General features: G+C 55.1%; 58 protein-coding genes (1 of these 58 running past the window's edge). 38 read left to right on the top strand and 20 right to left on the bottom strand.

From position 1 onward, the window contains the following. The 5 genes in view from rbfA to rimP are tightly spaced (at most 34 nt apart) and all read right to left on the bottom strand, a layout consistent with a single transcriptional unit that may run on beyond the window. Positions 1-429, bottom strand: partial view of a 30S ribosome-binding factor RbfA gene (gene rbfA, locus NQF89_RS03670; RefSeq protein WP_155572790.1) — the 5' portion only. Its footprint begins 27 nt before the window's first position; 429 of the gene's 456 nt are visible here — the first part of the coding sequence; the start codon lies at positions 427-429; its stop codon lies beyond the left edge, outside the window. Then, complete coding sequence (gene infB, locus NQF89_RS03665) at positions 426-3,152, bottom strand: translation initiation factor IF-2 (RefSeq protein WP_266137529.1); 2,727 nt, start codon at positions 3,150-3,152, stop codon at positions 426-428. Before infB ends, rbfA begins: the two co-directional genes overlap by 4 nt. A gap of 16 nt (positions 3,153-3,168) precedes the next feature. After that, positions 3,169-3,858, bottom strand: a complete 690-nt coding sequence (locus NQF89_RS03660; RefSeq protein ID WP_266137528.1) for a DUF448 domain-containing protein — start codon at positions 3,856-3,858, stop codon at positions 3,169-3,171. Then, positions 3,809-5,377: a transcription termination factor NusA gene (nusA, locus tag NQF89_RS03655; RefSeq protein WP_155572787.1), complete on the bottom strand. Its 1,569-nt coding sequence runs from the start codon at positions 5,375-5,377 to the stop codon at positions 3,809-3,811. The genes NQF89_RS03660 and nusA overlap by 50 nt, the downstream gene beginning before the upstream one ends. Before the next feature lie 34 nt (positions 5,378-5,411). Then, positions 5,412-5,993, bottom strand: a complete 582-nt coding sequence (gene rimP / locus NQF89_RS03650; protein WP_266137622.1) for a ribosome maturation factor RimP — start codon at positions 5,991-5,993, stop codon at positions 5,412-5,414. Between the two features lie 272 nt (positions 5,994-6,265). Here rimP and NQF89_RS03645 point away from each other — a divergent pair, with 272 nt between their 5' ends. Together NQF89_RS03645 and NQF89_RS03640 are read left to right on the top strand one after the other, a co-directional pair. Further along, positions 6,266-7,504, top strand: coding sequence for an ATP-dependent Clp protease ATP-binding subunit (locus NQF89_RS03645; protein WP_266137527.1), 1,239 nt, complete (start codon positions 6,266-6,268; stop codon positions 7,502-7,504). After that, positions 7,501-8,460 carry a hypothetical protein gene (locus tag NQF89_RS03640; protein WP_266137526.1) on the top strand — a complete coding sequence of 320 codons (960 nt, stop codon included), beginning with the start codon at positions 7,501-7,503 and terminating at the stop codon, positions 8,458-8,460. The genes NQF89_RS03645 and NQF89_RS03640 overlap by 4 nt, the downstream gene beginning before the upstream one ends. Before the next feature lie 21 nt (positions 8,461-8,481). Here the strand turns inward: NQF89_RS03640 and NQF89_RS03635 are convergent, their stop codons facing one another. Together NQF89_RS03635 and NQF89_RS03630 are read right to left on the bottom strand one after the other, a co-directional pair. Continuing rightward, positions 8,482-10,068: an ABC transporter substrate-binding protein/permease gene (locus NQF89_RS03635; protein WP_155579082.1), complete on the bottom strand. Its 1,587-nt coding sequence runs from the start codon at positions 10,066-10,068 to the stop codon at positions 8,482-8,484. Positions 10,069-10,088: 20 nt separating this feature from the next. Further along, positions 10,089-10,832 carry an amino acid ABC transporter ATP-binding protein gene (locus NQF89_RS03630; protein WP_099026275.1) on the bottom strand — a complete coding sequence of 248 codons (744 nt, stop codon included), beginning with the start codon at positions 10,830-10,832 and terminating at the stop codon, positions 10,089-10,091. A gap of 185 nt (positions 10,833-11,017) precedes the next feature. Between NQF89_RS03630 and ccmA the strand changes: the two genes are divergently transcribed. Further along, entirely contained in the window at positions 11,018-12,343 is a 1,326-nt protein-coding gene (gene ccmA, locus NQF89_RS03625; protein WP_266137525.1) for a heme ABC exporter ATP-binding protein CcmA, read from the top strand. A 59-nt stretch (positions 12,344-12,402) separates the two neighbouring features. Here the strand turns inward: ccmA and accC are convergent, their stop codons facing one another. From accC to aroQ, 3 genes are read right to left on the bottom strand one after another with little or no spacing between them, the layout of a single operon-like run. Next, positions 12,403-13,755 (bottom strand): acetyl-CoA carboxylase biotin carboxylase subunit, encoded by a 1,353-nt coding sequence (gene accC, locus NQF89_RS03620; RefSeq protein ID WP_266137524.1) that lies wholly within the window; start codon positions 13,753-13,755, stop codon positions 12,403-12,405. Next, on the bottom strand, positions 13,755-14,213 hold the full coding sequence (locus tag NQF89_RS03615) for an acetyl-CoA carboxylase biotin carboxyl carrier protein (protein ID WP_155572780.1): 459 nt from the start codon (positions 14,211-14,213) through the stop codon (positions 13,755-13,757). The genes accC and NQF89_RS03615 overlap by 1 nt, the downstream gene beginning before the upstream one ends. Then, a complete protein-coding gene (aroQ, locus tag NQF89_RS03610) occupies positions 14,210-14,659 on the bottom strand; it encodes a type II 3-dehydroquinate dehydratase (RefSeq protein WP_155573458.1) in 450 nt (149 codons plus the stop codon). Before aroQ ends, NQF89_RS03615 begins: the two co-directional genes overlap by 4 nt. 154 nt (positions 14,660-14,813) lie before the next feature. On the opposite strand from aroQ, the gene NQF89_RS08865 reads away from it, so the two are divergent. Continuing rightward, on the top strand, positions 14,814-15,224 hold the full coding sequence (locus NQF89_RS08865; protein ID WP_155572779.1) for a septal ring lytic transglycosylase RlpA family protein: 411 nt from the start codon (positions 14,814-14,816) through the stop codon (positions 15,222-15,224). A gap of 26 nt (positions 15,225-15,250) precedes the next feature. Here the strand turns inward: NQF89_RS08865 and NQF89_RS03600 are convergent, their stop codons facing one another. After that, positions 15,251-16,216 carry a YihY/virulence factor BrkB family protein gene (locus tag NQF89_RS03600; protein WP_155573457.1) on the bottom strand — a complete coding sequence of 322 codons (966 nt, stop codon included), beginning with the start codon at positions 16,214-16,216 and terminating at the stop codon, positions 15,251-15,253. Positions 16,217-16,278: 62 nt separating this feature from the next. Further along, a complete protein-coding gene (locus NQF89_RS03595; protein ID WP_155572778.1) occupies positions 16,279-17,034 on the bottom strand; it encodes an aspartyl/asparaginyl beta-hydroxylase domain-containing protein in 756 nt (251 codons plus the stop codon). 342 nt (positions 17,035-17,376) lie between these two features. Here NQF89_RS03595 and NQF89_RS03590 point away from each other — a divergent pair, with 342 nt between their 5' ends. Continuing rightward, a complete protein-coding gene (locus NQF89_RS03590) occupies positions 17,377-18,519 on the top strand; it encodes a type III PLP-dependent enzyme (protein WP_323670730.1) in 1,143 nt (380 codons plus the stop codon). On the opposite strand, the gene NQF89_RS03585 is transcribed toward NQF89_RS03590, so the two are convergent. Further along, positions 18,516-20,333: an ABC transporter ATP-binding protein gene (locus tag NQF89_RS03585; RefSeq protein ID WP_266137522.1), complete on the bottom strand. Its 1,818-nt coding sequence runs from the start codon at positions 20,331-20,333 to the stop codon at positions 18,516-18,518. The genes NQF89_RS03590 and NQF89_RS03585 overlap by 4 nt on opposite strands. 130 nt (positions 20,334-20,463) lie before the next feature. On the opposite strand from NQF89_RS03585, the gene nth reads away from it, so the two are divergent. Both nth and NQF89_RS03575 read left to right on the top strand, forming a co-directional pair. After that, positions 20,464-21,162, top strand: a complete 699-nt coding sequence (nth, locus tag NQF89_RS03580) for an endonuclease III (RefSeq protein ID WP_230880576.1) — start codon at positions 20,464-20,466, stop codon at positions 21,160-21,162. Positions 21,163-21,266: 104 nt separating this feature from the next. Next, on the top strand, positions 21,267-22,211 hold the full coding sequence (locus tag NQF89_RS03575; RefSeq protein WP_155572775.1) for a glycosyltransferase family 8 protein: 945 nt from the start codon (positions 21,267-21,269) through the stop codon (positions 22,209-22,211). 4 nt (positions 22,212-22,215) lie between these two features. On the opposite strand, the gene NQF89_RS03570 is transcribed toward NQF89_RS03575, so the two are convergent. Continuing rightward, complete coding sequence (locus NQF89_RS03570; RefSeq protein ID WP_266137521.1) at positions 22,216-24,447, bottom strand: ComEC/Rec2 family competence protein; 2,232 nt, start codon at positions 24,445-24,447, stop codon at positions 22,216-22,218. A gap of 97 nt (positions 24,448-24,544) precedes the next feature. On the opposite strand from NQF89_RS03570, the gene gltX reads away from it, so the two are divergent. The 9 genes from gltX to NQF89_RS03525 all read left to right on the top strand — a co-directional run bounded on the left by gltX (position 24,545) and on the right by NQF89_RS03525 (position 36,437). Then, on the top strand, positions 24,545-25,948 hold the full coding sequence (gltX, locus tag NQF89_RS03565; RefSeq protein ID WP_266137520.1) for a glutamate--tRNA ligase: 1,404 nt from the start codon (positions 24,545-24,547) through the stop codon (positions 25,946-25,948). Further along, positions 25,945-26,883, top strand: coding sequence for an aspartate carbamoyltransferase catalytic subunit (locus NQF89_RS03560; RefSeq protein ID WP_266106105.1), 939 nt, complete (start codon positions 25,945-25,947; stop codon positions 26,881-26,883). The genes gltX and NQF89_RS03560 overlap by 4 nt, the downstream gene beginning before the upstream one ends. Then, on the top strand, positions 26,880-28,157 hold the full coding sequence (locus NQF89_RS03555) for a dihydroorotase (RefSeq protein WP_266137519.1): 1,278 nt from the start codon (positions 26,880-26,882) through the stop codon (positions 28,155-28,157). Before NQF89_RS03560 ends, NQF89_RS03555 begins: the two co-directional genes overlap by 4 nt. Further along, positions 28,154-28,789 (top strand): glycerol-3-phosphate 1-O-acyltransferase PlsY, encoded by a 636-nt coding sequence (gene plsY / locus NQF89_RS03550; protein ID WP_266106103.1) that lies wholly within the window; start codon positions 28,154-28,156, stop codon positions 28,787-28,789. Before NQF89_RS03555 ends, plsY begins: the two co-directional genes overlap by 4 nt. After that, a complete protein-coding gene (gene dprA / locus NQF89_RS03545) occupies positions 28,786-30,027 on the top strand; it encodes a DNA-processing protein DprA (RefSeq protein WP_266137518.1) in 1,242 nt (413 codons plus the stop codon). Before plsY ends, dprA begins: the two co-directional genes overlap by 4 nt. Before the next feature lie 63 nt (positions 30,028-30,090). After that, positions 30,091-32,787: a type I DNA topoisomerase gene (topA, locus tag NQF89_RS03540; protein WP_266137621.1), complete on the top strand. Its 2,697-nt coding sequence runs from the start codon at positions 30,091-30,093 to the stop codon at positions 32,785-32,787. A gap of 166 nt (positions 32,788-32,953) precedes the next feature. Beyond that, on the top strand, positions 32,954-34,753 hold the full coding sequence (locus NQF89_RS03535; RefSeq protein ID WP_266137517.1) for a S41 family peptidase: 1,800 nt from the start codon (positions 32,954-32,956) through the stop codon (positions 34,751-34,753). Positions 34,754-34,781: 28 nt separating this feature from the next. Next, complete coding sequence (locus NQF89_RS03530; RefSeq protein ID WP_266137516.1) at positions 34,782-35,126, top strand: DUF1491 family protein; 345 nt, start codon at positions 34,782-34,784, stop codon at positions 35,124-35,126. A 165-nt stretch (positions 35,127-35,291) separates the two neighbouring features. After that, positions 35,292-36,437, top strand: a complete 1,146-nt coding sequence (locus tag NQF89_RS03525) for an OmpA family protein (protein WP_155572766.1) — start codon at positions 35,292-35,294, stop codon at positions 36,435-36,437. A gap of 126 nt (positions 36,438-36,563) precedes the next feature. On the opposite strand, the gene NQF89_RS03520 is transcribed toward NQF89_RS03525, so the two are convergent. Then, positions 36,564-37,136 carry an Ig-like domain-containing protein gene (locus NQF89_RS03520; protein WP_266137515.1) on the bottom strand — a complete coding sequence of 191 codons (573 nt, stop codon included), beginning with the start codon at positions 37,134-37,136 and terminating at the stop codon, positions 36,564-36,566. Between the two features lie 208 nt (positions 37,137-37,344). Between NQF89_RS03520 and NQF89_RS03515 the strand changes: the two genes are divergently transcribed. Together NQF89_RS03515 and parE are read left to right on the top strand one after the other, a co-directional pair. Then, entirely contained in the window at positions 37,345-37,872 is a 528-nt protein-coding gene (locus NQF89_RS03515) for a hypothetical protein (protein ID WP_155572765.1), read from the top strand. 45 nt (positions 37,873-37,917) lie between these two features. Next, a complete protein-coding gene (gene parE / locus NQF89_RS03510) occupies positions 37,918-39,906 on the top strand; it encodes a DNA topoisomerase IV subunit B (RefSeq protein ID WP_230873240.1) in 1,989 nt (662 codons plus the stop codon). Positions 39,907-39,954: 48 nt separating this feature from the next. Here the strand turns inward: parE and NQF89_RS03505 are convergent, their stop codons facing one another. The 3 genes from NQF89_RS03505 to NQF89_RS03495 form a co-directional block, all read right to left on the bottom strand. Then, positions 39,955-40,788, bottom strand: coding sequence for an aldo/keto reductase (locus NQF89_RS03505; RefSeq protein ID WP_155572763.1), 834 nt, complete (start codon positions 40,786-40,788; stop codon positions 39,955-39,957). Positions 40,789-40,888: 100 nt separating this feature from the next. Continuing rightward, on the bottom strand, positions 40,889-41,992 hold the full coding sequence (gene dinB, locus NQF89_RS03500) for a DNA polymerase IV (RefSeq protein WP_266137514.1): 1,104 nt from the start codon (positions 41,990-41,992) through the stop codon (positions 40,889-40,891). A gap of 31 nt (positions 41,993-42,023) precedes the next feature. Next, positions 42,024-42,785, bottom strand: a complete 762-nt coding sequence (locus NQF89_RS03495; RefSeq protein ID WP_155572761.1) for a LexA family protein — start codon at positions 42,783-42,785, stop codon at positions 42,024-42,026. A 207-nt stretch (positions 42,786-42,992) separates the two neighbouring features. On the opposite strand from NQF89_RS03495, the gene NQF89_RS03490 reads away from it, so the two are divergent. The 4 genes from NQF89_RS03490 to NQF89_RS03475 all read left to right on the top strand — a co-directional run bounded on the left by NQF89_RS03490 (position 42,993) and on the right by NQF89_RS03475 (position 45,924). After that, positions 42,993-43,640, top strand: coding sequence for a hypothetical protein (locus tag NQF89_RS03490; protein ID WP_266137513.1), 648 nt, complete (start codon positions 42,993-42,995; stop codon positions 43,638-43,640). A 197-nt stretch (positions 43,641-43,837) separates the two neighbouring features. After that, complete coding sequence (locus tag NQF89_RS03485) at positions 43,838-44,239, top strand: hypothetical protein (RefSeq protein WP_155579046.1); 402 nt, start codon at positions 43,838-43,840, stop codon at positions 44,237-44,239. Then, on the top strand, positions 44,236-44,694 hold the full coding sequence (locus NQF89_RS03480) for a terminase small subunit-like protein (RefSeq protein ID WP_099026301.1): 459 nt from the start codon (positions 44,236-44,238) through the stop codon (positions 44,692-44,694). The genes NQF89_RS03485 and NQF89_RS03480 overlap by 4 nt, the downstream gene beginning before the upstream one ends. A 6-nt stretch (positions 44,695-44,700) precedes the next feature. Beyond that, positions 44,701-45,924: a PBSX family phage terminase large subunit gene (locus NQF89_RS03475; RefSeq protein WP_266137512.1), complete on the top strand. Its 1,224-nt coding sequence runs from the start codon at positions 44,701-44,703 to the stop codon at positions 45,922-45,924. 12 nt (positions 45,925-45,936) lie between these two features. Here NQF89_RS03475 and NQF89_RS03470 read toward each other — a convergent pair whose 3' ends face one another. Continuing rightward, positions 45,937-46,071 carry a hypothetical protein gene (locus tag NQF89_RS03470; protein ID WP_255446343.1) on the bottom strand — a complete coding sequence of 45 codons (135 nt, stop codon included), beginning with the start codon at positions 46,069-46,071 and terminating at the stop codon, positions 45,937-45,939. A gap of 37 nt (positions 46,072-46,108) precedes the next feature. Between NQF89_RS03470 and NQF89_RS03465 the strand changes: the two genes are divergently transcribed. The 6 genes from NQF89_RS03465 to NQF89_RS03440 all read left to right on the top strand — a co-directional run bounded on the left by NQF89_RS03465 (position 46,109) and on the right by NQF89_RS03440 (position 51,158). After that, entirely contained in the window at positions 46,109-47,560 is a 1,452-nt protein-coding gene (locus tag NQF89_RS03465) for a phage portal protein (protein WP_099026303.1), read from the top strand. Beyond that, positions 47,557-48,594: a DUF2213 domain-containing protein gene (locus NQF89_RS03460; protein ID WP_155579043.1), complete on the top strand. Its 1,038-nt coding sequence runs from the start codon at positions 47,557-47,559 to the stop codon at positions 48,592-48,594. Before NQF89_RS03465 ends, NQF89_RS03460 begins: the two co-directional genes overlap by 4 nt. Before the next feature lie 34 nt (positions 48,595-48,628). Further along, on the top strand, positions 48,629-49,129 hold the full coding sequence (locus NQF89_RS03455) for a structural cement protein Gp24 (protein ID WP_099026305.1): 501 nt from the start codon (positions 48,629-48,631) through the stop codon (positions 49,127-49,129). A 47-nt stretch (positions 49,130-49,176) separates the two neighbouring features. Beyond that, a complete protein-coding gene (locus NQF89_RS03450; RefSeq protein ID WP_155572755.1) occupies positions 49,177-50,199 on the top strand; it encodes a DUF2184 domain-containing protein in 1,023 nt (340 codons plus the stop codon). 3 nt (positions 50,200-50,202) lie between these two features. Then, positions 50,203-50,616: a hypothetical protein gene (locus tag NQF89_RS03445; protein ID WP_155579042.1), complete on the top strand. Its 414-nt coding sequence runs from the start codon at positions 50,203-50,205 to the stop codon at positions 50,614-50,616. Between the two features lie 77 nt (positions 50,617-50,693). Further along, positions 50,694-51,158, top strand: coding sequence for a DUF4054 domain-containing protein (locus tag NQF89_RS03440; RefSeq protein ID WP_266137511.1), 465 nt, complete (start codon positions 50,694-50,696; stop codon positions 51,156-51,158). Here NQF89_RS03440 and NQF89_RS03435 read toward each other — a convergent pair. Next, positions 51,155-51,355 carry a hypothetical protein gene (locus NQF89_RS03435; protein WP_155572752.1) on the bottom strand — a complete coding sequence of 67 codons (201 nt, stop codon included), beginning with the start codon at positions 51,353-51,355 and terminating at the stop codon, positions 51,155-51,157. The genes NQF89_RS03440 and NQF89_RS03435 overlap by 4 nt on opposite strands. Positions 51,356-51,491: 136 nt before the next feature. Between NQF89_RS03435 and NQF89_RS03430 the strand changes: the two genes are divergently transcribed. The 10 genes from NQF89_RS03430 to NQF89_RS03385 form a co-directional block, all read left to right on the top strand. Next, positions 51,492-51,953, top strand: a complete 462-nt coding sequence (locus tag NQF89_RS03430; protein ID WP_266137510.1) for a hypothetical protein — start codon at positions 51,492-51,494, stop codon at positions 51,951-51,953. Positions 51,954-51,972: 19 nt separating this feature from the next. Then, entirely contained in the window at positions 51,973-52,362 is a 390-nt protein-coding gene (locus tag NQF89_RS03425) for a hypothetical protein (RefSeq protein ID WP_266137509.1), read from the top strand. After that, complete coding sequence (locus NQF89_RS03420; protein WP_266137508.1) at positions 52,308-52,889, top strand: phage neck terminator protein; 582 nt, start codon at positions 52,308-52,310, stop codon at positions 52,887-52,889. The genes NQF89_RS03425 and NQF89_RS03420 overlap by 55 nt, the downstream gene beginning before the upstream one ends. Positions 52,890-52,928: 39 nt before the next feature. After that, positions 52,929-54,098, top strand: a complete 1,170-nt coding sequence (locus NQF89_RS03415; protein ID WP_266137507.1) for a DUF3383 family protein — start codon at positions 52,929-52,931, stop codon at positions 54,096-54,098. A gap of 2 nt (positions 54,099-54,100) precedes the next feature. Further along, positions 54,101-54,544 (top strand): phage tail fiber protein, encoded by a 444-nt coding sequence (locus tag NQF89_RS03410; RefSeq protein WP_155579036.1) that lies wholly within the window; start codon positions 54,101-54,103, stop codon positions 54,542-54,544. Positions 54,545-54,555: 11 nt separating this feature from the next. Beyond that, positions 54,556-55,020 carry a phage tail assembly chaperone gene (locus tag NQF89_RS03405; protein ID WP_099026315.1) on the top strand — a complete coding sequence of 155 codons (465 nt, stop codon included), beginning with the start codon at positions 54,556-54,558 and terminating at the stop codon, positions 55,018-55,020. A 123-nt stretch (positions 55,021-55,143) separates the two neighbouring features. After that, a complete protein-coding gene (locus tag NQF89_RS03400) occupies positions 55,144-56,382 on the top strand; it encodes a hypothetical protein (RefSeq protein WP_266137506.1) in 1,239 nt (412 codons plus the stop codon). A 32-nt stretch (positions 56,383-56,414) separates the two neighbouring features. Further along, entirely contained in the window at positions 56,415-57,107 is a 693-nt protein-coding gene (locus tag NQF89_RS03395; protein ID WP_266137505.1) for a phage baseplate protein, read from the top strand. Between the two features lie 3 nt (positions 57,108-57,110). Then, positions 57,111-57,410, top strand: a complete 300-nt coding sequence (locus tag NQF89_RS03390) for a phage baseplate plug family protein (protein ID WP_266137504.1) — start codon at positions 57,111-57,113, stop codon at positions 57,408-57,410. After that, on the top strand, positions 57,407-57,671 hold a 265-nt coding region (locus NQF89_RS03385; RefSeq protein WP_266137503.1), incomplete at its 3' end, for a hypothetical protein. The genes NQF89_RS03390 and NQF89_RS03385, both read left to right, overlap by 4 nt.

Here is a 57,671-nt window from a genome sequence, read left to right as displayed (position 1 = left end):
ACCACGGCCCCCAGCTTTTAAATCACGCTGAACCTCTGGGGAACGCAGAATCGTTTCCACCTCCATAGCATGCTCTAACGATATATCAGGCTGAAAATGCAGTTCCGGCACAGTCCGCAACCGCAACGCAGTGGCAAGACGCTTACGCAAAAAGGGCGCGACACGTTTTAACGCAGGCAAAACAGCCTCGACATCATCACGCCCCAACCGGGTTACAAACACCGTTGCATGACGAAAATCCGGCGAGACACGCACTTCCGTCACCGTGATGGTAACGCCGTAAAGCTCCGGGTCCCGGAACTCCGTCCGCGCGAACACATCCGCCAAGACATGCCGCACCTCCTCCGCAACGCGAAGTTGGCGCGTACTCGGCCCGACAGGATTTTCACCTGCCGGGGTTAACAAATCAAAGGATGATCGTTTCTTCAAGCGGGAATCTCTTCCATCTCAAAACATTCCACAACATCACCCTCGCGCAGGTCATTATACCCTGCGAAGGAAAGACCACACTCATAGTTATGGGCCACTTCGCGGACATCATCCTTAAAGCGTTTCAGCTGGCTTAGCTCACCCTCATGGATGACCACATTGTCGCGCAACAGCCGCACGCCACAGCCGCGCTTGACAACACCTTCCGTCACATAACAACCAGCGACCTTACCCACTTTAGTAATATTAAAGACCTGACGAATCTCCGCATAACCAAGGAACTTCTCACGATGTTTCGGCGCGATGCGGCCTTTAACCAGCGTCTCCACATCATCAGCCACCTGATAAATGATGGAGTAATAGCGAATATCCACACCATCACGCTGGGCCAGCTCACGCGCCTGCACTGTAGCACGCACATTGAAGGCAATAATCACAGCATTGGAGGCTTTAGCAAGCTGCACGTCACTCTCGGTGATTTGCCCCACAGTGGCATTCAGCACACGCACAGCCACTTCCTCATGAGACAACTTCTCGACCGTTGCTTGAATCGCCTCAGCAGAGCCTTGCACATCGGCTTTGACGACCAAAGCCACTTCCTTCTGCTCGCCTGCTTGAATCCGCGCCAACATCTGGTCCAGCGTGCCACGCGCTGCCACCTGCATCGCCGCAACCTTCTCTTGCGCCTTACGCTGGCGGAACGCGCTAATCTCACGCGCCCGATTCTCACTATCGACAACAACAAAAGGTGCCCCGGCATCAGGCACACCGCTCATCCCCAAAATCTCTACAGGGACAGACGGACCAGCCTTTTTAATCTGCTTGCCGTGGTCATCCAACAAGGCACGAACACGGCCCCAATGCGCACCGGCAACCACAATATCCGTCCGGTTGAGCGTCCCCTTCTGCACGAGAACAGTCGCAACAGAGCCACGACCACGGTCCAAACGGCTCTCAATCACGGCACCCTCTGCAATGCGATTCGGGTTCGCCTTCAGGTCCAAAATCTCAGCTTGCAGAAGGATAGCCTCTAAGAGTTTATCCAACCCCTCCCGCTTAAGCGCAGAAACCTCAACCTCCTGCGTATCACCGCTCATGCTCTCAAGCACAATCTCGTGGTTTAGCAGCTCAGTCCGCACACGGTCTGGATTCGCACCAGGCTTATCAATCTTGTTAATCGCCACAATAATCGGCGCATTAGCAGCCTTGGCATGCTTGATAGCCTCAATCGTCTGCGGCATCACGCCATCATCCGCGGCTACAACCAACACCACAATATCCGTCACAGAGGCACCACGCGCCCGCATGGAGGTAAAGGCTTCATGGCCCGGCGTGTCGATGAAGGTCACCTTCTGCCCAGAAGGCACCGTTACCTGATACGCCCCGATATGCTGAGTAATCCCCCCAGCCTCACCATGAGCCACATCCGTGGTCCGCAACGCATCCAGCAAGGAGGTCTTCCCATGGTCAACATGGCCCATCACCGTCACAACCGGCGGACGCGGCTTCATGTCCTCTGGTTTATCCTCAATGCCCTCAATGCCAAGCTCAACATCGCTATCAGCCACACGCTTAATGCGATGCCCGAACTCACTCACAACAAGCTCAGCGGTATCACCATCAATGCTCTGGGCCGCAGTAGCCATCACGCCCATCTTCATAAGCGTCTTGATAACTTCACCCTGACGAGCAGCCATACGGTTTGCTAGCTCACCTACTGTGATAGTCTCCGGCACCGTCACATCGCGCACAACACGCACTTGGTCAGAGCGCAAACGCTCCAACTCCGCCTGCCGCCGTTCCCGGTCCCGCTGACGGCGAACAGAGGCCAGAGAGCGTGTCTTACCATCATCACCCTCAATGGCAGCCCGCACATCAATCCGACCAGAGCGACGATCCTGCCCTGCCCCACCACGACGCGGTGAAGAAGAACGACGGGATTGCGTGGTCGAACGCCGCGCACCACCCCCGCCGCCACCGCGACGTGAAGGCGTAGCAGCCTCATCATCCCCAGCTGCCGCCGCAGCGGCCCGACCACGCAGATGCAATGTCTCATTACCACTCGGCCGGGCCGCCGCAGACCGCGAAGACGTCGCCGGAGTATTCACCGGACGACTCGGCATAATGGCACGCTCTGCCAAAGGCCGCAGCCGCTTTGTCGGCTCTGCTAGTTGAACGCCACCCGCTGTGGAGCTTGTTAAAGGAGGAGGAACTTGCTCCGCCGCTTCCTTACGCCGTGCAGCCGCCTCGGCCTTGCGTGCTTTTTCTTCTTCCGCACGCGCCTGTGCTTCTTGCTCCGCTGCAGCGCGTTGGCTTTCGGCCTCAGCTTTCTTACGAGCTTCTTCCTCAGCAGCGGAGCGAATACGAATCTTCTCTGCTTCGCGACGAGCTTCTTCTTCCGCCTCACGCCGTGCCGCTGCCTCAGCTAAAACGCGCTGCCGCTTCTCTTGCTCGGAGGCTGTCAGGCCCCGCACGCCAGTCGCGCCGCGGCCACCACGCCCGCCACTGGCATTACTGCGTTTAGGCTTACGCACCTCAACACGGACCTCCTTAGAGCGTCCATGGCTAAAACTCTGCCTAACAGAGCCTGCCTCTACCGTCCGCCCAACTTCCTTACGGCCCGCAGGACGCAGGGAAAGGCGACCAGAGCTCTTGCTCTGCCCTTCTTTAGGGGTTGCCCCTTTTGGAGTGTCATTCTGGTTGCGCTCGTTGCCGTCGCTCATAGTCTCTGCCTGTCCCTTACTGCCCTATCTCAGGGCCGGGAGGTGTACATTCTGCCACCCCCGCAAATCTCTTATATTCCGCCTTCACCCGCTCCGCCAGCGCACCGGGGGACATCACCGCATAAACGGCACGCTCCCGCCCAAATGACGCTGCCAAAACATGGCCCGGCACCCAGACCACCGGAAGCTCCCGATGCCCTGAAAGCAGACGGGCCACCTCATCCTGACTCGCACCTGCTGCACAAATAACTACCCCGACTCTACCGGCGACTATACGTTCCCGGCATTTCTGAAATCCACACACCGATTCACCAGCACGTCGCCCCAGACTGATACCATCCAGAAGACGCTTTGCCAAACCATCCCTTACAGATTCTATAAGAGATGCGGGCACGTCCACCTTTTGCCGAACCGCCCGCGCAAAAAAACGCGGTAATTGCGGGTCCTCCAACACGGCACGCTCTGCACGCAGCCACATCCCCCGCCCCGGCAAGCGCGCAGCGAGGTCCGCTACGATTTGCCCCTCCGGCCCGATGACAAACCGTACCATATGTTGCGGCTCATCATGGGTGCGCGTTACTAGACAACGCCGCTGGGAAGGGGCACGCCGCCCCTTCCCAATAGGGCCGTCATCAACATCATCAAAGTTATGTTCCTCAGCCGTGATCGGACGCTCCTTCAGCCTTGGCTCCGTCTCCGGCCTCATGCGTAGAAGCCCCTTCATCATCAAACCAATGCGCACGCGCTGCCATGATAATCTCGTTAGCCTCGGCTTCCTCCAGCGGCTCATCACCACCTAGAAGTTCGATCAACTCATCAGCAGCGAGGTCGGCAAGATCATCCAATGTTTTGATGCCTTTCTCCCCCAGCTCCACAAGGACCTGAAGGGAGAATACATTCAGCGCAACGAGATCATCTGTAACACCAAGCTCACGGCGGCGTTCATCCAAGGCACGCTCGCGCCCTGCAAGATAATCATTCGCACGCGCCATCAGCTCCTCAGCGACCGATTCATCAAAGCCTTCAATATCATGAAGCTCCGCAGGGTCAGCATAGGCGAGGTCCTCAACCGAATGATAACCCTCCGTCACCAACAAGCCAGCAATCACATCATCTACATCAAGCTCATCAACAAACTGGCTGCTGCGCTTACGGAACTCCTCTTGCCTGCGCTCCGATTCTTCAGCCTCTGTAAGGATGTCGATATCCCACCGGGTCAACTGGCTAGCCAGACGCACATTCTGCCCACGCCGCCCAATAGCGAGAGAGAGCTGCTCATCCGGCACGACAACCTCTACGCGCCCAGCATCTTCATCCATCACCACCTTGGTTACTTCCGCAGGGGCAAGAGCATTCACAACAAATGTCGCTGCCTGTGCGCTCCAAGGGATGATGTCAATCTTCTCGCCCTGCAATTCCGCCACAACGGCCTGCACGCGCGAGCCACGCATCCCAACACATGCCCCCACCGGGTCAATTGAGGCATCGCGTGATTCAACAGCCATCTTAGCACGGGACCCCGGATCACGCGCTACGGCTTTAATCTCGATAATCCCGTCATAAATCTCCGGCACTTCCTGAGCAAAAAGCTTTGCTAAGAAGCCCGGATGCGTCCGAGAGAGGAAAATCTGTGGCCCGCGTGGCTCATCGCGCACATCATAAATATAAGCGCGAATCCGGTCGGAATTATGAAAAGATTCGCGCTGAATCAGCTCATCCCGGCGCAAAAGCCCTTCCGCATGACCGCCAAGCTCGACCATCAGATTCCCATATTCTGTCTGCTTAACCGTCCCGTTAACAACCTCGCCAACGCGGTCTTTAAACTCATCATATTGGCGTTTGCGCTCATATTCCCGCACACGCTGAACAATAACCTGCTTGGCTGTCTGCGCAGCAATACGCCCAAAATCAATCGGCGGGAGTGGGTCAACAATAAACTCCCCTACCTGAATTTCCGGCTTAATCTTTTGAGCAATCCGCAAGGGGATTTGCGCATCTTCATTCTCGACCGTCTCAACAACTTCCGTCCATCGGCTTAGGCGCACCTCACCGCTTTTACGGTCGATCGTGGCACGAATATCTTTCTCATGCCCATATTTCGCACGGCCAGCCTTTTGGATGGCTTGCTCCATAGCCTCTAGCACTTGCTCACGATCGATATTCTTCTCTCGCGAGACAGCATCAGCAACTAACAGCAATTCGGGACGGGTAACAGATGTGTCCATCAGGTCGGACCTCCAGCCAGCATAAGACGGGTCATCAGCTCTTTCTCCCCGGCTTTTTGGGTTTCAACTTTGGTGCGCGGCGGGGCTTACTGCCCGCCTCATCTTCTGGCACTATACCAGCAAGTGCGGCACTTGCCTCAATTAACTCATCGGTCAAAACGAGGCGTGCTTTACGCATATCGTCTAACGGCAAGGCAACATCCTGCCCATCATCAAGACGGAGCAAACCACACTCATCTTGCATGCCAAGCACAATACCCGCAAAACGCTTCCGCCCCTCTATCGGGGTATCAAGCTCCACCTTAGCAAGATGACCAGCAAAACGCTCCCAATCCTTCGCACGGGTGAGTGGGCGGTCTATCCCTGCGGAGGAGACCTCTAACATCCATGCCCCCGGTATGGGGTCATCCACATCCAGCACCGCACCAACTGCATGGCTGATTTGCTCACAATCATCAACGCTGATGAGCGAACCATCAGCACGATCAGCCATAACCTGTACCGTTGGCGTCTCATGCCCTAGGACGGAAAGCCGCACGAGCTCATAGCCCATATCCAGCAAAGTCGGGGCGATACGTTCGGCAATACGCGCCTCTAACCCACTAAGACGGCGAATCCCGTACGTGGATTCCCCCTCATATGATGAGGCTGCTTGGCCGGCAATCTCCGGCGATGTGGAAAAATGATCCAAAACAAAAAAGGCGGCCCAACCGGGCCACCCCCCAAAAGAACGGAAAGTGATAACATCTCTCTAGATACGACAGAGCCACAAGTGATGCAAGCTTTTCTCGTACCCTCCCCCCTTTCCTCTTTCTCACGCTTCCCATAAAACCATAGGCTGTAGGAATATACTTGGCCTTAAAGAATAAGCGTGAGCGATATAAGCATATGATGAAATCTCTCCTCCTTTGGCTTTCGCGCATGATGCCGCTTATGATGGCCCTTTTCCTGCTACTGGCTCTCATACAGCTTGGCCTTCTATTCCACACCGCACCCTTAGCCATTATCCATACAGGCTATAAAATACTCGACCACGGCCGCCCCTTTTATATCCCTCTAGCCTGCATTACCTTGGCCCTCTCTTTAGGGGGGATACTCTATTATCTGTCTGTCGAGCGGTTAGCCCAGCATGGCCTATTCCATCGCAAAACACCGCTAACCCTTCTCCTTGGGTATTTAATCAATACCAAAGCCTATGAGAAAACCGCCATCCGCTTGCAGCAAGATTCTAGCTTTAATGCAGAGGAACTCGCAACAACGCTGCAAACGCGCGTCATTGGCCATGATGATATTTGTGAGGAGATTAGCCAGCAATTACGCCGGCGTCTTAGCCTCCATAATAGAACACAACCTGTCGGCGTTTTTCTGTTTAGTGGCCCGCCCAGTACAGGCAAAACACATCTTGCCCGCCAACTTGCTCTCCAAACAGCGCGCCCCCTCGTGCCGTTTGATATGCAAAAACTCACCCCCACGGGGGCAGAGCCTCCCATCGCACAGCCCCCCACTTATGGGCTGACTTTTTTAAATGACCTCGCCACCACCCTCAGGGCACAACCCGATGCCCTCATCCTCCTCAATGGGGTCGAATATACCCCTCCGGAAATCGGCAATGCTCTTATCTCAGCATGGATAGATGGATACATCCCTGACCCCATCACGGGCAAACATATCCCGACAACACAATCTATCTTTATCCTCACAACCTCGCTTCATAGCGCGTTGGAGCCTGCAAATCCCTCTCCCACACCCACAGAGCAGGTAATTCCCCCACTCCTACTCGGGCATGTGGACCGTAGCTTCACCTTCCACCCCCTTACACGCGCCAGCCTTACACGCATTGCCGCCTTGGAGGCCGAAAGGCTCATCCGCAATTATGGCCTCACGGTGGAAGCGGGCGGGATTGACCCATCCCTTTTCAGCCAGCCCTTACAAAAGCACTATAATGCCCAAGAGATAACCAATGCCCATGGCGTCCGCCGCCTTATCGAAGATATGTTAAGCGATGCCCTCATCACCGCTCAGCAACAAAATTACACCCATATTCATCTCCTCTCCAGCCCAACAGGGGCTTTAAGCATCCACCCCAGCAACGGCCCGCAAACCCGTATGAACAAGGCTCGTTTATGACCCGCTTTTGCTCTGCTTTTTCTGCCCTATGGCGTCATGCTCCCCTATGGCGGCTTTGTGTATGCTTATGCGGTATCAGCATCGCTTTGGCTGTTTTCTTCCCCACTCATACCCTTACAAAGCTCGCCCCATGGCTGCCCAACCATACCCTAGAGACAGCATCTCAGCCCAACAACACACATACCACCGCCTTGGGACCGCAAGCCTCTAACTCCGGGTCAGCCGCATCCCACCCTATGCCTGTTCATCTACAATATCCTGACTTAGCAGAAACTATCACAGGCCATATTACACTCGGTAATCACACACTTTTACTCCCCCATGGGGCATGGCATCCTGTTCTAGCTGCCCAAATCACCGATAATTCCCCTTATTCCTTTCTCGCTTTAATCCGCACAGAGCTAGGGGCAGTGACGGGGATCCTCATCGCCCAAGCAACCGAGCAACCCATCCCGCTAGAGCAAGTTATGGCGGAGACTGATGTGTGTCATGATGACCGCAACTACCTCAATAACACACTCACCACAGCACAAGCCGTAGAGGATTGCGCCGCCCTGCGTCTCATCACTTTGCACGGCCCCACACCCAGCGACAGCCCTTTCACCAACGAGGCGATTGCACGGCTTAACGTCATGGGTTTTCCAATTCCGCCCCTCTTTGTGACAGCGCAATGGCGGCATATCGAAGCAACAAATGACGGCAGGGCCCAAGTCGGCACGATAGATTTCCTCATCCCGCCCTTAAACCCACAAACACATCAACTCCTTGCTCCACCGCCCGCTTGGTTGAAGGATGCGTTGCCCTCCCACCCTGTATCAGCCCATTTTGTCGCACGAATGAAAAAATGGCTCCCACAATGGCAGAACATCTTACAAGCCAGTTTTGAAGACCAACTAGATGATACGGCCCTCCCCGCTGGGGCCTTACGAGACCCCATGGCGGGCAATGAGCATTAGATTCCCTCTCGCCGTAAAAGCTTAATGATGCCCTTTAGACACCACCCGCCCCATGCGCTTTTCTGCCATGCGGGCGAGGCGGACAAAAGGTAACCCGACCAACAAATACGCTAAAGCGACCAAAAGCCCCGTCCCAATATAATCATAATAGGTCGAGGAGAGTCGGATATAAGTCTGGCTCAGCTCCGTCAGAGTAATGACCGAGACGAGCGAACTATCCTTTAAGAGCGCGATAAAATCATTCGTCATGACCGGGACAACCGTGCGAAAAGCCTGCGGAACAATCACCAAACGCAACGCTTGCCGATGGGTCATATTCAACGCAATGGCCGCTTCCATCTGCCCACGCGGCACAGAGAGCAAGCCCGCACGGTAATTCTCTGCCTCATACGCAGCGTAATTCAGCCCCAAAGCCAACACACCCGCCGCGAAGGGCGATAATTTCACACCAAACGCAGGCAGGCCATAAAAGATAAATAAAACTTGGATCAAAAGCGGCGTGCCACGCACAACCTCCACATACACACCCGCGACCCACCGCAAAGGGGCCAGACCATAGGCACGGGCTAGAGCCAAAACCAACCCAAAAGCGACCGCTAACACCATCGCAAGGGCCGATACGGCAAGCGTCATCAAAGCCCCACGCGCAATGAGGGGCAAGAAGCTGCTATAACGCTGCACCATCGCTTGGAGACCACTGCCAGACATACGCTCCATCGTCTGACGATACCCCGTCCATGCCGTTGGCTGGGTAGAGGAGACACTATGGTCTCCCGTATAATCGGCCATTTGTGGCGTCCACAGATTCCAACGCGCGAGAATCTGATGCAACGTCCCATCGCTCATCAATGTGCCTAAAGCGGCATCAACAGCATCACGCAAGCCAGGATTATCCTTGGCAAACGCAATCCCATACGCCACACGGCCAATCGGCGGCCCTACGAGCTTTAAATCATCAGAGCAATAATAAAGGGCTATCGGCTCATCAATCAAAATCGCATCAAGCCGCCCATTCTTCAGGTCGGAGAAAAGATTAGTCTCCTCATCATAAGAGCGCACATTCGCCGGGTCGTGGTCCAGCAATAACCGCTCCGCCGCAGTACTCTTAATTGTGCCAACAACATGCCCTTTAAGGGCCGCCACACTCTCCAACCCCGTCTCACTCTTCCGTAGGACAATCCGGTCCACCGTCACGTAATAAGGGCGTGAAAATAACACCGCCTCCTTATGCTCCGGCGTCATCTCAATCCCATCTATAACCAACGCATAAAGGTCACGCCCAAGGCCGGGAATAAGCCCATCCCACCCATTTTGCACAAACCGCCCCTGGCGGCCTAGCCGAGGGGCCAAAGCCTGCATCAGATCATATTCAAACCCTGTCATCCGCCCTTCATGCGCAGGGTCGTGGAACACGTAAGGGACATTCGCCTCCCCGTCCGAGGCCCAAGGCAAGTCCTGCTCATTGCGTGCCCCCGGCACATGCAACCTTGCAACAGATGGCTGCTCTGCCGCCGTTGCTGCTGCCCCATCTGCCCACGCTACAGAGCCACCAACGAGCAGCCCAGTCCATAGCACAAGGCCAGCTGCCCATAATAAGACGCGTTTCATGCGCACCACGCCCTTATCCTTCACAATAATGTTCGCAGAAAACGCCGCGTCCCCGCCTCACGCGGATTAGCGAAAATCACATCCGGGTCGCCACTCTCAACAATCTGCCCAGCCTCCATAAATAACACCCTATCAGAGGCAGCACGGGCAAAGCGCATATCATGCGTTACAACAAGCTGAGTCATTCCCTCTGCATCCAATGCCCGCATGACCGACAACACCTCCTCTGAGAGTTCCGGGTCCAACGCAGAGGTTGGCTCATCATAGAGCATGACAGAAGGCTTCATAGCCAAAGCCCGCGCAATGGCAGCACGCTGCTGCTGCCCACCAGAGAGACGATCAGGATACCGCCCCTTCACAGCGGATAGACCCACCTTCTCCAACAACTCGCAGGCAATTTTATGAGCCTTGCCTTCCTCTAATCCTTTCACCTGCATCGGTGCGAGCATGACATTCTCCAACACCGTACGGTGGGGGAATAAATTGAAGGACTGAAACACCATCCCCACATGGCTCCGCAACCGATGCGCCTGTGCCTCATCCGCGCGCCGCCATGCCCCATGGCTGGCAAGCTTCACATTCTCCACCTGCACATCGCCCGCATCAGGATGTTCTAAAAAGTTCAGGCATCGCAAAAAGGTCGATTTTCCACAACCGGATGGCCCGATGATGGAAATCAACTCCCCACGCTCCACCTCTAGCGAAATCCCCCGCAGAATCTCATTCCCGCTAAAGGATTTGACGATATTACTCGCCTTTAACACCCAATCAGTCAGTTCAGAACGTCCTTCCCCACGCTACATTGTGGCGTTACCGCCTTGTAGTCATTCATCATGTGCCTTCATAACCATAAGAGCCCTTCCAGCAAAACAGGCTTTCCTATATTTTTCATCGATCAGCATCATTTTCTTCCTACCCTCTGGGTACACGCTCCACATGAAACACCCTCATGCACCCTACACCCCTCTTATCATTAAACCATATCCAACTGACCCGTGCAGGGCGGTGCCTCATCAACGACCTCTCTGGTCAGCTATACCCCGGTGATGCCCTTACCCTTATCGGGCCTAATGGCGTTGGTAAATCCTCCTTTCTACGGCTGATTGCTGGGCTTTGCCCACCCACACAAGGGACACTCACCCGCACAGCCAATATCGCATGGCTAGGGACGGACAATGCCCTCAAACCCACCCTTACTGTAGAGCAAAATCTCCGCCTCTTTACCCCCCACCCAATAACAGCCCTGCATGAGGCCCTCACACACTTAGCCTTAACCCCTTTGCTCAACTGCCCGGTACGTTTGCTTTCATACGGGCAAAAACGCCGGGTGGGACTCGCCCGACTCTTACTCACTAACGCGCCCCTTTGGCTCCTTGATGAACCCACTCATGGGCTGGATGCCCAAAGCCTCGCCCTCTTTAACACCATCATCGCCACACATCGCGCCCAAGGGGGCTGCGTGATGGCTGCCTCACATAATCCGCTTCTCCTCCCCCATAGCCACATACTCACACTCGGTACAGCAATACACAACATAACACCCGCCCCACTCTCCTCCCGCCTTCATATTGCACCACTCCTGCCGCAACATATTCATGAGGGGCCAAAACATCCCGTTCATCCTTTTCTACACCATCTCCGCCGCGAGTTCTGGCTGGCTCTCTCTCATCGGCGGGACGGCATTGCTGGGCTGGGCTTTCTCATCATATGCTGCATGCTCTTTGCGCTCGCACTCGGCCCCGCCCCAGCGCGCCTCCAACAGGTTGGGCCGGTCATTTTATGGGTCTGCCTCTTGCTCGCAAGCCTCTTACCGCTGGAACGTCTTTATAACGCCGATGCGGAAGATGGCTCTTTAGACCTCTTACGCATGCGCCTCGCCCCTGCTTTTATTGCCCTTGGTAAAATCATCAGCCATTGGGTCACAAGCAGCCTTCCCTTGCTGCTTATCACACCTTTAATGGCCCTTTTCTTCCAGCTCTCGCTCTCATCCCTGCCCCGCCTTATCCTCAGCATGACCCTCGGCAGCCTCACCTTAGCCTTCCTCGGTGGCATGACAGCGGCTATCACCCTAGGGGCACGGCAGAACAGCCTTCTCCTACCCATCCTCACCCTCCCGCTTATGGCCCCAAGCCTCATTTTCGGCACGCTATCTTGCACAACGCCACCGGGGCCTGCCAACCATGCCACGTTAAGCCTTTTGGCAGCTTTCTTCCTCCTCAGCGTCCCCCTCTGCCCTTTTATCGCGGGGTTAAGCTTACGCGATGCTCAATCTTAGACATAAAAAAGGCCGTCCCTCATAAAGGAACGGCCTTTCCAACATAATACACTGCAAAATTAGTGGTTATTCTGCATCTTATCGACAAAGTTCTCCAGCCAGTGGATGGTATAATCCCCTTTTTGGAACTCCGGGTCCGCTAATATCTTCTGATGCAGTGGAATGACCGTTTTCACCCCTTCTACAACACACTCTGTCAAAGCGCGCTTCATACGGGCAATCGCTTGCTCCCGCGTTGGGGCATGGACGATCAATTTCGCAATCATGCTATCGTAATAAGGCGGAACCTTATAGCCGGAGAAGATAGCACTATCCATGCGTACCCCTAACCCACCAGGCGCGTGAAAGACCTTCACTTTACCTGGATTCGGCACAAAGCTCATCGGGTCCTCAGCATTGATGCGACATTCAATCGCATGGCCGGACATTACAATGTCCTCTTGCCGGTACCCGAGCTTTTCTCCCGCTGCAACGCGGATTTGCTCTCTTACCAAATCCACATCACACACCATCTCTGTAACAGGATGCTCCACCTGCAAACGGGTATTCATCTCGATAAAGCAAAATTGCCCATCTTGATAAAGGAACTCCAACGTCCCCGCATTGCGATACCCCATACGCGAGAGTGCATCGGTAACGGTCTTACCAATCTCATTACGTTGCTCTGGTGTAATGACGGGCGAGCCTGCTTCTTCCAGCAATTTTTGGTGACGCCGCTGCAAGGAACAATCACGCTCCCCAAAATGCACAACATTGCCGTGCGTATCACCCATAATCTGAAGCTCAATATGACGCGGCTTATCGAGATATTTCTCTAAATAAACCTCATCATTGCCAAAAGCGGCCCGTGCTTCTGTCCGGGCAACACTCCATGCTTCTTCAATCTCATCAGCCGTTTGGGCAACTTTCATCCCTCGGCCACCACCGCCTGCTGCGGCTTTGATGAGGACAGGATACCCCACACGCTCAGCCACCTCACGCGCTTCCTCAAGGCTAGCCAACGCCCCATCAGACCCCGGCACAAGCGGCACACCAAGGGCCTCCATCGTGGTCTTAGCGGTGATTTTATCCCCCATCATGCGAATATGCTCAGCCGTTGGACCGATGAAGGCAATACCATGCTCCTCCACCGTTTCCGCAAACTCAGCATTCTCAGAGAGGAAGCCATAACCGGGGTGAATCGCCTCCGCCCCAGTAATCGTCGCTGCAGAAAGAATCGCCGCCACATTCAGATAGGAATCACGAGAGCTCGGCGGGCCAATGCAGACAGCCTCATCCGCCAAACGGACATGCATAGCATCGGCATCAGCTGTGGAATGTACCGCCACCGTCTTGATGCCCATCTCCCGACAGGCACGCAATACACGCAACGCGATCTCGCCACGATTGGCGATTAGAATCTTGGAAAACATTACTCAATAATCGCCAATGCAGCCCCAAACTCAACCGGCTCCCCAGATGCCACACAGTAACGGACTAGCTTACCGGCACGCGGAGCCTTAATCTGGTTAAAGGTTTTCATAGCTTCAATGAGCATAATGGTCTGCCCCGCAGCAACCTGCGCGCCCTCTTGTACAAAAGGCGGGGAGGATGGATCTGGCGTAAGATAAGCCACACCCACCATCGGGCTAGGCACCGCGCCAGGATGAGAGGATAAATCCGCAGGCGGGGCCTCGGCCTTCTCCGCCGCAGGGGCCGCTACCGCTGCCGGGGCTCCCACAGCCGCGGGGGCCGCAGCCTGCACGCTTACATTACGCGCAACACGAAGGCGGCTATCACCCTCGGACACTTCAATTTCAGTCAGGCCTGTATCAGTTAAGATATCAGCAAGTGCCCGAATGGCCTCCTTATCCACGAGCATACGGCTCATCCTTCATCCTCAATTATATCTGCCACCGCCTGCAGGGCATGGGCATAACCACGTATCCCCAACCCGCAGATAACGCCACGGGCTGCCTGAGAAACATACGTTTGATGACGAAATGCTTCCCGGCGATGAATGTTAGACATATGCACCTCAATCACCGGCAACTCAACGGCTAAAAGCGCATCAAGTAAAGCAATTGACGTATGCCCATAAGCCGCAGGATTGATGACTATGCCACTTGCACGGCCACGACACTCCTGCACCCACGATACTAGCTCCCCCTCACCATTGGTCTGGCGAAAATCAATCGTTACATCCAGCCGTTCCGCTGCTTGTAAGCAGAGCTGCTCCACATCATCCAGTGTTGCAGCACCATATATCTCAGGCTGTCTCAGCCCTAGCATATTTAGGTTCGGTCCATTTAGGACAACAATAAGAGGTCGCTTCATCCGGACGGCTGATAGCATCTTCATATTCCCTAGGTAAAGACACTCTTTTCCATATTACCCTAAAGGCAAAATACCCAACCCTATATCGCAAACCTAGCCCTTGGCCTTCATTTGTGAGAAAAACACGCCATCTTCAACAGCCACAAGGCTTATAATGCCAACTATACAACACAATTTTTTACCCAAAACCACCCTTTGCCTCTGCCTAGCCTTTCTCCCCCTCATCTCGACTGCTATCGCCGCCCCTTTTACAGAAAGCGGCGATGCAAGCTGGTATGGCGGCAAAAAATTCGTCGGTAAACGGACCGCAAGCGGAGAGCGATTACGCCCAGACGCCATGACAGCCGCTCACCCTACATTACCCTTAGGCACTAAAATACGCGTCACCTCATCCGTAACCGGCCGCTCCGTCATTGTTCGGGTTAATGATCGCGGCCCCTATAATAGTGATCGAATCATCGACCTCTCCAAAGGAGCCGCTAGGAAAATCGGCATCCTCCATAACGGCGTTGGCCCTGTTACAATCACCACATTGCCAGACGACGAGAGAAAAAAGCGAGAATAGCAAGATAACGAGAGAACACCCTCCTTCTAATCTGCCACCTCTAACTCCTCTTGCTCTTGGTGAACCATCTTCCGATAGCCGCGCTCCTCTAACTCGGCATTTAAGACCGCCCCAAAAAGTACAACATACGCACTAACAAAAAGCCACATCATCACCGCAGCAACAGCCCCTAATGGGCCATAAGTTGCGTTATAGCTTGCAAAATGCGCCACATACCATGAGAACGCTATTGAAACAGCCACCCACAAGATAGTCGCCAAAAAAGCACCGGGGAAAATCCATCGCCACGCCGTCTCCCGCTCACGGCATGGGGCGATGCGATAAAGCACCATCACCGCCGTAAAGACAAAGAACAGCATAATGGCGGGGGCTAACCAATGCACTACTGTAGGTGTCCATTGCTCAAGCAGAAAATGCATAGAAGATGGAAGGGTTTCCATCCCAATCCCTACATACGCCAAATAATGCGGTAAATAATCCACTAAAGCTGGGGCAGCCACCATAAGAGCCAGCGTTAAACACGCCCCAATCACCGCCATAAGGGTCGTCACAAACGCAAGACACTGGAACTCAAAAAAACCACGCGTCTCCTGAGCATGATAAACCAGATTCAAGGCCGAAAGAATGGATTTGCTACTTGCCGTCACCGACCATAACGCCACCAAAACCGAAAAAACGAGCCCTAATGTTAAAGACGAATGAGGTTGCGTAACAAGCGCATGGATCCGGTCAAAGATCATATCATACGCAGCAGGTGGCAAAATATGCTTAATAACATGCAACTGCCCCTCGGCTGTTTGCACATCAAAAGCCAACCCATAAAGGGAGATTAACGCCGTAAGAGCAGGGAACAACGACAATGTCGCATAAAACGCGCACCCTGCTGCACTAAGGGACGTTTGACTATCCCCACTATTATTGAGAACTTGAAGAAAAACAGCCTTCCAGCCTTGCGGTGGCGGTGGGAGAGCATCCTCTTGCATTTCGGTCATATCAGGCACGGAACACACTCTCACTTCTCACACCGCCACACCCCACCTCAGGGGCGTAGAGTTTAGGCTTTCTCCAACTCCGCTTGGATCCGATTCCAACGCTCAATATTATCTTTTGCATCCTTCACAAAAGCGGATTTCTTCACCCCATCGAGGAAGATGCGCTGCATCAACCGCCCTAGGCCACGCGTTGGCCTCTCAAACTGGATGAACAAAATACCGCGTACATCATCCGTATTATTCTGCACTGTGTGGCGATACGTATCGTCAAAGACGAAAACCTTCCCCTCATCCCAATGCAACTTGTCATCTGCGACTTGAATCCAGCAATTATCACGATCTCGTGGAACACCCAAGCCCATATGCGCATTCAACATCCCTTTTGTAACCCCTTTATGCGGTGGAATCTCACCTCCGGGCTCCAAAATAGAGAATAAAGCCGAGCATAAACCGGGTATCCCCGCCACAAGTTGAGCTGTTACTGGAGCTTTTGCACAATTCTCCGGCACTGCAATCCCATATCCGTAAAGAAAAAAGGACTTCCAACGGTTATCAGGTGCAATCCGCCGATGGTCAGGGGATAAATCACGCAAAGCTGGCACACGCTCACGCTCTGCCATAACGGCTTGGAACTCCTTTATCATTAAAGGTGCCGCCGCCTCCAACGCCGCAACCCACGGGAAAAGCTTATTATCCAAATTGGGGGTGTTCGGTACTAAAGAATCTTTTGCTATGAAATTATTAAACCAAGGCCGCAGGGCTTTACCAACCCGCACTAATAAAGGCCGTTTTTTCTTATCTTGCTGATTCGCCGCCATAATAGCCTGCCTCCCAACAAATGATTCACACATTAAAACCGATTAATTTTCTACCAAAATCCCTTCGCAAACGGGAAGGAGGTCTTCCGTCTAGCTGCTCTTCATTACAAACATGTCATGCAAGAGGCTAAACAATCAAAAAGTCGTTAACATCCTAAAAATATGAAACTTTCCTGCCCTGCATCTCCCCTCACTTAAAAGGAGCATTATAGCAGCCAGCTTATTATCACTTTTTTGTGATTAAGAACCATCTTTTCATCCCTCCTTTACCCTTTCCCCTTGCATTAAAGCGCAATCTGCGCTTTTGACGCAGCTCCCCCTTCCTAAGAGGATGTGTGTCTTATGACCCCAAAAATCGCCCGCTTCCTCGCTGATCAACAGCCTGCCACACCGTGCCTGGTTGTGGACCTCTCCATTGTGGCAGAGCAATACCAAGCCCTTCACAAAGCCCTACCGACAGGGCGCATCCATTACGCGGTAAAAGCTAATCCTGCCTCTGCGATTCTTACATGCTTGCACCAACTTGGCTCTTACTTCGACATTGCCTCGCCGGGGGAAATTGACCTCTGCCTCCAAGCGGGCATTCCCGCAGCGAAGCTCTCCTTCGGCCATACCGTAAAAACAGCCCGCTCCATCGCTTATGCACACCAAAAAGGCCTCACCCTCTTTGCCTTTGATTGCCTTGAAGAGCTAGAGAAATTAGCACAGCACGCCCCCGGCTGCTCTGTCTTTTGCCGCCTCGGCGTCCTCAATACCGGGGCAGAATGGCCCTTATCCCGCAAGTTTGGCACAACGGTAGAGCATGCTTTTACCCTCCTCACCAAAGCCCATGCCCTTGGTTTAAAACCCGCTGGCTTATCCTTTCATGTCGGCAGCCAACAGACCCATATCGAGGCTTATGCTGAGGCCATTGCCCAAGCCGCAGAGCTTTATCATCGCCTCGACAAAGAGCAGAATATCACTCTGGATTTCATCAATATGGGGGGCGGCTTCCCCACCTATTACCGCACCCCCATTCCCGCTATCGACCAATTCGGGCAGGCCATCACAACCGCCATGCAAACGCACTTCCCCCGTCACGCCCCGCAGATTCTCTTAGAGCCGGGGCGGTATATGGTCGGCAGTGCCGGGATTGTCCAAACAGAAGTCGTCCTCGCCAGCCATCGCGGTAACCGAGAGGATGAACCTCGCTGGGTGTATCTTGATATTGGCCGTTTTGGCGGCTTAGCCGAGACAGAAGGCGAGGCGATTCGTTATGCCTTCCAAACCCCTTATGATAAGACCAGCACCCACTACTCCCCCTGCATCCTCGCTGGCCCCAGCTGCGATAGTATGGATGTCCTTTACGAGAAAAACCCCGTCCCTCTGCCCGATGAACTCAAAACAGGGGATAAACTCATCATTCTCTCAACAGGGGCTTATGTCTCCACCTATTGCTCCACGGGCTTTAACGGCTTCCCCCCTCTCAAAGAATATTATCTTTAGCCGTGTTCTAAAGACTGTAACGTCACGAGACGATGATACGCCCCCTCTGGGCGGGCCATTAATGTCGTATGGGTGCCATCCTCAATAATCTGCCCCCCCTCAAAGACTAAAATACGGTCCAAATCCCGCACGGTTGCTAGGCGATGAGCCACCACAAGCACCGTGCGTTCGGTCATTAACCGGGCCATAGCCTCTTGCACCAACCGCTCCGATTCAGAATCCAAGCTCGCCGTTGCTTCATCAAAAATCACAATTGGCGCGTTTGTTAAAAAGGCACGCGCAATAGCCACACGCTGCCGCTCCCCACCAGAGAGTTTCACCCCGCGTTCACCCACTAATGTATCATAACCATCCGGCAACTGCGTGATGAACCCATCAGCATTAGCTAAACGGGCCGCCTCCTCAATCGCCTCACGCGGGGCATCAGGCTGCCCATAAGCGATATTCTCAGCCAATGTGCGGTGGAATAACATCGGCTCCTGCGGCACAAGAGCAATCTGCCGGCGCAAACTTTGTTGCGTGACATGGGCAATATCCTGCCCATCAATCAAAATGGCCCCACTCTGTACATCATAAAGCCGTTGCAATAGCCGCGTTAAAGTCGTTTTGCCAGAACCAGACGCCCCCACTAACGCCACACGGCTCCCCGCCGCAATCTTCAATGAAAAATCCCGATAAATCGGCGTCAATTGCGAAGGATAACAAAAGCTGACATCCCGTAGCTCAATCGCCCCATCCGTCACGACCAACGGTACCGCCCCATCAGCATCCTGCACGCCCGGTGCTGTAGCAAAAAGCCCAACAAGCTCCTCCATCTCATTCACCGAGCGTTGCACTTGGCTGACTTGCTGCCCCAAATCCCGCAAATAGCCTTGGATGAGGAACATCATCGTCAACACATAAGCCACATCTCCCGGCCCTGCCGCCCCACGCCACCACAAAAGAACCGCAAGGCCAATCATCACCACACGCATCAAAAGCGTATAGGACGCCTGAAGATTGGCACTATTGGTTCCCCTATACCAACTATAATAGGTCTTCTCCGCCCATGTCCGGGCTACAGAATGTAAATGTTGCTCTTCACGCTGCTCCGCCCCAAAGCTTTTCACCACAGCATTGCAGGTAATCGCATCACCTAACAGGGCCCCCATTTTGGAATCCCACTCATTCGAGACCCGCGCCGTTGGGGCTACATACCGCAAAGCCAACCAAATGGAGAGGCACGCAAACAGCACGACCATCACCGCCAACACTAACCCCAATAGCGGGGCCCGCACCAGCAGAACAAGCGTTGTGCCCACCAACACCAAAAGCTCCGGGGCAATCAACAAAAGCAACGTGTCATCCAGCGTATCAATGGCCCAAATCCCCCGCGTCACACGCCGCACAACCGAGCCTGCAAAACTATTAGCATGCCAGTCGGAAGAGAAACGCTGCACACGGGCAAAGGCATCATCTAATACCTGACGCATCACCGCTAAACTAAGCTTGCTTATCCCCAAATAGGAGGAACGCCGGCCCATCACCCCCACAAGCCCTAGGACCAATAGCCCACTAACCATCAATAAAGCATCATGCAGCAAAGCCGCACGGCCCCCTTCTGCCGGGGATGGCAGCACCGTGGTGGAAATATCCCCCACTAAACGCCCTGCTAAAAGCGGCGTGCAAATGTCGGCCAATGTAGCCAGCCCCACACCCCCCAATGTCCGCGCTAACATGGCCGGATGCTGCACCCACCGTACCATCACAAAGCGCAGCACCTCGGTAAAAGAGAGCTTCATCCCCTTATGGGGCTTGCTATTTACCTCTGCCATTGGCCACCGCCTCCCTCACCCTTACGTCATCCCTAAGCGTTATCCTTGCTCCTATCACCCGCTTGAAGAACAACGCAACACAGCTTAGGAACAGACCCATCATTCTCACCACGGACTAACCTGACCCCTCATGGCCACATCCCGCACAAAGCCCACCACAACACCAAAGATGAGCCTAAAAGCCGTCCGCGCCTTCCTCAACGCCTTAGACAAAGCCCATCCTGATGCACGCAGCGAGCTCATCTACCATAATCATTTCGAGCTCCTCGTCAGCGTCGTCCTCTCCGCTCAGGCCACGGATGTATCTGTCAATAAAGCCACCCGCGCTTTATATGAGAAAGCCCCCGACCCTGCCAGCATGGCCGCTTTAGGGGAAGACGGCATTGCCCATTATATCCGCACTATCGGCCTATGGCGGTCTAAAGCGCATAATGTCGCCCTTCTCTGCCAACAATTACTAGAAAAACACAACGGCCATGTACCCAATAACCGCGAAGCGTTAGAAGCCCTCCCCGGTGTAGGCCGTAAAACCGCCAATGTCGTCCTGAATATCGCTTTTGACCAACCCACCATGGCGGTGGATACGCACATCTTTCGCCTTGGCAACCGCACCGGCCTTGCCCCCGGCAAAACCGTCCGCGCTGTGGAGGATGCCCTCATCGCCCGCATCCCCAAAGAGATGCTCCGCCCTGCTCATCATTGGCTCATCCTCCATGGCCGCTATGTCTGCAAAGCCCGCACGCCAGAATGTTGGCGTTGCCCCGTAACAGAATGGTGCCTTTATAAGGAAAAGAATAAGATTCCTCCCAAATCCAAAACAACCCCATAAAGGGCAAATACGCCATCTCGCCTTATAAGGGCTTTATTTTATAGCATAACACTGTAGAAAGGCCTTTCTTCTCCCAATTAAAGCCTTATAGCACGAGCTAGAGCATGACCCCGCCCTTGTTGGAAGAAACGGCCATCATATTCGGTGCAGACGGCAACGACCTCTGGCCTACGCTCTGTGCTATCCAATCCGTCATCACACATAACCCCCACACAAAGCTCGATTTTTACATCCTCCACACCGCTATTCCCACAACCCTTCAGCACCTCATCACAGCTCTTTTCCAAACAGAGAGCAGCCAGCTCACCTTCCTTGATGTCGCCCAAAAAGCACAAGCCCTACGCACACATACGCACCCGCGTTGGCAAGCAAGCTGTTTCTATCGGTGCTATCTCCCTGTTTTATTCCGTGAGAAACGCTTCGTCCTTTGGCTTGATAACGCCCTCCTCGTCACCGGCTCACTCGCCCCTCTCCTCCATCGCTTTCCCCAAGAAGCAAGCCTCGGTGCTGTCGTTGACCCTCTCGCTTACATGCTTCAGCGTAATAATGTCCCCCTCCATACCCTGTTGGGCGATGCCCCCGCTGCGGGCCTCCCTGATACGACCCTCGCCCATTACACCAAAGACCATCTTAGCCTCACTCAACCGGAGCATTACTTTAACAGCAATATGCTCCTCCTCCGCCCCCGCTTAATCTCGCCCTCACAAATCAATCGCTGCTTTACCCTCGCAACACGGCCTTACCTTTGCCCCGGCACAGATATTCTTAATCAAGTCTTTCACAATCATGTCCATCTCCTCCCCGAACGATGGAACTTCATGACCGGCAAACTCACAGAAAATCTCTGCCTGCATCTCCCCGAATCATGGAAAAAACAACGTGAGACAGAGCGGCTCCATCGCTGCATCCTCAACTTCCCCGAAGGCGCAAAACCATGGCAAGACCCTGCCCTCCCCGGTGCCAGCCATTATCAACGCCTCTCCACACAGCTTGAAGACCGCCTCAGCCGCCTCGCCCCTACCCTCATCCGCACCTTATGCAGCGGCTAACCCGCTATTCTGCCTTCGCAAATGGGAGAGGGGGCACACCATGAAACCCCATCGGCCCAACCCATAACCGCTCCCCCTGCCACATCCGCGCTGAGATGAACCGCACACCACCACGCCCATCATCATAAACAGCCCAGCTTCCCTCACGCTTTATATCCTCTATGCTCACATGCTGCGCAGCCATACAAAGTGGCTTTTGCTCCCTCACATTCACCTCCAACGCTACATGCGCACAGAGCTGAGATTGCTGAGGCTGCAGCACCTCATCTGCCCCTTCCAGCATACGCCATAAAATGACCTGCCCCGCTTTGAGAGGAACACGACATATTCCCGCCTGACAAAACGGCACCCCCACCCCACGCGCTTGCCATCCCAAAGCCCGTTGCACCTCCTGCCGCACAAGGGGCATCCCTAACCGTCCCTCCACAAGGCGCATCTCCCCCTCTTGCCGCACAGCAAGAGCATGCTCCAACGTTGTAATCACCATCACCGGGCGCGGCACCACCCATACCAAAACAAGGGCTACCCCTATCATCCCCAGCCCACAAAAACGCGCCATCCCCCGCCATAAACACAGCACCGCTAATCCCAGCAGAAATAACCCCACATCCCACGCAGGAAAGGAAGGCACCGGCCATGAGGCAAACGGCATCACCGCTACATGCCGTGCCAACCAAGAGATAACCTCAATTCCCCAGCCCATCACACGTAATGCCACAGCCGACAGCCCCAGAGGCATAAGAGCCAAAGCGATCAACCCCGCAGGCATCACCCACAAACCCATCAACGGCACCGCCAGAATATTGGCTAAAACAAACCAAGGCTGAAACGCCCCAAAATACGCCATGCTTAACGGCAAAGTCGCCAACCCCGCTAACAATGAGGTTATCACCAACATAACAACCCCAACTGCCATGCGCCGCCACCAAGGGGGACGCTGCCCCCAAGACCGCCCTACCGGCCTCGCCCCATACCCTCCCAAACGTGCCAAAACCCCACGCAACGGCTCATACCCGGCAATCAACGCCATCACAGCGGCAAAGGACATCTGAAAAGACACATCCAAGACCACAACAGGCGAGGCCACCTCCAACGCTAAAGCCACCAAGGCAAGCCCCCGCAACGAAATCACCCGCCGCCCCAATAAAAAGGCCACAACCCCAAGCCCTGCCATCCCCAAAGCCCGCAACCCCGGTATATGACACCCCGTCAGCAGCACATAAGCCACACCCGCCCCCAAAGACGCCACAAGGGCTATCTCTCGGCACGGCCAATGGGCTGAAAGACGCTGCGACAAACTCATCCCCCGGCGCAGCAAAACAAACACAAACCCCATCACAAACCCAAGATGCAACCCCGCCACTGCCAATAGATGCGCAAGACCAGAAGCCGCATAATCCTGCCGTGTCTGGGTGGAAATTAACCCCGTCTCCCCACACAACACCGCCGCAGCAATCGCCCCAACCTGACCGGGTAAATAATGTTCAATCTGCCGCGCCACTTGCCCCCGTATCGCCCCCCAACGCCCTCTATCGGCCTGTGCATCATCTACGCGCTCCACTGGCGACAACGCCGTCCCCGTTCCCGCTCGGCCAGAAAACCACGCCGCCCGCTGCCCATCATACCCCCCCGGCCATGAAGGTGCCATTGGCGCGCGCAACAATGCCCGCACCCGGACAGCCTCCCCCGGATTCATATGCTCCACAACCGGTATATCTTTTGCCGGTAAGGTAATCACTAAAGAGCGTGACAACGGGGCCATCCCCTCCCACCAAGGGGAACGAAAGACCGCCCCTTTAATCGTCACCCGCCATGACGCCCCACCCTCCACATGACGCCCTATCACAGGCTCTAAGGCGGCTAAACGCCCCTCAACCACCATAGATTCCAACGGCAAAAGCGGCATGGGTGGTTGCCGCCTCGCTTGAGCGAAAGCTAACAGAAATCCCATTCCTAACGCACATACAGCACTGCCCACACAACAGCCCAACAGCTGCCACCGCGCAGCCCGCTCCGTAACCGCCACCACCCAACGGCTACCCACCAAAAGGGCCAACCCAACAGCCACACCCCCCATTATGGCCACACACAGCCACCAAGGCGGCTCCTCTGGCAAAGCAAAATAGGCCGCAATACCCAGAGCCACCCCGACAGGGAGCCAACAAGCAAGACGACTCCCCTGCCGGGCCAAGCCCGTCACCATCATCGCGCCCGTACCGCCCTGCCTCTTTGCCATAACCTCCCTTTTCTCATGATTAAACTTGCACTAAAGCCCATAATGACACATCGAAGGTCATAGCCCGACACCGCCCAGCATGTTATAAGGCTTGCTCATGAAGATCCGTACCCGTTTTGCTCCCTCGCCCACCGGGCTGCTCCATATCGGCAATGCCCGTGCTGCCCTGTTTAACTATCTTTTCGCCCGCCATCATGGCGGGGAGTTCGTCCTCCGTATCGAAGATACAGACCGCGAACGCTCCACCCAACAGGCTGTAGATGTTATCTTTGAGGGTCTAAAATGGATGGGGCTAGACTGGGACGGCGAACCGACCTTCCAAGCCAGCCGCCAAGACCGCCATGCAGAAGTCGTCGCCCAACTGATGGAAAAGGGCATGGCCTATCGCTGCTATTGCACAGCTGAAGAACTCGCCGCCATGCGCGAAAAAGCCCGTGCCGAAAAACGCCCCCCCCGCTATGACGGCACATGGCGCGACCGCGACCCTGCCGACGCCCCAGAGGGCGTACCTTACGCCATCCGCCTTAAAGCCCCCAAAGAAGGCGAAACCATCATTAAAGACCTCGTCCAAGGGGAGGTCCGCGTAGCCAATGCGGAGATGGATGACCTCATCCTCTTACGCTCCGATGGGACACCAACCTATCTGCTCGCCGTGGTGGTGGATGACCACGATATGGACATCACCCATGTTATGCGCGGCGATGACCATCTCACCAACACCTTCCGCCAAGCCATGATCTACCGCGCCATGGGCTGGAACCTGCCAGAATTCGCCCATCTCCCCCTCATCCACGGGCCAGATGGTGCCAAACTCTCCAAACGTCACGGCGCACAATCGGTTGTGGAGTTCCGGGAGGAAGGCATCCTGCCAGAAGCCCTCTGCAATTATCTGCTCCGCCTCGGCTGGGGCCATGGCGATGCGGAAATATTGGACCGCGAGGAGCAAATCAAACTCTTTGATATTGATGGGATTGGCCGCTCCCCCTCCCGTATGGATTACGTCAAACTCAGCCATCTCAATGGCATTTGGATGCGCCGCGCAAATGATGAGCGTCTAACAGCCCTCGTTATGCAGCGTTTAGCACAACGAGACGACCTCAATCATGATGAGACTGTCCGTGCCCGTGTCCTCGCCCTCATGCCGGGGCTAAAAGAACGCGCCAAAACCGTGGTAGAACTTGCCGATAACGCCGCTTTTGCTGGCCTGCGCCTGCCGCTCACCTTCACCCCAAAGGCGGAAAAACATTTAGGTGAGGAGGGCAAGAAGGTTCTCGCAGGGTTAGAGACAAGACTCGCTGCACTAGAGCCTTTCACCCCAGAGGGAATCGATAGCACATTACGCGCCTTCGCCACTGAGCATGAGCTAAAGCTCGGTGCTGTAGCCCAGCCGCTCCGTGCCGCGATGACAGGCACCACAACCTCACCGGGAATCGACCTCACACTCGCCGCCTTAGGGCGGGAGGAAGTCCTCGCCCGTATTCGGAGTGCCCTATCCGCATGAGCCCCACACACCACATCCCCCATCTTCTCGGCATTGAGGGCATGACAGAGAAGGACATCACCCCCTTTCTCGACCTCGCTGAGAGCTATGCCCTGCTTAGCCGCTCCCGCAACGCACCGCGCGATGTGCTCCAAGGCCGTACCGTCATCAATCTCTTCTTTGAGGATAGTACCCGCACGCGCACTAGCTTTGAGCTTGCCGCTAAACGGTTAGGGGCCGATGTGGTGAACATGACCGTCGCCACAAGCTCGGTCAATAAAGGGGAAACCCTGCTCGATACCGCTTCCACCCTTAATGCCATGCATTGCGACCTCCTCGTCATCCGCCATGCTCAAAGCGGGGCCCCAGCGTTGCTCTCGCAAAAGGTCGAGGCCAGTGTCGTCAATGCTGGTGATGGCATGCATGAGCATCCCACCCAAGCCCTGCTTGATGGCCTAACCATCCGGCGGCATTTTGGTCGCCTCAGCGGCTTAAAAATCGCCATTTGCGGCGACATCGCCCATAGCCGCGTAGCCCGCTCAGACATTCACCTCCTCCGCGCTATGGGTAATGATATTCACCTCGCTGGTCCCCCAACTCTGCTTCCCAATGCCCTCGGCACGTTGGAGGGCGTAACCCTCCACCATAATATTGATGACGCCCTAAAAGATGCTGATGTAGCAATGTGCCTCCGCGTCCAGCGGGAACGCATGGGCAGTGGGCTTGTGCCCAGCGCACGGGAATATTTCTCCCTCTTTGGGTTAGACCGCCGCCGCCTTGCTCTAGCCAAACCCGGCGCACTGGTCATGCATCCCGGCCCCATGAATCGCGGGGTAGAAATCGCCTCCGCTGTTGCCGACTCTCCACAAAGCGTTATCTCTGAACAAGTCGAGATGGGCGTTGCCGTCCGCATGGCTGTTCTTGATCGTCTCTCCCGCATGAAGAATCCCGCATGAGCAGCATCTTTTTCCAAAATGTTCGGCTAATAGACCCCGCCTCCGGGCGCGATAGCATGGGCAGCCTACTCGTCCAGGACGGCCTCATCACCGCCATCGACCCCAAAGATCCTCCCAAAAATGCCCGCCTTATAGAGGGCAATGGTGCCGTCCTCTGTCCCGGCCTTGTCGATATGCGCGCTCGTTTTGATGAGCCGGGGGCAGAATATCGCGAGAATATCGCCTCTGGTGCCCAAGCAGCCGTTGCCGGGGGCATTACCACCCTCGCCCTCCTCCCCGATACCGACCCCGCTATTGATAACCCCGCTCTCGTCCATTACATCCGCCGCCGGGGTGAGGAGACAGGCCTTATCTCCATCCATCCTTACGGGGCCCTCACCAAAGGCTGCGCTGGGGGCGATATGGCCGAAATTGGCTTGCTCAAACAAGCTGGGGCCATTGGCTTCACCGATGGAGCCCGCGCGATTGCCGATACAAAGCAAATGCGCAACCTACTCGCCTATTCTGGCTTTTTAGACACGGTCATCATCTTACATCCAGAGGATCCCTCTCTCGCCAAGGGAGGCTGTGCCACTGCCAGCCCACAAGCGGTCAAAATGGGCCTACCGCAAATCCCCGCCTGTGCCGAGGCTATGATGGTCGCACGCGACCTTCGCCTTGCCGCCCTCACCGGGGCGCGTATCCATTTTAGCCACATCTCCACAGGTGAAGCCCTCAGCCTCATTGCCGCAGCCAAACAACAAGGCATCCGCGTCACCTGCGATACCGCCCCGCCCTATTTCGCCATGACAGAAGCCGATATTGGGGACTTCCGCACCTACGCCAAACTCTCCCCACCCCTCCGGCAAGAGGCTGACCGGCGCGCCATCCTCGCAGGCCTCGCAGATGGCACGATTGATGCCATCGCCTCCGACCACAGCCCCGCAGATGCTGATGATAAACGCCTCCCCTTCGCCCAAGCCCGCGCAGGGGGGACCGGCCTCGTCACCTTGCTCGGCGTCACCCTACAAGCAGGCTTGCCATTGCTGGATGCGCTACGCCTTCTCACCATCGCCCCCGCCCGCCTCTTAGGACTGCCAGCAGGCACTCTCAGCATTGGCGCAGCAGCGGATCTCTGCCTTTTCGCCCCAGAGGAAGAATGGGTCGTTACAGCCGGCAACTTACCCGGCCGTGCCCAAAATACCCCCTTTGATGGCCAAACCCTCAAAGGACGAATCCACCGCACCTTCTATCACGGGCGAGAGGTCTTTACCGCAGAGGGGCTTTCAGCATGAGCAGCCTATTCCACTGGTCCCTCATGCCCCCTAGCCTCCTCGTTATCGCTCTTGCTGCTTACGGGATAGGCAGCATCCCCTTCGGCCTCCTCCTAACCGCCTTAAGTGGCCAAGGCGACATTCGCAAAATCGGCTCCGGCAATATCGGGGCTACCAATGTCCTACGCACAGGTCGCAAAGGCCTCGCCGCCGCAACCCTTCTGCTTGATGCCCTAAAAGGGTTACTCGCCGTCCTACTTGCCCAAGCCCTCTCCCCCCTTAACACCGCCCTTTGCCTCTCCGTGGCTGGGTGTGCTGCTGTACTTGGTCATTGTTTCCCCCTCTGGCTCGGCTTCCGCGGCGGGAAGGGCGTTGCAACAGGCATCGGCGTCTTTTGGGGCATGTGCTGGCCTGTCGGGCTGCTCTGTACCATCCTCTGGCTAGCGGGGGTACGGCTGAGCAAGATTTCCTCTGTCGGTGCATTGCTTGCCTTTTTATCTGCGCCATTTCTGATGGTTGCTTTCTCGCTAGCACCCATCCTCTCCGCTCGTCCTATTGCAGCAACCTTCATCACCATTCTTATCCTCTTGCGGCATCATGGTAACATCGCCCGCCTCATTAACGGAACAGAGCCACGCATCGGCCAAAAATGACCACATCTAGCCCCCTTCTGGCGGCCCCCACAGCAGCAGAACGACTCGCCCAAATCCGCCTCGCCCGCACTAAAGGAATCGGCACCGCCACCTTTAGCAAATTGATGGGCCTGTATAGCTCCGCCACACAAGCGATAGAGGCCCTCCCCACCCGTGCCCGTCTGACAGGCCGCCCCGCCCCCCTCATCCCTTCGCAAACCGCCATAGAGGATGAAATTGCATGGCTTGCCCAGCGCGGTGGTGCCCATCTCCTCCGTTCCGACTCCGCCTATCCACACCTCCTTACCCTTCTTCCCAACGCCCCGATTCTCCTCTTTGCCCAAGGCAACACAGCCCTCCTCTCCTCCCAATCAGTCGCCATTGTGGGCGCACGTAATGCCTCTAACCCCGCTCTAAAACTCACCGAGCAATTCGCAACAGGCTTAGCAGAATCTGGCATCACGATTATCTCCGGCCTCGCCCGCGGGATTGATGGTGCCGCCCATCGCGGGGCCTTACCCTTCAGACGGACCATCGCCGCCCTCCCCGGCGGGCTAGATGTTACCTACCCGCCCGAACATGCCGCCCTCCAAGCAGACATCGCCCAACAAGGCTGCTTAATTACGGAATATCCCCCCGGCACTACAGCCAATGCCCGCCATTTCCCACGCCGTAACCACCTCATCGCCGGCCTATCACGCGGCTGCTTGTTAGTTGAGGCCGCCCATCGCTCCGGCACCCTCATCACAGCCCGACTCGCCCTAAACTATAAACGCCTTCTTTTTGCCATCCCCGGCTTCCCGCAGGACCCACGCTCCCGCGGGGGGAACGACCTGCTCCGCCACAATAAAGCCCTCTTGGTGGAGCGTTACCAAGATATCCTAACCCACCTCAATAATACCCCCTTATCAGCCCATAATCCCGCCGCATGGGAGCGACCACCCGCACGGCAAGCCTCCCTCTTTGCACCACCCCCACCGGCACCGCTACCACCGGCAGCAGCAGTATCAACATCACCAATATCAACGCCGCCCACCTCCCCACCCCAATCGCCATCCCCCACCATGCCGAACGATAAAAACAACGATTCCGATAAAAAAAATATACTCTCCCTCCTCGCGCATACCCCCTCCACGGTTGACGAGATTGCCTCACGCTGTCAGTTGTCCATCTCAGCAGTTGCAGCCATACTCATTGAGCTGGAGATAAATGGTGCCATCCAACGCCACGAGGACGGCACCCTGACCACTCTCAGCTAACGGGCAACGCCCAACTGCCGAATCGTCAGTTAAGACATCAAAGACCGGGAAAAACTCATGGCCGTGAAGAATGTTGTGGTTGTCGAAAGCCCCGCCAAGGCAAAAACCATCAACCGTTATCTCGGCAGCGACTACACTGTCATCGCCTCATTTGGCCATGTGCGGGACCTCCCCCCAAAAGATGGCAGCGTCCGCCCGGACGAGAACTTCGCTATGTCGTGGCAAACTGATGAGCGCGGCTCCAAGCAAATCACCGCCATTGCCAAAGCCCTCAAAGGGGCTAGCAAACTCATTCTCGCTACCGACCCTGATAGAGAGGGCGAGGCCATCTCATGGCATGTCCGCAGCGCACTAGAAGAAAAGAAACTCCTCAAAGGCATTGAGGTCGAGCGCGTCACGTTTAACGAAATCACCAAAAACGCCATCGCCGCGGCCATGAAGGCCCCCCGCACGCTAGACCGCCCCCTTATTGATGCTTATCTCGCCCGCCGTGCGCTAGATTATCTCGTTGGCTTCACCCTCTCCCCCGTCCTCTGGCGCAAGCTACCCGGCAGCCGCAGTGCAGGGCGCGTCCAATCTGTGGCCCTACGCCTCATCTGCGAACGAGAAGCAGAGATTGAAGTCTTTAAAGCAAAAGAATATTGGAGCGTAGAAGGCCTCTTTACTACACCTAAAAAGGCCGATTTCTCCGCCAAATTAACCCATCTTGAAGGCAAAAAGCTCGACCAATTCGCCCTTCCTGATGAAGCTACAGCCCATAAAGCGCGTGACCTCGTCCGCGCCTCGGCTCTCAGCGTCCGCAAGATTGAGCGCAAACGCACACGCCGCAACCCCGCCCCGCCCTTCACCACCTCCACCCTCCAGCAAGAAGCCTCCCGCAAGCTGGGCATGAGCGCACAAACCACCATGCGCACCGCTCAACAGCTTTATGAAGGAGTGGACCTCAATGGCGAGACGGTCGGCCTTATCACCTATATGCGTACCGATGGCGTTACAATGGCCACAGAGGCAGTACAAGCCATCCGCTCCCATATCAACACAGCTTTCGGCAAGGATTACTGCCCCGCCAAACCCCGCTCTTACGCCACAAAAGCCAAAAACGCACAGGAAGCCCACGAGGCCATCCGCCCCACCGATGTATCTCGCACGCCCGATGCCGTTGCTGCCGTCCTCACAGCGGACCAAAAACGCCTTTATGAGCTGATTTGGAAGCGTTCTGTCGCCTCTCAAATGCAATCGGCAGAACTCGACCAAACAGCCATTACCATCGGCGATAATACCGACCAAACCCTCCTGCGTGCTACAGGCTCCATCATCGCCTTTGATGGTTTTTTAAAACTCTATATCGAAGGCCATGACGATAAAGACAAAAACAACGATGACGACCAAAATCGCCTCCTCCCCGCGATGGCAGAAGGCGACTCGCTAAACACAAAAGACGTCAAAGCCGAGCAACATTTCACCCAACCACCACCGCGCTACTCCGAGGCCTCTCTCGTTAAAAAAATGGAAGAAATCGGCATCGGTCGCCCTTCCACCTATGCGTCCATCCTCAGCGTCCTGCGCGACCGCAACTATGTCCGTCTCGAGGCCCGCCGCTTTATCCCAGAGGATCGCGGTCGGCTCGTTACCGCCTTCCTCACCTCCTTCTTCCAACGCTATGTCGATACAGGCTTCACCGCCTCGCTTGAGACGCAACTTGATGATATTTCCGATGGTCGAGCCGATTGGCATGATGTCATGTCCGCGTTCTGGCAGGACTTCTCTGCAACCGTTGCCAAAACAAAAGACCTCAAAATCTCCGATGTAATTGATGCGTTGGATCAAGACCTCGGCAATCATTTCTTCCCCCCCCGCCCAGATGGCAGCGACCCGCGCCATTGCCCTTCCTGCACGGATGGGCGGCTCGGCCTCAAATTAGGGCGTCATGGGGCCTTCCTTGGCTGCTCCAACTATCCAGAATGTCGCACCACACGGCCTCTCACCGTTGATAATGGCGAGGACACCGCCCTCCCCGATGGGATGCGCCTGCTCGGCCATGACCCCGCCACTGGGGAGGACATCACCCTCCGCCGTGGCCCTTACGGTCTTTATGTCCAACGTGGCGAACCCGACCCAGAGGATAAAAAAGCCAAACCTAAACGCGCCACCATCCCCAAAGACCGCAACGGAGAGGAACTCACCCTTAAAGAAGCCATCGGCCTCCTCTCCCTCCCTCGCGAGGTTGGCCCCCATCCAGAAACAGGCGAAATGATCACCGCAGGCTTAGGCCGCTTCGGACCTTTCGTAAAAATGGGCAGCATTTATGGCACGCTCAGCAAAGATGATGACGTCCTCACCATCGGGCTCAATCGCGCTGTTGATGCCTTAGCCAAAAAACTCGCCTCTATCCGCACATTAGGCACACACCCCAAGGATGGTGAAGCCGTTATGGTCCGCAAAGGCCGATTCGGCCCCTATGTACAGCATGGGCAACTCATCGCCACCCTCCCTAAAGGGGATTCAATGGATGATATTACCCTAGAAGAAGCCCTCGCCTTACTGGATGAAAAAGGCAAACCCCTAAAGGGCGGGCGCAAAACAGCTACAAAAAAGACTACCACCAAAAAAACAACCACGAAAAAAACCACAACAACCGCTAAGAAAAAAGCACCCGCCAAAAAAGCGAGTGCTTCTAGTACAACGACAAAACGCAAGGCAAGTACGCCTAAAACCAAAACCCCCACAACACCCCTAAGCGAAGACGATATGCCTTTTTAACTTTCCTTCTATAAAGAATACCGCATAATAGGAGAGAGACCCTCTAAGTACCCCTTGGAGAAACCCTCTCTCCCTACTTAGTAGGCCTCATCTGTTGCGCCTCTTGCAGGCTGCAGCGTATCCCTCACCTCCAGCCCCCTTTCACCCTTATGTAGCATCGCCTCATATGATGTCAGCCCGTTGCCTGCGCTCCCTTTTGATGCCCCCGGCACTGCTTACCCTGTGCGGGACTTTATTCACAGCAGGATTAACAAGCTCAGCCTCTGCACAGGCGGCATCCTCTAATTTTTGGCGTCACTTCATCCAACGCCTCACACCAGACGCCCAGACACACCCACATATATCCTCACAAAAAACGCCTTCGTCCCCTCTAAGCTCCCCCGCGCCTGCTATAACACCACCCCCTCCTCCCATCACTCTGGATGCGGAAGACCAACAAACACAACAAACACTCGCCGCTGCCCTTACCTTCATGATGCCGCGGCTACTCACACCTCAAACCCCACAGAATCTATGCCTCTGGGGAATGCACGCCCTTGTTAAAGCCTCCTCTCCTCTTACAGCTCACATCAATCTCACCCTCACGATAGAGCCTACCTCCCACACAACCCCCTCCCATCTCACGCTCTTTTATGGCTCTCAACGACTATTAGACGAACCTACTCCCCATAAAGATGACATCCTCGGCTGGAGCCAACTTAGCACGCGCTTCATCGCGACCCTACGTCATAGCCTCCCCAATCTCTATCCTTATAAGGATGAAGCCTGCCTAACCCTTTTCCTCAATGGGCTGCTCACCCAACTAGACCCCTATTCTCGCTACCAACCGCCTACACACACCACATCTCCTCCAACACCTCCCCAAACCATTATAGCCAGCGTGGGCCTCACACTCCGTCAATCACACGCACACTTCCCCGCTGTTGCGGCTATCAACCTCAATAGCCCGCTATGGGATGCTGGCATCACACCCGGCGATAGGCTCATCAGCATCAACCATCACAGCACCCGCAACACCCCATTAAAAGACCTTCAAAAAGCCCTTACCGGGCCAAAAGGGAGCACCATACAGCTAAGCTTCCGCCTCCAAGATGGCCAAAAACTCACCCGTAATTTCACCCTCTCTCTTATGGGGGAAGAAAGCGTCTTCCCAGACCATATCGGCCACCTTCCCCTCCTGCATGTAACGCAGTTTTTGCCTCACACAGCCGAGGAAATCAGCCAATATCTCTCCGCCTTTTTCCCTCCGACAACCTTAGAGGGTGACCTTCCCCACGCCTCCCCGCCAAAAACACACATCCCCTCCCATCCCGGCCTTGTGCTAGACCTGAGAGGAAATCACGGCGGCATCCTCCAACAAGCCGTTATGACCGCCGCCCTCTTTTTAGATCACGGCGTTATTACCACAACGGACGGCCGCGCTCCTGAATCCAACCATGTATGGAGCATCCAAGGCGGAGACCTCACCAACAACACAGCCCTCGCCCTTTTAGTCGATAAAAATACAGGCAGTGCGGCCGAGGTCCTCGCCGCCGCCTTGGCAGACCACCACCGTGCCATCATTATTGGCAGCTCAAGCTTTGGCAAAGGTATGGTTCAGATTTCCACCACACTACCTAATGGGGGCCATCTTGCCCTCTCATGGGCACGGCTGAACGCCCCCCAAGGGTGGAGTTTACAAGGGCTTGGGGTCATTCCCTCTATCTGCACCACCCCACAAAGCCATTATTCTCTCAAAGCCCAATTCTCTGCTTTGCAAGAAGGGCACTCCCTAATGGCCACGACCCTACAACAAGCACATCTCATCCATGAGGATAGTCCAGCCGATACACGCCTTGCCCTCCGCGCTATTTGCCCCCCCTCTCCCCCCACAATAACCGACCTCTCCACCGCCCTCACTGTACTCTCTAAGCCGCATTTTTATCAGGCTGCCCTATTCAGCACCCCCACCATAAACGCTCCCTAACCCCCTCCATTGCAGAAAGAAACTCCCCATGGTCCACGGTCTTAAATCCGGCTTTTGGATACGCGCCACATTACGCCGCCTCAACCAAAATGGCCTCATCGCCGTTATTGCCCATAAAGGCGATGAAGATGCTGGCAGCATCTTTATCATCCTCACCGCCAGGGACGGCCAAACCGCCATTTTACAAGAAGATGATACAAGTTGGCATCGCCATAATTTCACAGCCACCGCCACAGAATCTACCGCACAACAAGCAATGCACTATCTCGAACGCCAAAAACGCTTTGACCCTGACCTCTGGATTATCGAGATTGATGTCCCCGACATCACCCACCCCCTAGAAAAAGAACTCGGCACCCGGCGTATCCACTAAACAAACAACCTTGTTCACAAACGCCACAGCCACCAACCTGTAACCAATAGGCCACATTTCCTCTCATTCGATGCGGCCAAATGCTACTATGGCCAGTTCCTCCATTGCTTTTGCCTCCATTTTCAGAGAAAAGAATAACCATCTGTCTGGTTGGAGAGTAATTACATGACTGCACGCACCTCCATTACATCACTGCTGGCCCGTGGTGCCTGTGCCGCCTGCCTGTCAGCCATGGCGTTTGGTGCGGCAAAAGCGCAACCCGTCCGCGGCCTCTATGTTGCTGGAGCCGCTGGAGCAAGCTTCAACCAATCACAGACAGTCAACCCACATACAAAGCTCTTTCCCCATGGTCGTGATGATTATACGACAGGCATCACCGGCCTCGGTAGCATCGGCTGGGGGCTAGGCAACGGTTTCCGTGTGGAAGTCGAAGGGAACTACCGTAATAATCGTCTCTCCCGCTTCCACTCCCCCGGCTTCAGCTCCACCGCTCACGGCCATCAGCAAAAATATGGCGGCATGGCGAACGCCTTATTTGATATGGATATCGGCCAGAATTGGATTTACCCCTATTTCGGCTTTGGTATTGGCTATGCACGGCAATTCACAAACACCACAATCCAAGGGACAGGAGCCAATAAAGGCTTCCGTCAGCGTGTAGATGATGGTGCTAACGGCTTTGCTTACCAAGGTATCTTCGGGACATCCCTCCCTATCCCGTGGGTCGTTGGCCTTTCCACCACGATGGAATATCGCTTCTACACTATTACGGGCCATCACCGTCATTATGCAGAAGCGAGCTATAACATCGCCAATACAAATAGCGGTCCTGTAGGCGGCCGCCGTAGCAGCCGGACCGACTTCAACCACTCTTTAATGCTTGGCTTGCGGTATGAGTTCAACCCGGCCCCCCCACCGCCCAAACCAACACAAACCATTGCTGCCCCAGCCCCTGCCCCCATTCGTACCTATCTTGTCTTTTTCGATTGGGACCGCGATACATTATCCGACCGCGCCCGCTCAATCGTAGAGACCGCCGCGCGTAACTCTACTTCCGCGCAATTTACTCGCATCCAAGTAAATGGCCATGCCGATTCCTCTGCCGTTCACCCCGGCAGCAAAAAAGCGAGCAGCTACAACATGGCCCTTTCGCTACGCCGTGCCCAAAGCGTCAAAGCGGAGCTAATTCGTGATGGTGTCCCCTCTGGGGTAATCGACATCCATGGCTATGGCGATACCCAACCGCTCGTCTCCACACGTCCCGGTAAAGCAGAACCACAAAACCGCCGTGTGGAAATCGACTTCCAGTAACATTCCCTATCAATATTCTCCCTAACAAAGAAACCGGCATAGCCACACACTATGCCGGTTTCTTTATAGTCACCTAACTAATTTATATGCGGATGAAGCCCTACAAACCTCCATCCGCATAATCTCTTACTTCTTCACGTTAGGTTGTGCCGCCTTAGTGACCGCTTTATGGGCCACAACGCGCCTCTTATGCGCGACAACCACAGATTTTTTACTCACCTCCCCAGCAGCTACAGCGGCAACACCAGCAGGTTGCTCAACATGCACCTGCACTGCCACCATACGGCGCGGTTGTGCATGAGCAGGGATTAACTCCACAGAGAAGGAATCATCCCCCTTATAATCCACCGCAGGCGTATATTCGACATAAGTCCGGTTATCATAGCTATAGAGAAAAACCTTCCCATGCTCTGGGGCCGGCACTACCCCAAAGGAAACATAGCTCCCACCACCACCTTTACTGACAGCAAAGGGGCACATACCCCCATCACCTGCCAGCACGGTCATCGTCACACTCATCCGCCCTGTAGCATCTGTCTGTAAAGGCGACACCTCACACCGCGCCGCCCGTTTCTCATTCGCAAAAGGATTCGGTAGCATCGCCGTCTCTGATGTCCGTGATTGATTCCCCGCACATCCACTAAAAGCGAGCAAAGCCGCCCCCATCAATCCTTTTAATAAAACGCTATTACGCTGCACAGCACACTCCTTCAAAACACATCACTATCCAAGGCCCCATCAGAGATATCCCCTCATGTGGCAGATTCGCACCGGCACGATACGCTCTCAACGCACTCATGAGAATGCAATCTCGTATATTTCTTTCCTCCCTCCTACCACCAAAGGGGCAGACTTTCCCCCAAGAGCATGATAAGAGGCGAAAGACCTGTTTGCGGGAGTTTTCTAAATGTCTCTTCTGTTTCGCCGCCTAGCCTTTCTTAAAACAGGGCTAGCTCTTTCTACTGCGTTACTCTGTTCCGGCTTGCCCGCAGCTTATGGGGCTGCCTGCCACACATCAGAGGCAGACCACTCAGCCTTTAATCTTGCTGGCCTCAAATCCGAGCTCATGGTCACAGCTCTCTCCTGCCATACGCAAGATCGCTATAACCAATTCATCACCCGCTTCCTCCCCATCCTTACTGAATCAGAAAAACACCTCGATTCCTATTTCCGCCGTACCTTTGGCAGCCAAGCTCAAAGAAAGCACGATGATTACATCACCCAGCTTGCTGATGTACAATCACTCGGCGGCCTCAAATCAGGCACAGCCTTCTGCGCCCAGCGCGTCCCTATGTATGATGAGGTTGATGCCCTAGACGATTCAAGCTCCGATCTCGCCCATTATGCCGAGGCTAAAGACATCGCCCAACCTGCCTCTTACGAGAGTTGCACCGCCCCCAGTGCCCCTCATCGTACCCGCACCCGCCGCCGCTAGGACATCCACACACATCATCTAAAACAGGACCACAGAATGGCCGATATGTTCGGACAGGACGAGCTACCCAGCCCCTCCAACCCCTCATCTCCTCATACATATGATGCCGAGTCTATTGAAGTTCTCGAAGGGTTAGAGCCTGTCCGCCGTCGCCCCGGCATGTATATCGGCGGCACAGATGATACCGCCTATCATCACCTCGCTTCTGAAATCATCGATAACGCTATGGATGAAGCCGTAGCGGGCCATGCAACGCTTATCGAGGTCCATCTCGAAGACGCCCATACCCTGATGGTCCGCGATAATGGACGCGGCATCCCCACCGATCCTCACCCTCGCTTCCCAGAAAAATCCGCCCTAGAGGTCATTTTCACTACCCTCCATGCTGGTGGTAAGTTCTCTGGTAAATCCTACGCTACCTCTGGCGGCTTGCATGGTGTGGGCAGCTCTGTTGTCAATGCCCTCGCCTCCCATTTAGAGGTAGAAGTCTATCGCAACCGCAAAGGCTGGCGACAAACCTTCTCACGCGGCCACACCACCAGCACGCTAGAAAATACCAAACCCGCTATCAAACGCGGCACTATGGTCCGCTTCACCCCCGATAGCGAGATTTTCGGCCCCCTCCATTTTTCACCCCAACGCCTTTACCGCCAATGCCAAGTTAAAGCCGCCCTTTTTCATGGTGTGAGCATCTCATGGTCTTGCGCAGCAGACCTCCTCAAGGGGGAAAACGCCCCGCCTGCCCATACTGTCATCTCCTACCCTAATGGGCTAGAAGATGCCCTGAAAGATGACCTCGGCTCCACCCCTTCTCTGCTAACCCCCCTTTGGGCTGGCCAAGCCGACCTCCCCATCGCCGCAGATGGCCAACCCGGCGGCCGTGTCGAATGGGCCATCGCCTTTTTAGACCAAGGCAGCAGCACCCTCATCTCCTACTGCAACACCATCCCCACCCCCCAAGGCGGCACGCATGAAAATGGCCTCCGCGCTGCCCTTGTCAAAGGGTTTCGCAACTGGGGCGACCAACGCAAAATCCGCCGCTCCAACGCCATTACAGCCGAGGATATTCTCGGCACCATCAATGCCCGCCTCTCTGTCTTTATCCGTAACCCCCAATTCCAAGGCCAAACGAAAGACCGCCTCACCACACAAGAAGCCAGCCGCTTGGTGGAAGGTGCCCTGCGCGACCGCATCGACCATTGGCTCGGTGGCAATCCCCAGCAAGCTGATAACCTCGTCAGCTATATTGTTGAACGCGCTGAAGAACGCCTCCGCCGCCGTGAAGCTCGTGAGACAACACGCAAAACCGCCACGCGCCGCCTACGCCTCCCCGGCAAATTAACCGACTGCTCCCGCAGCAACGCCCATGAGACCGAGCTTTTCCTTGTTGAGGGGGAATCCGCCGGTGGTTCCGCCCGCCAAGCGCGCGATAGAGAAACACAAGCCGTCCTCCCCCTACGCGGCAAGATTCTCAATGTCGCCTCCGCCACGCAAGAAAAACTCCGCACCAATACCGAGCTACGCGACCTCATCGAGGCCATGGGCTGCGGCTTTGGCAAAACATTAGACCTCTCCAAACTCCGCTATGGCCGCATCATCATCATGACAGATGCCGATGTCGATGGTGCCCATATCGCTTCCTTATTGATGACCTTCTTCTTCCGCGAGATGCCCGACCTCGTCCGGCAAGGCCATCTTTACCTCGCCCAACCCCCTCTTTATCGCCTCACTCATGGCAGCAAAACCATCTACGCCATGGATGATCTCGACCGCGACCGCCGTCTAAAAACAGACTTTAAGCCTAACGCTAAGGTCGAAATCTCTCGCTTTAAAGGCCTTGGAGAAATGCCCGTCTCCGACCTTAAAGAAACCACCATGTCACCCACACGCCGCACCCTGTTGCGCGTTACCGTCCCCACGGAAGAGAACCTCCTCACGCGCAACCGCATCGAAAGCCTCATGGGTCGCAAGCCGGAGCTTCGCTTCCAATTCATTCAAGAACAAGCCCGCTCTGTCGAGCTTTTGGACATCTAACTCCTCACTAAAAAGGGCGTCCCCTTATTGAAGGAACGCCCTCCCCGCTTAAAATACCGGATGAGCCGGGTCCGCTCCCATCCGCCCATCAGAGCGGTCAAGCGTCCGTATCGCCGCCATTTCATCGGCTGTCAAAACAAAGTCAAACAACGCCACATTCTCTGCCATTCGCTCCCGATGCACCGATTTAGGGATGACAATAACCTCATTCTGCAAATGCCACCGCAGAATCACTTGGGCAGGGCTTTTATGATGCCGCTTCGCAATACGGCCAATCACCTCATTATCTAACACCGTCCCCTTCCCCAAGGGCCGCCATGCCTCTGTCTGAATCCCAACCTCTTTATGGAAAGCCCGCAACGCCTCTTGTTGAAACACAGGATGAATCTCAATCTGATTCACTGCGGGGACAACACCCGTCTCCTCAATAATCTTCTGGAGATGGTCTTTCTCAAAATTAGAAACCCCAATAGAGCGCACACGCCCTTGCTTTTTCAGCTCAATCAAAGCCTTCCATGTCTCTACATATAAACCCTGCTGCGGCATCGCCCAATGGATGAGATATAAATCCACAACATCACGTTTTAATAAACGCGCACTCTCATCAAAAGCCCGCAAGGTCGCATCATAACCCTGCTCATCATTCCATACTTTCGTTGTCACGAAGATATCAGGATGATCACGCAAACCATCCCCAACACCCGCCTCATTGCGGTAAAGCCGCGCTGTATCAACGGCCTTATACCCAACATCAATCGCCGTCTTTACCACCTCAGCCGTTTTATCCGGCGGTGTTTCCCACACACCAAGGCCAATCCACGGCATCGTCTGCCCATCATTCAGCGTAACACGCGCCGCCGCATTTTTTGGGAACTCACTCATAAGCCCCTCCCTTCTAAGGATTCGCCACCATGACTAGCCATGGGGCACACCCCATCATCTACGCTCTCCACTCCATAAACAACTATCCCTTTTTTAACCTCTATTCCTCAAATAACCCCATCTGCACCGGCACTACCTCATCCCGCACCCCAAGAGCAGAAATAGTTAATCCAAGCAAACGGATAGGCCGCTCCAACGGGAAGAAACTACGCAATAATTCCAAAGCCATCCGCCGTAACACAGCCCCCTCCACAATCGGAAACGGAGCCGAACGCGCCCGCGTTACTGTATGAAACCCCGCATAACGCAACTTCAACGTCACCGTTCGCCCCGCAATGGACTTCTGCTCACACGCCATTATCAACTTCGCAACAATCCCCTCCAATGTAGCAGCAAGGCTCTCCCACGCCTCTACATCACGCGCAAAGGTCGTCTCCGTCCCCAAAGATTTGCGCGGCCTATTCACCTCAACCGGTCGATAATCCACCCCCCGCGCAATATCATGATAAAACTGAGCAGAACTCCCAAAATATTGACGCAACGCCGCCACACTCCATGTCTTTAAATCCGCTCCCGTATAAATCCCAAGCTTATGCATCCGCGCCGTTGTCGCAGGCCCCACACCATGAAACCTCTCCACCGGCAAATCCGCTACAAACGCCGCCCCCCGCTGAGGAGGAATCACAAACAACCCATTAGGCTTCCGCTGCCCAGACGCCAATTTCGCCAAAAAGCGATTATACGACACCCCCGCTGATGCCGTTAAACCCGTCTCTTTCTGAATCTCACGCCGAATCGCCTCAGCAATCGCCGTGGCCGAGCCATAAGCCGCCCATTGTTCCGTCACATCCAAATAAGCTTCATCTAATGCAAGAGGCTGAATCATCAGCGTATAACGCCTAAAAACGTCATGAATCTGGGCCGATACCGCCCGATAAACCTCAAAACGCGGCGGCACAAAAATCAATTCCGGGCACCGCTCCAACGCTTTATGGGAGGGCAAAGCAGACCGCACCCCATAAGCACGCGCCTCATAACTCGCTGCCGCTACCACACCCCGTCCCGCAGCACGCCCCACCGCCACAGGCCGCCCCCGTAACGCTGGATTATCCCGTTGCTCGATAGACGCATAAAACGCATCCATATCCACATGCAGGATGCGCCGTATCCCCTCCTCCCCGTCACCTTTAGGCTTCGCGTTCATCCTCATACCATCCTAATATGGGATAACGCCTTTAAAAGGACGCCTTGGGCATAGGCATATAACTCCCCACTACCAACGCTAAAATCGTTACATTCGGGCTTTCCGCCGCACTATGGCACACAGTCGTTTCAGGCCCCGGTAGAATCAAAGGAGCCTGAAACTCCGGCTCCGTACTTTGCGGCCATAATACCATCTGCCCACTCGCTTTAATCTGCACCGCCTTAATCGTTGCTTCAAAACTATCCGAAACATCCGACCGCTGCATCGCCACCACATAATCCCCATTCCGCGGCCTACGCCCCAATTCGGAGAAATTAATGACAATCACCACCGAACCTTCTTGAAATACCCGATTCATGGACTGCCCCTTCACCATCAGCCCATAACGCTTTAGCCCTGGATATGCCGAATCCTGCGGGATCGTAATGGCATAACGGTCCAGCACAGGCCATTCCTGCGCCTCTTTCCACACTCCAGCCTGCACCTCTCCACAAACTTGAATCTGCGCTACTGGCAAAGAAGGCGCAGACGCCCCATCAGAGGCCTGCGCTGCGTCTTCTTCCCCCTTATGGCTAATTTCCGCTACCAAACGACTCACCGGCACACCAAGCACTTGCGCCAAAGCCGCCAATTTATCCGTCCGCGGTAGATGTTTTCTCCGGCGCATATCCCGCAAAAAATCCACCCCAACAGCAGGATTAATCTCACGCGCCTTCAAACAAGCCCGTCTATCTGAAAGACCCTGCTCATCCAAAAGCGTATCAAGAAGATTCAATAACGATTCAATAGACATGCGGGAATTATCCCTAATTCCAAAAAAAATGTCTATACGGGATTTTCCCCTAATTTAACTTGACATTCGAGGATATTTCCCCGCATTTTAAAACTGTTCCTCGGCTAGATGTCGCTTACACATCTTTTATAAGGAAAAATACCCACACCATCCTCTCAAAAACCCACGCCTCTACCCCATCATGATTCATTTTTGAGGAGTCGTCCTTTGTCACGCACCACCCATCTTATCACCACCCCCACACGGGAACGCACACGCAAGGTCGATTATGAGACCCTTGGCCGCCGCCGCCGCCGCGCCAATACCCTAGGCGCGCTTTCTTCACGCCTCAAAGCTGAAGTAATTTCGGAGGCAGAACAATGGGCTAAAGATTGGATGTTGGCCGAGCATGGCTATCTCGACATCATGAAAGATGGCGGAGCCCCTGCCCTCGCAGGAAATGTCTTCACCTTTAACGCCCTACAAGGCAAAGCGTGGGGCCGCCTCAAAGCATTCCGCCGCCATGCAGGGCGCGAGCGGCATCAACTCCTCGTCAATTTACTTGGGTTGGGATGGTCCTTTACCTCACTCGGCTCCAAACTCTACCCTAATCTCCACCCCGATCGCGCCCGCAAAAAAGCCGCCGATGACTGCGCCACCACACTGGAGATGCTCGCTGATTTTTGGCTAGAACAACGGCGCGCCAAAGCCCGCCAAGCCGTCCATATCGCCCGACAACACCGCCAAGGGTTAGATATTCCCACCCTCTCCAAAACCTATAATATCGCCCCTAAAGGCATGCAAAAAATCATCCAACATGGCGAGCATATCCTCAACAAACCGCAGAAAATCACCGCTGTTGAACTACGCTCCTAAATAAAATCACCACCACCTCATTTTCTCATTGACAGCCCGCCCGCTTTCCCCTATAAAAACCTCATCATCGCGAGCCGTGTGCCAATAAGGCATACGGCTTTTTTATTGCCGCAACCCGGCACCTAGAATCTGGTCGATAGAGCCCCTTTCATACGGCTCATCCCACATATTCCTTCTCTAAAAAACGGATGTCTCTTATGGCACAGGCCCTCTCTACCGCCGAGCAGCCGCTCGGACGCGGTCGCATTGTCACAACCAAACGCGGCCGCTGCGTCGTTTTAGCCGAGGACGGCCCCCGCCTCGTTCTCTGCCCCCTCTATGAAGCACCAGACCTCCATCATAGAGCTGACATTCCCCTTAGCTGGCGCGATGAACTTATTTTGGGCCTGAAACAAAATGCTGTCATTAGAGCCATCCCCTTCCTCAAACAACGCAATGCCGTCATAGCAGAGGACGCCTATATCTCCGCTCTAACACTCACCCAGCTCCGCCTCCGCACCCATAGGGAGCTACAAATCAGCACGCTAGAGAGCAAACGCCTCCCCCTTTTCTCTGGTCGGCCCATTCGCCACTCTGCACATCTCAAACACCTTACATGAAGACACAGCGCAAAAAGCCCGTCACGTTCTCACAATCTCTCTTTGATGAAATGATGGAGGACCTCATGCTCGGCCACCCCTTGCATGACATCTGCTCTGGCACACATCGCCCCACCCTCCGTAGCTTCTATCGCTGGCTATACAAAAAACCAGCCCTCCTTCCCCGCTACCGCCATGCAAGAGACCTCTCAGCTGATAGCTTAGAGGCCAAAATCCTCTCTCATCTTGCAACCCTGCCCGATAAAGCCGACACCGCCACCGTCAACCTCTTTAAACTCCAGTTCGACACACTTCGCTGGCTTATGGCCCGGCGCGCGCCCAAACGCTATGGTGAACGACAAACAGTCGAACATACTGGCCAAGAGGGCGGCCCCCTTCACACTATCCAACGCGTCATTATCGACCCCAACACCCCTCCTCCAGATAATAAAACTGATACCTTAATGAAGGGGTAAACCCTCATGCCGCCTCAGACCCACCTCACCATCACCACCCCACGTGCCTTTGCTCCCTTGCTCAAACCATCACGCTATAAAGGCATCTGGGGCGGCCGCGGCTCCGGCAAATCGCACTTCTTCGCCGGCTTATTAATCGAACAAGCCACACTCCACCCCGGCCTCCGCGCTGTCTGCATCCGCGAAATCCAAAAATCCCTCGCAACATCTGTTCATCAGTTACTTTGCGACACAATCAACCGGCTAGGATTACACCACCACTTCACCATTAAAGAGAGAGAAATCATCACCCCCGGCGGAGGCGTCATCTTGTTCCAAGGCATGCAAACCCATAACGCCGAAACCATTAAATCACTCGAAGGCATGGACATCGCATGGGTGGAAGAAGCCCAATCCCTCTCTGCCCACTCCCTCAAACTCCTCCGCCCCACCATCCGCAAGCCCGGTTCAGAAATCTGGTTCAGCTGGAACCCCAACTACCCTTCCGACCCTGTCGATGCCTTCATGCGTAACCCCTCTCATGAGGATGACCCCTCCATCATCACCATCCACGCACGCTGGTCCGACAACCCTTGGTTCCCAAATGTTTTGAATGAGGAACGAAAACGCGACCAAACATTACGTCCACAAGATTACGACCATATTTGGGAAGGAGATTACCAACAGCATCATGATGCCCTCATCTTCCCCGACCGCATCAGCATAAAATCATTCACCGCTCCCGAAGCTTGCCGCTTCTATTTCGGTGTAGATTGGGGCTTCTCACGGGACCCCACCGCTCTCGTCCGCTGCTTCATCCATGACGATATCCTCCATATCGACTATGAGGCTGGCGGCACAAACATCCCCTTAGACCAACTCCCCTCCCTCTTCGAGACACTCCCCGCCATCCGTCATTGGCCTATCCGCGCCGATAATGCCCGTCCCGAAACCATCAATTACCTCAAAAACCGTCATCACTTCCGCATCACGTCCGCCAAAAAATGGCCCGGCAGCGTGCAAGACGGCATAGAGCGTCTCAAATCATTCCGCGCCATCCATATCCATCCACGCTGCGTAGAAACCGCACGGGAGTTCCGCCTCTATCGCTATAAAACTGACCCTCTCACCGGCGACATCCTCCCCCATATTGAAGACGCCAATAACCATTATATCGATGCGCTTCGCTACGCGTTGGACGGCCTCATTACCAACCACACCCCCCTGCCGGACTTCTCACGTTTTGCCTAGCCACACTAATCCTCACTGCCCAGCCATTATCCCCCATAAAATAAAACCACCCACAGCCCCACCCAACACCACACCAGCACAAACAGCCAACCATAACATCCGTGCTGCAATGCGTTGCGGCGGCGCTTTCCAATCTAACCATCCCATAAACCAATGTCCTCCCCGTTAAAGATAGGTCTTTCTCATGTCCGGCTTCTCCCTAACACGCCTCTTTACCAAGAAGCAGCCCACCCCCTCTCATAACAGGCAAGACCCCCTTCCACCACGCCACCCTACTACCCCTCATAAAACGCCTGTCTCATGGCTCAAACGCCTAAGACGCACCGAGCCACCCACCCTCTCCCCCAACACAACCTCACACTTCATGCCCTACCAACCACCACCGGGTATCGTGCCAGAAGGTTATAACCGCCCCACCCCTCTTGGATCCGATGCCGCGCCTAGCACCACAGCAGACATCACCAGTTGGGCTATGGGCCAAACCACCTCCCAACCCTCTTGGATGGCCGATGGTTTGGGCTTTCTTGGCTACCCAACCCTCGCTCAAATGGCCCAACGCGCCGAATTCCGCAAACCTTGCGATGTCATCGCCCGTGAAGCTACGCGAGAATGGATTAGCCTTAGCACACATAATCCTGCCGATTGTCCCCCTCCCGGAATCCCTCAAGACCCTACAACCCGCCTCCACGCGCTTGAAGTCGAAATGAAACGACTCAATATTCGCGAACTCCTCCACCAACAAATCCTTGATAGCCTACTCTACGGCATCGGCCATATTTGGCTAAATATGGCTGACACACCCCGCACAACATACGGCCAAACCCTCCCCCTCCCCCTCACCTCCAACGGCGTCCGCAAAGGCACACTCGCCGGGCTAAAAACAATCGAGCCCATTTGGACAACCCCCAACGCCTATAATGCAGACTCCCCCCTACAAGATGATTATTACCGCCCCCGTAATTGGTGGGTGCAAGGCTGCCTCGTCCATCGCGACCGTCTCATCAGCATGATCCCCTACGGCGTGTCAGACCTTTTTAAACCTTCCTTCAATTTTGGCGGTATGAGCCTCACCCAACAGCTACGTCCGTATGTTCATAATTTCTTACGAACACGGAACAGCATCAGCAACATCACCGCCAACTTCTCCAAACTGGTTTTAAAAACCGACATGGGCGGCCTCATGGCCACCGGCACCAGTGATGAAGCAGACCCCACAACCTCCATCACAGGCCGCGCCTCCTTTATGCAGAAGATATCGGAAGGCCAAGACATCATCGTAGCCGACCACCAAAATGAGGACATCTCCATCATTGCCACGCCCCTCACCGGGCTGGCAGACCTCCAAGCACAAGCTATGGAGGCCATGGCCTCCATCCCCGGTATCCCCTTAGTCAAACTCTTTGGCATTACACCCAACGGGTTAAACGCCTCCTCAGCAGGAGAAATCCGCGTCTTTTATGATGAAATCGCCGCCTTTCAAGAAGCTCATATGCGCCCCGTTCTCACGCGGCTACTCACCCTCCTGCAACTCAATCTCTGGGGGGCGACCGACCCCGCTTTAGAAATCACCTTCAACCCCCTTTGGCAGCACCTCTCCGCCACGCCAGAGCCAACTTCTTCCAAAGAGAGCCCATGACCATCCTCGCTTATGACCGCAGCGGCTCTGTCCGCAGCTTTGATGATAATGGCCGCCTGCGTGTAGAGCGCACCCCCATCAGCAAAGCTAATATCTGCACTTATCAAGGCCGAGAAATCCCCCATTACGACACACTCGGCCTGCATCCAGACCAGCCATACCGCCTCCTGCGTGACCCTCACGAACTCGCAAAAGCAGCAGACAGCTTTAACTCTCTCCCTATTCTAGAGGAGCATATCCCCACCAGTGCCCAGGCCCACCCACGAGAACTCACCGTTGGGGCCACCATGGATAATGCCCTCTTTGAAGCCCCCTACCTGACCGTCGGCATGGTCATTTTCGATGGCCCCGCCATCGCCCGCATCCAATCCGGTGAGCAGAAAGAACTTTCCTGCGGCTACGCTTATGAGGCCGATATGACACCCGGCACATATGGGGGCCAACCTTATGATGGCCGCATGATTAACATTCGAGGCAATCATATTGCTCTCGTAACAAAAGGTCGAGCCGGACCAGATGTCCTCGTCCACGATTCATCTCCCTCTCCGGCTTCCCCCTCACATAATAGGACACACACCACCATGACAAAAACAGATGCACATTCCCCCGCTATAGAGAGCGACATTCCTAACACACCGCCACATAATGAGGCAGAAACCATCAAAACACATCAACCAACAGACCTACCGGCTGAAAATCCGGCTGAAGATAAAGAAGCCGCCCTCAACGCCGCTATTCAAAAGGCCATCGCCGCCGACCGCGCCTTACGCCTCGCCACAGAAGAAGCCTGCCGCCTCGTTCGTCCCCTCGTTGGCGATGTTCACGGTATGGATAGCGCAGAGGATGTTTATCGCTACGCTCTTCAACACTCTGGTATGGCCGCCGATAGCCTCACAGAGGTTAATCAAGCGGGCTTGCGCGCACTTGTCCATGCACGCCTCGCCACTATGGCTCCACCGGCTTATAACGCGGCTCACGCTCCCCTCGCAGCCGATAAAGCTTCCGCCTCCTATAGCGCACCACGCCGTTATTAATCACCTCTCCATCCTATAAGCAGGAATCTTTTCCATGTCCGATTTCCAACAGACAGTCTCATACACATGGCCGCAAGGCTTCCCCGGTGCCCCCGCTAGTGCCAACCCCATCCGCACCTCCATCGCGCCAGAAGGCGGATTCGTCGCGGGTAATAATGGCCTCACCATCGCTCATTTCGCATGGCGCAATGATGACGGCATTACCCTGAGCAACAGCGGCACGACCGCACCGGCAGGCTTCCTTTATCGCAGCCAGCAAGGCGTGATGACACAATATCTCCAATCCGCCACAATGACACTCCCCGCAGGCTTTGCCGCAAGCCTTGCAGAAGGTGGTGACTTCTGGGCACTCGCCACAACAGCTTCCAATGCTGGCCAAGCCGTTTACGCCAATACAACCGATGGCAGCTTACAAACCGCTTCTCCATCCAACACACCACAGGGCACCGTTCCAACAGGCTGGGTCGTCTCTCGCGGTGGTGCAGCGGGAGAACTCATCATCATCTCCGGCCCAATGCACCCTGTAGCGGCCTAATTGCGCTGTCATATCTCTATACCCCAAAAACTCATTAAGGCATTCGCATGACCTACTCCATCTCCCCTGCCATGCTTCAACGCGATTTCGGCGTCCATGGCATCCTTGACCATAACTTAGCCTTCGACAACGCTACGGCCCCTAACTCAGGGATTCCGAGCATTTTCTCCACCTATACAGACCCCCGCACGATCAAAGCGATCATCACCCCTATCCGCGCCGAAGCCATCTATGGTCAGGGGCAAAAGGGCGACTGGCTGACAGATACCGCCCAATTCCCTTTCGTAGAACTCTCCGGCCAGACAGCCTCCTACGGCGATTATGATAGCTCCGGCGATAGTGACGCCAACGCTAACTGGGTCCAACGTCAATCCTTCCACTTCCAGACATGGACAAAATGGGGTGAGCGTGAAGCAGAACGCATGGGGGCTGCCCGACTAGACTGGGTCTCCCGTAAGAATGAGGCCTCCATCTCTGTCCTTAATAAAACAAGCAACCGCATCAGCCTATTCGGTATGGAAGGCCTACAGCTGCGCGGTGCCCTCAATGACACCGCCCTACCACCGGCCATCCAACCTAGCCCCAAAATCGGCCCTTCCGGCACTGCCACAGGCAGCAATGACTGGCTGAGCATGACCGACCCGGTGCAGGTCTATAACGACATCCTCAAAGCCTTCCAGCAGCTCTCCGAGCAGATGGGCGGCAATGTCACGTTAGAAAGCCCATTGACACTCGTCATCCCGACAGAGCGTCAGCAATGCTTGCTTTATAGCAACCAATACCGCACATCCCTCCGCGATTTACTGCGCGAAAACCTACCGAACTTGAAGATCGAAACCCTGCCAGAAGCCGGAAGCACACTTTCGGGCGGCCAGACAAAGGTAACGCAGCTGCAACTCTTCCTACGCGAAGTTGATGGGCAAGAGAGCGTCACTACCGCCTTCACCGAGAAACTCCGCGCTCACACGGTAGAACGCTACAGCTCCTACATCCGCCAAAAGAAATCGCAAGGCAGCTGGGGGACCATCTGGTTCTACCCCGTCGCCTGCGTCACCATGACAGGAATCTAACCTATGGCCGATCATGTCACCGTTCTCTGCCGCCTCCCATCCGGCATCCGGCTCGAGCTGCACGACCTGCCTAGCCTGAGCGAACGCGCTCAGGCTAATGCCCCTATTATGGCCCCTCCACAGGCCCGTGCATCCATCACACTCAACGGCATCCGACAAGACCCACACTACCACCCGTTGGAAAACCGGCTCCTTGGCCGCGCTGGTCGCACCAATGTCCCCACAGATTTTTGGAAGGCATGGCTAGAGCAAAACAAAACTTCCAGCCTCGTCACCCAGAAACTCGTTTTTGCCGAAACCACAATCGCCCGCGCTGATAACGCCATGAACGAACTCGCCAAAGAACGTACCGGCCTTGAAGGAGCCGAACATACATCTTTGGTTGGGGACGTCACCCCACTGCACTCTGCTGCATAAACCTCCCTATACCCTGCCTTCCCGTCTTTATGAGGGGAAGGCAGCCTCTCGGCTCATTTCCTTGTAAGGACACCCGCATGACCCCAGAACCACCGATGACATCCCCTGGCATTGTTTCCTTTTCCTATACGGATTGGTTAGCGGCGTACCCTTCCTTTTCCGAAACCATCACCGCCCCACAAGCCGAGAGCTTCTTTCACCTTGCCGAGCTTATCCTCAATAACACGGCCCGCTCCCCTATTCAGAGCCTCACACAACGGCGAACACTCCTCTGGCTGCTCGTAGCTCATCAGGCACAGCTTTTTGCCAATAACAAAGCGTATGATGCTAACGCATCCTCTCCTACCACCCCACCTGTTGGGCGCATCGCCTCCGCCACACGCGGATCCGTATCCATCAGCTTTGATGGCAGTGCCCTCCCCAAACAAGCAGGATGGTTCAACCAAACACAATATGGTCTTATGTTCTGGCAGGCTACCGCACCATTACGGCAAATGCGCTTCCTACCGGGGCGAACCCATCCCCCTCGCCTGTGGCCTTAACCCCAAAGCAGCCACCAAACCGCATAAATCAAAATAAAGGGCACTAACAACCGCACAATCATGCGTACCGTAAGGCCCTCTCCCTCCCCGCCAGAACGTACCATTAAAAAGATGGTCCGTGTCAAAGAGAGCAAACACAAAATCACCACCACCGCAAACAACACAACCTTGCCTGTCACAGCACCATACATGGACACCTACCTCCTTACATCTACCAAGCCACGATATACCCAATAGCCCGGTCACTTATACAGCCTTAAAGTGGCGGAGTGCTCCCCTTTCGTCAATCAAAACAGCCCGTCCCCCTCATATAATATACAGGACCTCCACATTATGCCGTCTGCCCTTAAAGGGGGCCAAAAAGCCCTTTCTTTGCTCCTAAAACTCACCCAATCCGCCACAAAAACAAACGTTTCGGTCGGCTATTTCCCACAAGACCACTATCCAGACGGCACCCCCTTAGCCCAAATCGCAAGCGTGCAAGAATATGGCACCACCACCATTCCCGCTCGTCCCTTCCTCCGCTCTACAATTGCCAACCGCCAAACCGCCTGGGCACAACAAGCCCGCCAGCTACTCCAAAATCCCGACACATCCCCCCAAAAGGCCCTCACAACCCTTGGCCAAACCATCGTCACGGATATTCAAACCACAATAGACCACATCACAACCCCACCACTCAAACCCACTACAATCTCACACAAAACACAACATCATAGCCCCCAACCACAAAAACCACTCATCGATACGGGCCTCCTTCGCAGCAGCCTCCGCTCGCAACTCACTCAAGAGTAACCCTCAACAGGCCTCTCCTATGAATCTCTTCTCCCTCACCGCGGACGTAACCGCAGCCCTCAACCCACTCCAACCCGCCCAACTCCGCCGCATGACCGGGACAAAACACGCTGCCGATTACAGCACCACTCCTCTTTATGAGGATATCCCCGTCATGATCGACATCCAACCAGCCCCTAGCAATGCCCTACAGCTCATCGGCAATATCGCCCAACAAAGCGAAAACCGCACAGTTTATCTACGCGGTAACGCTCATACCCTCAGCCGCCCGCTCCAAAGCGGGGGAGACAGCCTCATTTTTGAAGGCTCCGAATGGCTCATCACAAAAATACTCGAACAATGGGGACCCAATGAATGGTGCCGCCTGATAGTCACACGCCAGACCCCACAGAGGTCACAACCCAACTAATCCCAACAGAAAGCACCATCATGCACATGGTGGGAGATTGGCTTACAGAAGTCGCCCTCCCAGCAGATTGGGCTCTCATTCAAGGGCAGCAAAACCGCCTTCCCCCTCCAGCGCAACGTTTTATTGTCATGCAGACCATCACACGCCGCCCTCTCGCAACCAATCGGCATGTTTATGGTCATACCACAACCACCATCACCCAACCGGTAGAACTCGCCATTCAGCTTACTGCCTATGGTGATGATGCCATCACAACCCTTGGGACCATCAGCACCCTCTGGCGCGATCCTGCCGCGGTCAGTTGGTTCCAACAAAAACGAGACGACATGGCCCCCCTCAACACAGGGTCCATTATGCAGCACAGCTTTATCACCGCAGAGCAACAATACGAGGATTCAGCCACATTAACGCTCCTCCTTATCATACAAACCCGCCTCTGCCGCTCCGCTGAAACTGCCTTGGCACTCTCCATGTCCTCCATACGGGAGGTCGATCTGCCATCTCAGCCTCTCTCCCCCATTTCCTAACGCTTCCTCTTTCCCCCTTAACATTAAGGACCCCATCTCATGGCATCCCTTACAAGCACCATCCCCCTTTCCCAAATTGTCACCATCAACCCCGGCACGATTGGAGCCGCTAGCGGCGTCCCCTTCATCAACGGGTTATTCATCACCACACCGGGCGACACATCCACCCTCACCGCTGGGCAGCTCAAAACCTACACCTCTTTGGAAGACGTCACAAAAGACTTCCCCGCCACAAGCCTTGAAGCCCGCATGGCGTCCGTCTATTTCAGCGGTTTTGAGGACGCCACCCAAAGCCCCTCTACCTTGCTCATCTACATGGCTGATGCCGCCCACCAAGCCAGCCCAGCCGACTTGATGGACCTCATCACCAGCCAAACGCAAAACTTCGCTGGCTTTACCACCACATGGGAACCCACATTAACCCAGAAGCAGGCCTTCGCGAACTGGACCGCAAGCCAAGCAGACCGCTACTGGTATGTGCCTTGGGATACGGACGAGCAGGCACGGGCAGAGCAGAACAGTGCCAGCTTCGGCACATGGTTACAAAACCAGAATATTGACGGCACAACCCTGCTCTACCAAGACCCCTTAGCATGTGCTTTCTGCCTAGGCTGGATGGCATCTTTGGATTTCAGCGCAACATCTGGACGCACCAATCTATGCTTCCGCCGCAGCGGATTGCTTACCCCTACCGTAACAGATGCCGTAACCGCTTCCACATTGCGCGCTAATGGCTATAACTTCTACGGGGCTTACGCTAACGGCCTAGGACGCTTCCAATGGCTAGAGGATGGCCATGTCTCAGGCGCGTTCCTCTGGGCTGATAGCTACATCAACCAGATTTGGCTTAACGCCTCCTTCCAATCTGACCTTGTAAATCTCCTGCTTAATGTGGGCCAAATCCCCTATAACGTCACAGGGGACGGGCTCATCTCCGCGAGCGTGCAGGATACCATCAACCAAGCCCTGCGCTTTGGGGCCATCCGCCCCGGCATCCAGCTTACATCCCTGCAAAAACAGCAAATCGACCTCGCAGCAGGCACAACCATCAGCGACACAGTGCAGACACGCGGCTGGTACTTCCAACCTAACGCCTCTACCTCCCCGGCAGATATTCGCGTGGCTCGCAAAAGCCCGCCCTGCCGCTTCTGGTACACGGATGGCCAGTCCGTCCAATCCATCAACCTTGCGTCTATTGAGGTCCAATAATCATGTCAGGCAACGCACTCATCACAGCAGCAGATGCCGTATTCACCCTTACGGTCAAAACTCTGTTCAACACCCCCATCACATTGGAGAACTGGGCCACTGAAAATTCATGGAGCAGTGGGCAAAAAATAAAACTCGCCGCCACAACACTCTCCCTCGATGGCAAAATGAACAAAGGCTACATCCCTTCCCTTTATCCCATGGTGCTCACCTTCTCAGCAGGCTCCAACTCCTTGCTGGTTTTTGATGCCATCGCCACGGCCTCACGTCAGGCCCGCACGGTATATGAACTCAATGGCGAGCTCCTCCTACACGGGTTAGGGCGGCGTTACACCTTCACCAATGGCTGCCTGACGGATTACGACCCCGTCCCCGCCGGCAAAACAACCTTAGGCGACCGCAGCGTGACCATCACATGGGAGAATGTCCTCCCCGCTGGCTTATAAGGACCCCCTTCGTGAAATCCATTGAATGGACCCCAAAAGACGGGTCAGATGCAGGCAAATGCTTTGTCATCTCCCGCATGTCCGCCTTTACGGCGGACCATTGGGCACGGCATGTTGTTCGTGCCCTCGCCCGCGCGGGCGCAAACACCCCGCGCGAGGCCCTACAAAGCGGCATTGTCGGTCTTTCCGGCCAAAGTATGGCTCTATTCGGCCATATGAGTGACGAGGACTGCGACAAAGCCTTCTCCGGCCTGCTTGATTGCGTCAAAATCCGCCGCGACCCGCATAATCAGGCCATCGACCCCGCCCCCCTCATCGAGGCCGACATCTCAGACCCCAACACATTACCCGCTCTCCGGGCGGAGGCCTTCCGGCTTAATGTGGATTTTTTCAAGGCCGCGATTTACCAGATCTACCCTCTCATCGCCATATTGAGGGAGACACAGCCGGAGGACGCAGCCCCACCCGCTGCGTAAACCTCTCAACCCCGATGGCCTTTGTCATCGGGGCAGGCTTAGCCACATTACACGAGCTGAAAACACTTTATGACAGCGAGGATATGTGGCTCCTCTGGGAAGTCGCGGCAGTGGAGCGCGTAAATGGCAATTCTTGATACCCTCATAATCCAACTCGGGCTAGATGGCTCCGGCCTCGCCCAAGGGGCCGCACAAGCCCACCAAAACCTCACGACACTAGAGCAACACGCAAACAACACCGCTCAAACCCTTGCCCAAACAGGCCAACAAGGGGCCGATGCCTTCCGCACCTTCCGGCAAGAAGCCATGGGGGCCCTCGCCCTCTTTACCGGGGGCCGCTCCCTCGCCACATTTGGCCAAGACATCACCCACGCCACTCAAGCTCTCAGCACCCTTGGCCAACAGCTAACAGCCACCCCGCCACAGCTCAACACCCTCCAACAAGCTCTAGCCCCCCTCTCTCAACACCCCACCTCCTTGCTGGAAGACACACCCCTCATACCACACACCCCGCAAGACCACACCCACACCGCCACCTCCCTGACCCCAACATCCCCAATCTCCAATCCCCTCACACACACCTCGCCATCCCCTAACCGCGCTGTGCAAGAATGGGCAAATCTCCTCTCACGCGCCAATCAGCTCACACGCCAAGCCCTCCAAGAGGTCGAGCCTACCCTCCATAATGCCGAGCAAGCCCTCGCCCGGCTCCACCAGCGCAAACAACACCCCAACGCTGATGCCCCAGCCAACAACCCTCTGGCTATGGTGCAAGACCTCTCCGCTTTGCTGACCACCCGCACCATCCTAGCCACACACACACCACCACACTCACCCCCCTCCCGCACGGCAGAACCCCCATTTTACACACCGCCAGCGGCCAAACCACACACACCCAATGCCCCACAACCCAGCCTTACAAAACGCACCGCCGCCGCCTCACAAGCAGCAAACACCCCCCTTACACCAGCCTCACCACCCCACCACCCTACACCATCATTTAACCCACCCCCACCAGCCTCACCCCACCTATCAGAACGAGACGAAACCTCAACACACTGGGCACGCCTCACCCATGCGTTAACCCAAGCAAGTGCTGCACTCGCCCAACACCACCTTCCCCAACAGCACAGCAACACAACCCCGCCACAATTGAGCAACACACACGCCATCACCCAAATTGTGCAAGCGATGGACACCGCCCAACCACGGCACACCACCACCCACAACAACACAACCCACAGCCCCACTATTAACATCACCGTGAAGGCAAACTCACAACACCCAGCGGAAATCGCCCGCGCGGTAGAAGCGAGCATTGCCAAAACCATCACCCGCTACACACTCGCCCATATCAGCTAGACCACAGCGAGCCAGAAAAGAGAGGAACCCCCATGTCCGCCCTTACATCCCTCCGGGCCACGGCCTCCAGCTTTGGGGGTGACGCGTTGGAGAACTGGGCCATCCAACGCGCCGCCCGCCAATGGGGCATTTTCACCAACCCCAAAACCGAAGCAAAAAAAGGCTGGCAAACCACCGCCACCAAACTGCTAGGCAATGACGTCACCACCCTTTTCGGGAAAGGCCCCAAACGCGTCCTCTCCGCCGCTCATGTCTCATCCCTGAAAATAGAAGAAAAATCCTCTATCTGCACCGCCCCGCAAGAAAACACCTCTTTCACCAGCTATAATAAGGTTGCCGCCCCCTACACTGCCACCATCCGCATGATCTGCGATGGGTCAGAAACCGGCAATCTCGCAGAGAACCTCCTCCCCGGTTTTTTACGAGGGGCCCTCGGCGTCGGGCCAGATGCAGTAAAAAGCGATTTTACTAAAACCCTAGTAAACTTAGTAAAAGACACAAATCTTTATGTTGTAATAACACCAGAACATAACTATAGAAACGCAAACATTACTGGCTATAGCTTTACCCGCGCCTCAGACGGCACGGCAGACTACATCGTAGCCGATATCACCCTGCAAGAGGTCAGACAAAGCGCAACATCCCTATGGCCTGAAAGTCAAAAACCTCAAGGATCACCTACACAAAATATGGGCACTACTACCCTCAATCCCGGGGGAGGTTAATTCATGCTCTACACCATCCCCCTCGCCGCCATACCTGCCCAAAGCCTCACCTGCCCCATCGCCGGGTTACAATGCCAATTCTGGCTCCGCCAACTCGCTTCCGGCTTGTATATAGATATCACCGCAAACAACACCCCCCTCCTCCTTGGCACCCTCTGCCAAAATGGGACAGACCTCCTCCGCTCCCCCCTCAGCCCCCTGCCTGGTACCCTCTATTTTGGGGACAACGCCGGCACGTCAGACCCTGACTTCACAGGCCTCGGCTCCCGCTTTCTCCTTTATTATGAGGACAACTCATCATGACCTACACCGCCTCCGCTACGCCCCCCAAAGCCAACAGCTTTACAAAAAAACAAATCATCATTACCTTCTATCTTCCACAAACTGATGGATCTTTTTCCAATTTCACCATTGGGCAAAACCACGCCATCCACGCCCTCATCAAACATGCAGGCGTCGCGCTAGGCTCCGAGGCTGAAATCACTATCAAAGGCCTTATCAGAACAGCACGCAATGGCCTCTCCATCGTGCCCGATTACCCTATGGTGGACGACCTCAACCACC

This window comes from Bombella pollinis, assembly GCF_026385485.1.
Taxonomy (GTDB): Bacteria; Pseudomonadota; Alphaproteobacteria; order Acetobacterales; family Acetobacteraceae; genus Bombella; species Bombella pollinis.
The sequence above is the reverse complement of the archived record's forward strand: the minus strand, read 5'-3'. Positions and strand labels throughout refer to the sequence as shown.

Coding starts and splice junctions, on each gene's coding strand:
- NQF89_RS03645 (WP_266137527.1), top strand. CDS start 6,266: ATGATGAAATCTCTCCTCCTTTGGCTTTCGCGCATGATGCCGCTTATG.
- NQF89_RS03415 (WP_266137507.1), top strand. CDS start 52,929: ATGGCATCCCTTACAAGCACCATCCCCCTTTCCCAAATTGTCACCATC.
- dinB (WP_266137514.1), bottom strand. CDS start 41,992: ATGAACGCGAAGCCTAAAGGTGACGGGGAGGAGGGGATACGGCGCATC.
- NQF89_RS03600 (WP_155573457.1), bottom strand. CDS start 16,216: ATGACCGAAATGCAAGAGGATGCTCTCCCACCGCCACCGCAAGGCTGG.
- NQF89_RS03470 (WP_255446343.1), bottom strand. CDS start 46,071: ATGGGATGGTTAGATTGGAAAGCGCCGCCGCAACGCATTGCAGCACGG.
- NQF89_RS03590 (WP_323670730.1), top strand. CDS start 17,377: ATGACCCCAAAAATCGCCCGCTTCCTCGCTGATCAACAGCCTGCCACA.
- NQF89_RS03555 (WP_266137519.1), top strand. CDS start 26,880: ATGAGCAGCATCTTTTTCCAAAATGTTCGGCTAATAGACCCCGCCTCC.
- NQF89_RS03485 (WP_155579046.1), top strand. CDS start 43,838: ATGGCACAGGCCCTCTCTACCGCCGAGCAGCCGCTCGGACGCGGTCGC.
- nth (WP_230880576.1), top strand. CDS start 20,464: ATGGCCACATCCCGCACAAAGCCCACCACAACACCAAAGATGAGCCTA.
- NQF89_RS03635 (WP_155579082.1), bottom strand. CDS start 10,068: ATGAAACGCGTCTTATTATGGGCAGCTGGCCTTGTGCTATGGACTGGG.
- NQF89_RS03410 (WP_155579036.1), top strand. CDS start 54,101: ATGTCAGGCAACGCACTCATCACAGCAGCAGATGCCGTATTCACCCTT.
- NQF89_RS03515 (WP_155572765.1), top strand. CDS start 37,345: ATGTCTCTTCTGTTTCGCCGCCTAGCCTTTCTTAAAACAGGGCTAGCT.
- NQF89_RS03530 (WP_266137516.1), top strand. CDS start 34,782: ATGGTCCACGGTCTTAAATCCGGCTTTTGGATACGCGCCACATTACGC.
- NQF89_RS03575 (WP_155572775.1), top strand. CDS start 21,267: ATGACCCCGCCCTTGTTGGAAGAAACGGCCATCATATTCGGTGCAGAC.
- infB (WP_266137529.1), bottom strand. CDS start 3,152: ATGAGCGACGGCAACGAGCGCAACCAGAATGACACTCCAAAAGGGGCA.
- NQF89_RS03430 (WP_266137510.1), top strand. CDS start 51,492: ATGCCGTCTGCCCTTAAAGGGGGCCAAAAAGCCCTTTCTTTGCTCCTA.
- NQF89_RS03615 (WP_155572780.1), bottom strand. CDS start 14,213: ATGAGCCGTATGCTCGTGGATAAGGAGGCCATTCGGGCACTTGCTGAT.
- NQF89_RS03595 (WP_155572778.1), bottom strand. CDS start 17,034: ATGGCGGCGAATCAGCAAGATAAGAAAAAACGGCCTTTATTAGTGCGG.
- NQF89_RS03560 (WP_266106105.1), top strand. CDS start 25,945: ATGAGCCCCACACACCACATCCCCCATCTTCTCGGCATTGAGGGCATG.
- NQF89_RS03475 (WP_266137512.1), top strand. CDS start 44,701: ATGCCGCCTCAGACCCACCTCACCATCACCACCCCACGTGCCTTTGCT.
- aroQ (WP_155573458.1), bottom strand. CDS start 14,659: ATGAAGCGACCTCTTATTGTTGTCCTAAATGGACCGAACCTAAATATG.
- ccmA (WP_266137525.1), top strand. CDS start 11,018: ATGCACCCTACACCCCTCTTATCATTAAACCATATCCAACTGACCCGT.
- NQF89_RS03525 (WP_155572766.1), top strand. CDS start 35,292: ATGACTGCACGCACCTCCATTACATCACTGCTGGCCCGTGGTGCCTGT.
- accC (WP_266137524.1), bottom strand. CDS start 13,755: ATGTTTTCCAAGATTCTAATCGCCAATCGTGGCGAGATCGCGTTGCGT.
- parE (WP_230873240.1), top strand. CDS start 37,918: ATGTTCGGACAGGACGAGCTACCCAGCCCCTCCAACCCCTCATCTCCT.
- NQF89_RS03570 (WP_266137521.1), bottom strand. CDS start 24,447: ATGGCAAAGAGGCAGGGCGGTACGGGCGCGATGATGGTGACGGGCTTG.
- gltX (WP_266137520.1), top strand. CDS start 24,545: ATGAAGATCCGTACCCGTTTTGCTCCCTCGCCCACCGGGCTGCTCCAT.
- NQF89_RS08865 (WP_155572779.1), top strand. CDS start 14,814: ATGCCAACTATACAACACAATTTTTTACCCAAAACCACCCTTTGCCTC.
- NQF89_RS03450 (WP_155572755.1), top strand. CDS start 49,177: ATGACCTACTCCATCTCCCCTGCCATGCTTCAACGCGATTTCGGCGTC.
- NQF89_RS03395 (WP_266137505.1), top strand. CDS start 56,415: ATGTCCGCCCTTACATCCCTCCGGGCCACGGCCTCCAGCTTTGGGGGT.
- NQF89_RS03505 (WP_155572763.1), bottom strand. CDS start 40,788: ATGAGTGAGTTCCCAAAAAATGCGGCGGCGCGTGTTACGCTGAATGAT.
- NQF89_RS03585 (WP_266137522.1), bottom strand. CDS start 20,333: ATGGCAGAGGTAAATAGCAAGCCCCATAAGGGGATGAAGCTCTCTTTT.
- NQF89_RS03455 (WP_099026305.1), top strand. CDS start 48,629: ATGTCCGATTTCCAACAGACAGTCTCATACACATGGCCGCAAGGCTTC.
- NQF89_RS03495 (WP_155572761.1), bottom strand. CDS start 42,785: ATGTCTATTGAATCGTTATTGAATCTTCTTGATACGCTTTTGGATGAG.
- NQF89_RS03445 (WP_155579042.1), top strand. CDS start 50,203: ATGGCCGATCATGTCACCGTTCTCTGCCGCCTCCCATCCGGCATCCGG.
- nusA (WP_155572787.1), bottom strand. CDS start 5,377: ATGGACACATCTGTTACCCGTCCCGAATTGCTGTTAGTTGCTGATGCT.
- NQF89_RS03640 (WP_266137526.1), top strand. CDS start 7,501: ATGACCCGCTTTTGCTCTGCTTTTTCTGCCCTATGGCGTCATGCTCCC.
- NQF89_RS03460 (WP_155579043.1), top strand. CDS start 47,557: ATGACCATCCTCGCTTATGACCGCAGCGGCTCTGTCCGCAGCTTTGAT.
- NQF89_RS03440 (WP_266137511.1), top strand. CDS start 50,694: ATGACCCCAGAACCACCGATGACATCCCCTGGCATTGTTTCCTTTTCC.
- NQF89_RS03390 (WP_266137504.1), top strand. CDS start 57,111: ATGCTCTACACCATCCCCCTCGCCGCCATACCTGCCCAAAGCCTCACC.
- NQF89_RS03425 (WP_266137509.1), top strand. CDS start 51,973: ATGAATCTCTTCTCCCTCACCGCGGACGTAACCGCAGCCCTCAACCCA.
- NQF89_RS03660 (WP_266137528.1), bottom strand. CDS start 3,858: ATGAGGCCGGAGACGGAGCCAAGGCTGAAGGAGCGTCCGATCACGGCT.
- plsY (WP_266106103.1), top strand. CDS start 28,154: ATGAGCAGCCTATTCCACTGGTCCCTCATGCCCCCTAGCCTCCTCGTT.
- NQF89_RS03465 (WP_099026303.1), top strand. CDS start 46,109: ATGTCCGGCTTCTCCCTAACACGCCTCTTTACCAAGAAGCAGCCCACC.
- NQF89_RS03535 (WP_266137517.1), top strand. CDS start 32,954: ATGATGTCAGCCCGTTGCCTGCGCTCCCTTTTGATGCCCCCGGCACTG.
- NQF89_RS03420 (WP_266137508.1), top strand. CDS start 52,308: ATGGTGCCGCCTGATAGTCACACGCCAGACCCCACAGAGGTCACAACC.
- dprA (WP_266137518.1), top strand. CDS start 28,786: ATGACCACATCTAGCCCCCTTCTGGCGGCCCCCACAGCAGCAGAACGA.
- NQF89_RS03480 (WP_099026301.1), top strand. CDS start 44,236: ATGAAGACACAGCGCAAAAAGCCCGTCACGTTCTCACAATCTCTCTTT.
- NQF89_RS03400 (WP_266137506.1), top strand. CDS start 55,144: ATGGCAATTCTTGATACCCTCATAATCCAACTCGGGCTAGATGGCTCC.